Below are 56213 nucleotides of genomic sequence, written 5' to 3' on the forward strand. Positions count from 1 at the left end.
ACGAAAAAGGCAGTCGATCTTCTGAAGCCTCTGACATCAGGTGACGAACATTCAGGCACCGGCCTTGCGCTGCGGCAGGGCGAGGAAGGGCAGCTCTCACTGCAGATATCCGATGCCGGCATCACCACCGACGTCGCCTCGGCCCGCAGCCGATCGCTCGATATCGTCGGTCGCCGCATCGCTGGCTTCGGCTATAAAGACTTTCAGGTTCGCCCCGATGGCGACGACCGGATCGTCGTGCAGGTGCTGGGATTCGTCGATGCGGAGCGGCTGAAGAATATTCTGAACCAGCCGGCAAAGCTTTCCTTTCATCTGCTCGACGAAAGCATGTCGGGACAGGAGGCGCTGAACGGCCGCTGGCCGGCCAGCTCGCAGGTGCTCTATTCGATCGACGATCCACCTGTTCCCTATCTCGTCGACCGCACGGCATTCGTCACCGGCAGCAACATGGTCGATATCGAGCCTGTCGTCGATCCGCAGACGCAGGATACCTTGATTGACTATCGCCTCGATGCGGAGGGCACCCAGCGGCTGGCGCAGGCGACAGCGCAAAATATCGGCAAGCACCTTGCCATCGTCTTTGACGAACAGGTGATGGCTGCGCCGGTCATCGATGCGGCGATCACTGGCGGCGAGGGCCGGATTTCGGCTAATTTCTCCGAGGATGGCGTTCGCGACCTTGCGGTAATGCTGCGCGCTGGCGCCATGCCGGCGACGTTGACCAGCGTCGAGGAGCGCAGCGTCAGCCCAAGCTTCGGCGCCGATTCCATCTTCTCCGGCCTGGTTGCCGGTCTCGTCGCCGTCGTACTGGTCGCAGCGCTGATGATCGCGCTCTACCGTATTCTCGGCGCCATCGCCGTCGTCTCGCTCTTCTTCAATCTGATCTTCATCGTCGCTGCACTCAGCCTTGCCGGCGCCACGCTGACTTTGCCTGGTATTGCCGGCATCGTGCTTATCGTCGGCATGGCGGTCGATTCCAACGTGCTGATCTATGAGCGCATCCGCGAAGAGGAAAGAACCAGCTCCTCCTTTGCACAGGCCGTCGGCCGCGGCTTCTCGCGCGCCTTCGCAACGATCGTCGACGCGAATGTCACGATCTTTATCGCCGCAATCATCCTTCTGTTTCTCGGCAGCGAGTCCATTCGCGGTTTCGCGGTGACGCTGGCGGTCGGCATTCTGACGACAGTCATCATGGCTTTCACGGTGACACGCTCGATCGTTGCCGCCTGGCTGAAAGCGCGCCATCCCAGGCATCTGCCGAAGAGCGTTCTCGCGCAGCTTTTCGAGCACGCCAATGTGCGTTTCATGGGGATCCGCCGTTACGTCTTCACGGCCTCGGCAGTGATCTCGCTGATCGCCATGGCGGCCTTTGCCACCGTTGGCCTGCAGCTCGGGATCGATTTCACGGGCGGCTCTCTCATCGAGGTGACGGCGAAACAGGGCAATGCCGACATCGCTGATCTTAAATCACGCCTTGACGATCTCAATATTGGCGAGGTCAGTGTCGAGCGTACGGGCGGGCCGTCGAACGCGCGCATCCGCATCGCCTCCCAAGGGGGCGGCGAGAACGCCGAGCAATCGGCGGCGACGCTGGTGCGCGGCGAACTCGAGACAGACTATGATTTCCGCCGCGTCGAGGTCGTCGGCCCCGCCATTTCGGGCGAATTGACGACGATGGCGACGCTTGGTGTCGCAGCCGCACTCGCGGCGATCCTGATCTACATATGGATCCGTTTTGAATGGCAGTTCGCCATTGGCGCCATTATTGCCACGCTGCACGACGTCATCATCATGCTCGGGCTTTTCGTGCTGACCGGCATCGAGTTCAACCTGACGAGCATCGCCGCCGTGCTGACCATCGTCGGTTACTCCCTGAACGACACGGTCGTCGTCTATGACCGGATGCGCGAGAATCTCGTACGATACAGGAAGATGCCGCTGCCGATCCTGATCGATGCCTCGATCAACCAGACATTGTCGCGCACCGTCCTGACGGCGGCTACGACGTTGCTCGCCTTGCTGGCGCTCTATCTGTTCGGCGGCGACGTCATCCGCTCCTTCTCCTTTGCGATGCTCTTCGGAGTCGCGCTCGGCACTTTCTCTTCGATCTATATCGCGGCTCCCGTCTTGATCGTCTTCCGGCTGCGGCCGGAGGTTCCCGACGGCGAAGAGAGCAACAAGACGGATGCTGGTGTAAAATCTGGCACGGTGGTTTGAAAACATGGCAAAAGGCATAGAAATCCGCGCGGCGCATTTTCCTGGCCGGGCTCCGATCGACACCTACGGCAATGGCGGTTTCCGTTTTGCCGATATGTCGCATCGCGGCTCGATCCTTTGCCTGCCCTCCGGCATTTACGGCTGGGACATGGACGTATCGAAGCCGCTGACGCCTGAAAACTTCAGCCGTGTGCTTGATGAGGCCGCCGATATCGAGGTTCTGCTCGTCGGCACCGGAACCGAGCTTCGCCGTCTGCCCGACGAATTGAAACAGGTGCTGAAGGCGCGCGGCATTTCTTCCGATCCGATGAGCACGGGTGCCGCGGTACGCACCTTCAACATCATGCTGTCGGAGCAGCGCGCCGTCGCAGCGGCATTGATTGCGGTCTGACGATGGCTGATGCGAAACTAGCGACGAACCAGGACATCTGCCTGGCGATGCTGCGCGACAACGATCGCGACCGTTATCTCGCCTGTCTCCTGTCGCCGCAGGAGAAGCGCGGCGCGCTGGCGGCCCTTTACGCGTTCAATGCGGAGCTTGCCCGCATCCGCGATCTGGTGCACGAGCCGCTGCCTGGCGAAGTGCGCATGCAATACTGGCGCGACCTGCTGGAAGGCAGCGCGCATGGCTCGACGGCAGCCAATCCCATCGCCGCCGCACTTCTGACGGCGATCGAAACCCATCGCCTGCCGCGCAAGACGCTGGTCGACATGATCGACGCCCGCACTTTCGACCTTTATGACGATCCGATGGAGACGCGGGTCTCGCTCGAAGGTTATGCCGGCGAAACGGCCTCCGCGCTGATCCAGCTCGCAAGCCTCGTGCTTTCGCCGGAGGAGGCACCGCGATCGGCGGATGCCGCCGGCCATGCCGGCGTCGCACAGGCGATTGCCGGGCTGTTGCTGCTGATGCCGCTGCATCGCCGCCGCGGCCAGCTCTATATTCCGCTGCAGATCCTTTCCGCCACCGGGCTCGACCGCGACGCCTTCCTCGCCGGCGAAGACCGATCGCGCATCTCCGCCGCCATCGAGGCCTTCGCCGGGCTGGGCCTTGAGCATCTGGCAAAGGCGAGAGGGGCAGGATCGATTGCGTCAGCCGTGTTCCCTGCTTTCCTTCCCGCGACTTTGGCCGAACCGGTGCTCCTCAAGGCGCAGAGGCAGGGTTCTCTCCTGTTCGACCGGCCGCTGCAGCCGCCGCAATGGCGCCGCCAGCTCAGAATGGCGCTGTCAGCGGGCCGTCGGAAAATCTGATATCGTTCAAATTCGCGCAAGTCTCGCGCGCTATAACGCCTTCACCACTATGCTTTGAACGGAGACTCGGCGTGGGCATTATCGTCTGGTGCGTCCTTTTCGCCATCGTCATCTTCTTTGCTTTCGCAGCCACACGCATGGCCGCGCAAAACAAGGAAGACAGTCTGCACGACACGGGTCTGGCCATCATCGAGTTCGGCCGCGCCTTTCCCAACGAGGCGATCCGCCAGCTGCAGGCGACGGAAAACGGGCAGGCGATTTTCGTGCGCCTGCACGACAACAAGGCCGGCCTCATGCGCAACATGGCACGCCATTTCTCCTGCCATCTGATAGAGCCCGGCCGTGTGCGTGCCGTAAGCACGGAGACGGGCAGGGGGTTGGCGATCGAATTTCTCGATGCACCCAGCCACAACGGCAAATTCGAGTTTGCCTCGCCGAAGGAGGCTTCCGAAGTGGCGCTCTGGCTGCTCGGCAATTACATCGCCGAGCCGGATAAGGATCTGCCATCCGACAGTATTTCCGCCGCCAACAAGCAGTAGAACAGCTGCTTAGGCACTTTCGGCAAAGGTCGGTGTCTGACCGAGCCAGGCGGCGCAGTCGGCAAGCGCGCGACGTGCGATCAACTGCCGTTTCATGATCGTTTTGTCCTTGCCGCGAAAGCGCTTGACGCCCTCGGGCTTGACGATCGAGCCCGGCTCGAGTTCGGGAAACAGTCCGAAATTGATATTCATCGGCTGGAACGATCGCTTGCCCGGCTCCTCGTCGGTGACGATATGCCCGCCGGTGATATGACCGAGCAGCGAACCGAGTGCCGTCGTCGCCGGTGGCAGCGAGATTGCCTCACCCTTGCGTTCGGCAGCGGCGAAACGCCCGGCCATCAGCCCGACGCTGGCGCTTTCCACATACCCCTCGCAGCCGGTGATCTGGCCGGCAAAACGCAAGCCCGACCGTGATTTCAGCGTCAGCGACGGATCGAGCAGGGTGGGGGAATTGATGTAGGTATTGCGGTGCAGGCCGCCGAGCCGGGCAAATTCCGCATTTTGAAGACCCGGAATCATCCGGAAGATTTCCGCCTGCGCGCCGTATTTCAGCTTCGTCTGAAAGCCGACCATGTTGTAGAGAGTGCCGAGCGCATTGTCCTGCCGCAGCTGCACGACGGCATAGGCCTTGACGGTCGGGTTATGCGCGTTCGTCAAACCCATCGGCTTCATCGGCCCGTGGCGCAGTGTCTCGCGGCCGCGTTCGGCCATGACCTCGATCGGCAGGCAGCCGTCGAAATAGGGGGTGCCTTCCCATTCCTTGAAACCGACCGTGTCGCCTGCAATCAACGCGTCGACGAAGGCATTGTATTGCGCCTCGTCCATCGGGCAGTTGATGTAGTCCTTGCCGGTGCCGCCGGGGCCGATCTTGTCGTAGCGCGACTGATACCAGCAGATATCCATGTCGATGCTGTCGCGGTAGACGATCGGCGCAATGGCGTCGAAGAAAGCAAGCGAATCCTCACCGGTCTCCGCCTGTATCGCGGCTGCGAGCGACGGCGCCGTCAGCGGTCCGGTGGCGACGATGGCTAGATCCCACTCACGCGGCGGCAGGCCGGTGATCTCTTCGCGCACGACGGTGATGAGCGGATGGTCGTGGATTGCCTTGGTGACTGCCTCGGAGAAGCCGTCGCGATCGACGGCGAGCGCGCCGCCGGCCGGTACCTGGTGGCGGTCGGCCGCGGCCATGATCAGCGACCCCGCCATGCGCATTTCCGCATGGATGACGCCGACGGCATTGCTGGTCGCATCGTCGGAACGGAAGGAATTGGAGCAAACGAGTTCGGCAAGACCGTCGGTCTTGTGCGCATCCGTGCCGCGCACGCCGCGCATCTCATGCAGAATGACGGGTACGCCGACACTGGCGATCTGCCACGCGGCTTCCGAACCGGCAAGCCCGCCGCCGACGACGTGGATAGGGGAGTAGGAGGAGATCGTGTTCATTCCGGGCTGATATCATGTCGGCAGGTGCGATCCAACACCCGGAATCAAAAACGGCGCCCATAATGGCGCCGTCTTGAAACATCGTGCCCGTTGCGAGACCCGCGATTAACGGAAAGAGCGGGATGCGATGTTGCGGATGTCGTAGCGGCTGACACCGATATCAGACAGGGTCTGGTTCGACAGGCTGCCGAGTTCGTTGATTGTACGACGATAGCTGAGCCAGCTTTTTGCGATACGGATCGGGTTCATTGTCTTCTTCCTCGAACAAATATCCGCGGGACGGCGGGATCGCCTGTCTCTCTGCGGTTGATGTTTATATAGGCGATATCGGTCGCATTGTGCAGTGCAAATAAGAGGCGTCTGCCATGCAATTGTGCACGATGATGCTCGCAATTTGAGCGGTGAATATTTTTTAAGCGGACGAAAGAACGGGGAAGGTCGCAACTGGAGCGGAAGTGCATTGCTTGCAAAAGAAAACGCCCGCTGCGGTGCAGCGGGCGTTTCAATCATTTGCGATCTGCTTGGGAGGAAGTAGCGATCGCCTTGAATTAGCGAGAAGAAGCTTCGCGAGCGACGCGATGGATGTCCGAACGGTCAATGCCGAGGTCATGCAATTCGCGGTTGGTCATGCGGCCGAGTTCCGTGACGGTCTGACGATACTTGCGCCAGTTGTTGAAAGAGCGAGTGATGTTCATGTTAAGCCCCCTTCCTAGGGTTTGATCTGCCAGCGGCCACCGATCGGCGCTGACCTCTATTTGATGGCCGGAATATATGTTGCGTCGCGAAGAACGAAAACAGCCAAGTTTTCAAGTCACCCATGCGAGCTGTGCAATGCTTTACATAATCTTACCGCATTCTGGTCAACGAATAGGCAAAATAATCGCTGGAGAAAGCCGCCCTTTCTCCCGCTCACTCGCCTTGCGATGAAACAAAGCCGCCCCGCTAACGATCAGTCCGTTGGCGTTTCGCGCTGAATCGACTGGCTGTTCATTCGTCTCAATGCCAATGGCAAAGCGATGGATCGCGATGGGGTCCCGCAGCTTCACGCGACGGGGACTTCGACATCTCGCTTTGGTGGCAGTGCCGCAGCTCGGATGCCGTTAAGTGCTTGAATCGTCTAAGATACAATTGTCAAAAAGAACGCCCGCCGGGGGAGGATCCGGCGGGCGCGTTATATTGACTGGCAACTGGGAGGAGGAGTGTTGCCAGTCTATCACAGCGCGCTTGGGAGGAGGAGTGCGCGGCTGCGAATCTCATCACGAACAAAGCGTCCGTGAGCATCCGGAAAACCGGGCCGGGGCGCCATCCCCGTGCTTCGATAGAGCGGTAAATAGTATGACTAATTGGTATTTTGCAGTGCAATAAATACATAAGGGGTATGCATAAACCGCATGTCTGTCTTTCATATGCTCATATTAGCAGTTGCGACGTTAGCGCCCGGTTAACATCTGACCCAAATTAGACCACTGAGGAATTTGCATATTTGTCGCCGCGACGGGCGTTTGCGAAGCCGGCTGCTGCGGCTATAACGATGGAAGCCGTAGCGCCGGAGCGAGCGACACGGAAATGAGGGGTGGAGGTATGTATCGCGGCAGATTGGAGCGGGATCTCTCGCTCTGGGTGGGCAAGGGTCTGATTGGACAGGAAACGGCGGCCAAGCTTCTCACCGAATATGACAGCCGTCCGGCAAGTTTCAGCCTGGGTCGAGTGCTGATGGCGCTGGCGGCGGTGCTGCTTGCTGCTGCCGTCCTGCTGGTCGTCGCGTCCAACTGGGAGGCCATTCCGCGGCTCGTCCGGGTCGGCGCAATTCTCGCGCTGATCTGGGCTGTGCACATTGCCGCCGCCTCCATGTTTGCCCGAGGTGCGACAGCGGCAGCAAGCGGGCTGCTGGTCATCGGCGCGGTGAGCTTCGGTGGCGCGATTTCGCTGGTCGGGCAGATGTATCATCTCTCCGGCGACGAGCAAACCGTGATGTATCTCTGGTTCGCGATTGCGACGATCTCGGCGATCCTGTTCCGCTCGGGCGCGGTCGTCGTCGTCGCGGGCTTTCTCTCGTGGGCGTCCTTCGCCATCTATCTCGAGAACAACGACACGCATTGGATCGGGTTTGATCCCTGGATGGCGCCGGTCATGGCGGTGATCACAGTCGCACTGGTGCGTTACACCGGTGCCGAGCGCGCCCGTCATCTCGCCTATCTGCTGTTGATCGGCTGGCTCGCCTGGCTCTATACTCTTTATGAGGAGATCGCGGTGGCGCTCGCCTTCGCGATCGGCGGCATGGCGGTGTTCGCGCTGACAGCCTTGCCGCACCCCCGTATCTCTTCCCTCGTCAGGAGTGCCGGCGCAGCGCCGGCTTTCTACAGCTTCCTCATCGCCGTCATTGGCTTGCTGCTGCTGCATATCGAGATCGAGCAAGGCTGGCGGCTGGTGGTGCTCGGGGTGGCGACGCTCGCCGCTGCCGTGCTGGCGATCGCTCTGCAGGGCAGGGATAACGGCGCGGTGCGTTATCTCGCCTACACGACCTTTGCCGCGGAGATGCTCTATCTCGCCTCCGTTACCGTCGGCTCGATTCTCGGCACGTCGAGCCTCTTCCTGTTCTCCGGTCTCGTAGTGGCGCTCGTCGCCTGGATCGTCATCCGTCTCGAGCGGCGCTTTTCACGGGAGGCGCGCGCATGAGCTCGTTGATGGCAAGGCTGCAGTCCGGGAAGGGATATCTCATTTCGGCGATCATCGTCGCCGGCTTGCAGACTTTAATCCTCGGCACGATCATCCAGAGCCGTGCGTCGATCCTCAGCAGCGGCGCCGAGGTCCTGCTGAAGACCGCCCCTGTCGATCCTCGCGATTTCCTGCGCGGTGATTATGTCGTCTTGAATTACGACATTTCCACCGTGCCGGTACGGACGATCTCCGGTGGCGTTCCCGCAGAACTCGGCGAACGCACGCTGTGGGTCCGGTTGAAGAAGCAGGCGGACGGTTTCTGGACGGTGAGCGAATCGTCTTTCCAGGCGCTGCCGCCGCAGCCGGAGACGGTGATCCTGCGCAGCAAGCCCTTCTATAGCGGCGGGATGGCCGCCGGCGACAGCATCCGGGTCGAATACGGCATCGAACGCTATTATGTTCCGGAAGGTCAGGGCAAACCGATCGAGGAGGCCCGCAACGATGGCAACGTCGCCATAGTGGTGAGGGTCTCGCCGGATGGAAGCGCGCAGATTCGCAGCCTGCTCGTCGACGGCAAGCCGGTCTACGACGAACCGCTTTACTGATCTCCGAAGCCCTCGGGGCAGGGCGGCTTTGGGCCTTGAATAGCCTGTCATTGGACGTTCATTTTTCCTTTGCCTCGACCAAATCGGGTGATATAGAGACGCCGCGCTTCGGAAGGCCTCATGCGCAGGCATAGGCATGCGGTTCTGTGAACGCGGGTATGGTGAAATTGGTAGACACGCCAGATTTAGGTTCTGGTGCCGCAAGGCGTGGGAGTTCAAGTCTCTCTACCCGCACCAGGCTGTTTGCAGGGGGAGACTAAGAACTTAGTCCCCTGATACCCGGAAGCGAGTGCCGTTCCCCCTTGGGCGGAATGATGCAGGAATTGGGAAAAGCCACGCGCGGCACGCTGCCGGCGTCGTGCTCATAGAAACGAACGGCGTCTGGGCACGGCCGCCACGACATGAAGGTAGGAAGACATGCAGGTTATCGAAACGCTCGCTGAAGGGCTGAAGCGCGAAATCAAGGTCGTTATCCCGGCCAAGGACATGGAAGACAAGATGAATGAGCGTCTTGCCGATGTGAAGGACAAGGTCCGCATCAACGGCTTCCGTCCGGGCAAGGTCCCCGCTGCTCACCTGAAGAAGGTTTACGGCAAGTCGATCATGGCCGATCTCGTCAACGAGATCGTCCGCGAGCAGCCCGCCGCTATCCTGTCCAGCCGCGGCGAGAAGTCGGCCACGCAGCCGGAAATCGCCATGACTGAGGACAAGGACGAGGCCGACAAGATCCTCACCGCCCAGCAGGATTTCGAATTCACGCTGTCCTACGAAGTGCTGCCGCCGATTGAGCTTAAGTCCGTCAAGGGCATCAAGGTTACGCGCGAAGTCATCGATATCTCGGATGAGGAAGTCAACGAGCAGGTCCTGAAGGTCGCCGAAAGCGCCCGCTCCTACGAGAGCAAGACCGGCAAGGCCGCAAACGGCGACCGCGTCACCATGGATTACGTCGGCAAGGTCGACGGCGAAGCCTTCGAAGGCGGCACCGACCAGGGCGCCGAACTGGTAATCGGTTCCGGCCGTTTCATTCCGGGCTTCGAAGACCAGCTCGTCGGCGTCAAGGCCGGTGAAGAAAAGACCATCACCGTCACCTTCCCAGCCGACTATCCGGCCAAGAACCTCGCCGGCAAGGAAGCGACCTTCGACATCACGGTCAAGGATGTCGCAGCTCCGGGCGCTGTCGAAATCAACGACGAGCTCGCCTCCAAGCTCGGCATCGAATCTGCCGATCGCCTGAAGGAGATCGTCCGTGGCCAGATCGAATCGCAGTACGGCTCGCTGACCCGCCAGAAGCTGAAGCGTCAGATCCTCGATCAGCTTGACGAGATGTACAAGTTCGAGACCCCGGCTTCGCTCGTCGATGCCGAGTACAACGGCATCTGGAGCCAGGTGAACAACGACCTTGCCCAGTCGGGCAAGACCTTCGAGGACGAAGACACGACCGAAGAGAAGGCGCGTGAGGAATACAAGACGCTCGCCGAGCGTCGCGTCCGCCTCGGCCTCGTTCTCTCCGAAATCGGCGAAAAGGCCGGCGTCGAAGTCACCGAAGACGAAATGCAGCGCGCCATCTACGATCAGCTGCGCCAGTATCCGGGCCAGGAAAAGCAGATCCTCGAATTCTTCCGCAGCCAGCCGGGCGCCGCCGCTTCGATCCGCGCCCCGATCTTCGAAGAGAAGGTCATCGATCACCTGCTGACCGAAATCGACGTTACCGACAAGAAGGTGACGAAGGAAGAACTGCTCGCCGAGGAAGAAGGCGAGACGAAGGCCGAGACCAAGAAGGCCGCGCCGAAGAAGAAGGCTTCCGCCAAGGCCGAAGCTGCCGACGCCGGTGAAGGCGAAGAAGCCGCGCCGAAGAAGAAGGCTGCACCGAAGAAGAAGGCGGCTGACGAAAGCGCCGAATAATCGCTTTTCAGTTCTGAAACTTGGAAAGGCCCCGCCATCGTGCGGGGCTTTTTCTTTTCGGGTCATCCGGACGGGGTACTCGACGCCCTCTCCGTCATGGTGTTATCTTTGCTGGCAACAACAAATAGTTGAGCAAGCTGCAAGCCGGCGCAGATTTTACTGGCGCATGTTGCCCGGGATCAACATGCATAAAAACCAAGAGTGTTGGGTAATGGAGGACCTGAAAATGACCGCAAAGAATGACATGAAGACGCTGGTAGAGGAAATCTATTCTGTGCGTGGTCGTGGCGACATCGAGGGTACGCTTGCGCTGTTCGGCGAGGGTTGTACCTTTCGCATGGTCGGCAATGCACGGCTGGCGCCTTTGACGATCGAATCGAGCGGGCATGACTTTCGCCAAACGATAACGCAGCTTATCACGGCATGGGACCTATCCAAGGTCAGGACGACCGGCATCTATGTGGATGAGGACGAGCAGATGGTCTTTGCCCATCGTGAAGGCGAGGTCAGACACATCCCATCGGGCGTAACCTTCTCAACGGAATTCGTCGACAAGATCCATTTCCAGGATGGCAAACCCGTTAAGATCGTCGAATTCGTCGACACGCTACAAGTGGCCGAGACGAGCCGGATGATCCAAATCGCATAGAGCTGGCGCGTCTCTGGGAGATCGCGACGCGCTTTAGCCGAATCAAAGTCGGAGCCTCCAAGCTTCGCCTTGATGTCGCCTGTGATCTCCGGCCGGCGGGAAGTCGGCCGCTATTGCAAGAATTTCCGCTCAATGCCCCGTCAGTTGCGCGACTTTCCTGACATGGCTGACGGCTGCGGCGCCGCCTGATGTCTGGGTGAAGAGGTGGAGCGTTTCTTCTTCGTCGTCGGCGACGGGCGTCAGAGCCTGATCCATATAGGTCTTCGACTTGGCATCCCGTGAAATCAGGAAGGCCGAAATCGTCAGTCCGATAATCGTGCCGGCGAGCGAAGCATGTTTTCGGAAGGTGTCCCACGCAAAGCGCGGCCAAAAGACCAGCGGATGTTCGCGCGGGAGTTCCGGACGCCGCTCCGACGGCGTCTTCAGGCGCAAGAGGCCGCTCTGCAACGGATGCACGTTTTCCAGCGGCACCGTGGTTGCAAAGGAGACGAGAACCTTGACGAGCCTTGCCAGCGGCACTCCGGTCGCAACGGCGCGGCGCAGCAGCGTCTTCATATGATGGGGCGAATAATAGAGCGACCAGGCCTCGTGGTAGATGTCTTCCCATTCCTGCTTGCTCATCTTGGGATGGGAAGTGCAGACATGCTCGACATCGTAGATGTTGAGATCATCATTCATCTCGACGCCCTTCTTCCACAGAACCTGATGGTCCTCGGAGCCGGGAAGCGGCGTCAGGATGAAGAACTCGATGACGTCGAGCGGCAGCTCTTCCTGGATGATGGCGATGTCGCGGCGGATCGATTCCGGCGTGTCGGCGGGGAAGCCCAGGATATAGCCGGCGAGCGTCATGATGCCCTGCGCCTTCCAGGCGAGCAGCATCTTGCGATATTCGGTGATCTTGTTCTGGTTTTTCTTTGCGGCAGTCAGATTATCCGGATTGACGTTTTCGAGGCCGATGAAGACACGGGTGACGCCGGCGCGCTTGGATTTTTCAATGAAATTGGGGATCTTGTGGCAGAGCGTATCGACCTGGATCATCAGGCCGAGCGGAATGCCATCCCGCTCCTTGAGGTCGATCAGCCGGTCGAAGATCGCTTCCCAATCCTTGTTTCGGGCGAAATTATCGTCGGTGATGAAGAACTTGTGGATGCCCTGCGCCCAGTTCATCCGCACGAGCTTTTCGACGTCGTCGGCCGAGCGGAAACGCGATTTTCGACCCTGCACGTTGATGATGGTGCAGAACGAGCACTGGTAGGGACAGCCGCGTCCGGCATCGAAGCTGGTGCTGAGGCCGAGCGTGCGCTGGATGTTGTCCTTCGGCAAGAAAGGAACCGGCGTGCCGCCGATGCCTGGAAGGTCGTTCATGAAATTATAGAGGGGCTTCAGCTCGCCGGCGGCGGCATCGCGCAGCACCATGTCGAGCCGCCCCTCGGCCTCGCCGGCGAACATCGAGATGCCCATATCGCGGCAGGCATCGAGCCCAACCGCTGTGCCGTCGAGCATCGACAGGCAGCCGGACACATGAAAGCCGCCCATTGAGACGGGCAGGCCGGCATTGCGGAAGGGGCGGGCAATGTCGAGGGCGCGCGGATATTGGTTGGACTGGACGCCGACCAGCGCCACCATGCCGAAATTGCCGTGGCGCTTGAACTGGGCGAGCAGCCCGGCAAAATCGATCCGTGTATTGGTTTCATCGATCACGGTAATGTCGATCGCGGTATCCGGCCCGAGCACCTTACGTTCGGCGCATTCGGCAGCGATGCCGTAGAGGGCCGCGAGCGAATTGGAAGGGATCATCGCCCGCCACCACCGGATGACGTAGCCGTCATCGTCATAATGCGACGGCTTGATCAAGATGAGCTGAAAACGTCTGCGCGCGGTTTCCGAAGCATGGGGCAAGAGTATCTATCTTTCTCTAGAAACGTCTGCCCGGAGGCAAAAGGGAGTTGAAGGCACAAGTCAGGCACGGCGTATCGATGCGGGTTCAAACTAAGGCGTAAAAACAGGAAACTGCGCGCAGAAGTTTCGCACAGCGCATCCCTCAATATACTACGCGATATCGAGCAGCAATGCGCGGTGGTCGGAGACCTCGGGCGATTCGACCACCTCGAACCTGGCAACCTCCACGTCAGGCGTAACCAGCATGTAGTCCGCGAAGCGGCCCTGCTTCAGATAGTAGGAGGTTCGCGTGTCGACAAGGCCGTTTCCGGTGACGAGATCGGAAAGGCCCGACCGGGCAAGGATGCGAAAGGTCGCGCTGTCGGGCAGCACATTGAAGTCACCGCAGACCACGAGCCCTTCGTCGCCGGGCCAGATTCGCCCGATGAGGTCGGCCAATGCCAGCGCCTGCTGTTCGCGCTGCGCCGTATCGCCCTTGCCGGCGGGATCGCGCAGGCCATGCATATGGGCGATGGTCACCGCGCGGCCGTGCGCATGGCTGAAGAGGCGAATGCCATGGGCGTTGCGCGGTCTGGGATGTTCACCCCAGCCATCGGCGGAAAAACTGCCATGCACGAAGTCCAGCGACTGGGCGATGATGGAATGTGATTTGCGGACGAAGGTCGCCAACCCGAATTCCGCGACAATGGCGGCGTCGCCGTTGAAAAGTTCACCTCGCGATGTCGGGCAGAAGAAGGCGTCGTGGGCGGGCAGGGCGGCCCTGATTTCCTGAAACAGATTGACACGTTGCGGCAGTTCCAGCCCCGCATCCCGGTATATCGACCATCCGCTATCCGCATTCGGCGCCCGCAGCACCTCCTGAAGGCACAGCACATCAGGGTCAGCCTGCTTGACATAGGCGATCAGGGCCTCGTGCAGTCGGCCGCCCCATGCATTCAGCGAAATGATGCGCAAGCTCTCGGCTCCATCTTAGCTGGCGGAATCAGATGGGCGCTGCCGTCGGGCCTTCAGAGTTCCGACTTGATGTCACCCATCCGGTTCCAGGCGTCGAGGCCGGCGATCTTGTAGGCTTCGGCGAGCGTCGGATAGTTGAAGGTGTTTTCGACGAAATATTCGACCGTGCCTTTCAGATTGAGCACCGCCTGACCGATGTGCACCAGCTCGGTGGCGCCCTCGCCGACGATATGCACGCCGAGCAGTCGGCGGGTCTTCAGCGAGAAGATTAGCTTCAGAAGCCCGGTATCGAGGCCCATGATATGGCCGCGCGAGGTTTCGCGGAAGCGGGCAATGCCGCATTCATAGGCGATGCCGCGCTCCTTCATTTCCTCTTCGGTCAAACCGCAGGTCGAGATCTCCGGCACCGCATAGATGCCGTATGGGAAATATTTCTGCGGCTCCTTGGCGACCGCGCCGATTGCCACACGCGCGGCGATGCGGCCCTGTTCCATCGAGGTCGAGGCAAGGCTCGGGAAGCCGACGACGTCACCGGCAGCGTAGACATTCGGCACAGAGGTCTGGAAGGTCTCGGGATTGACCTTCAGGCGGCCACGGTTATCGGCCTCCAGTCCGATTGACGGAAGGTTCAGCGCGTCGGTCGCTCCCATGCGTCCGGCGGCAAAGAGCACCATGTCGGTCACAAGATGACGGCCGTTGTCGAGCATCAGCTGGACCTTGCCGCTATCCAGCCGTTCGACCTTCTCGGCCTTCGTGCCCAGCAGCAGCTTCATATTGCGGTCACGCAGCTGATAGGTGAAGTCCTCGACGATTTCCTTGTCGATGAAGTCTAGCATCGTCGACTTCGGATCGATCACCGTCACGGCAGTATCAAGCGCCGAGAAGATCGTCGCATATTCGATGCCAATAACGCCAGCGCCGATGACGACCATGGTCCGCGGCAGCTCTTCGATATCAAGCAGTTCGTCGCTGTCGAGCACTGTCTTGCCATCGAATGGCATGTAATCCGGGCGGAAAGGCTTGGTCCCAACGGCAAGCAGAATGCTGGCGCCGCTCACCGTCAGCGCTTCGCCGTCATCCTTGATGACCTGCAAGGTGGTGGAATCGATAAAACTTGCCTTGCCGCGCATATGGTGGACACGGTTGCGGGCGAACTGATGCTCGAGCACTTCGACTTCATGGTTGAGGGTAATCAGCAGGCGGCGACGCAGGTCTTCCGCACTGATCTCCTGTTTGACGCGGTAGGATCGCCCATAGAAGCCGCGCTCGCGCCAGCCGGAGAGATTGAGCGCGGTCTCGCGCAGCGTCTTCGAAGGGATGGTGCCGGTATGGACGGACACGCCGCCGACGCGCTTGCCCTGTTCGATGACAAGCACTTTCTTGCCGAGTTTCGCAGCCTGGATCGCGCCGCGGCGCCCTGCGGGACCGCTACCCACCACAACGAGATCGTACTGAAACATCCTCTAGCCTCGGATTTGAAATGGAATCATTTGCGACAAAAATGTCGCTCTTCTATCGGTAGCCGGTCAATGTTACAGATTGTTTTACGGCTGCCGTTTCAGGCGGACCTGTGCTTTTCAGATCAGCTTCAGCCCTTTCAAGCTCACATGGCCGTCCTTGCCGATGATGATGTGGTCGTCGAGAGTGATATCAACTGTCTTCGCCGCGTCGATGATCACCTTCGTCATATCGATGTCAGCGCGCGACGGTTGTTCATACGCGAGTGATGTAGTCCGTGGAAATATCGCTCACCCCGGTGACCCCGAGCAGCGCCATGTTGCTATACAGTTCCGTCTTCAGGATATCCGCCGCCCTGAGCACGCCCGGTAGCCCCGCGACGGCTGCAGCATAAAGGAACGGCCTGCCCACGAACACGAAACAGGCGCCAAGCGCGAGGGCCTTTATGATATCCGTTCCACGCCGGATGCCGCCGTCGATCATGACGGCAATGCTGTCTCCGACACGTGCAGCAACCTCCGGGAGGACCTGAAGGGGAGATGCAGTGCCGTCGAGCTGGCGGCCGCCGTGATTGGAGATGATCACGCCATCCGCTCCGGTATCTGCAGCCCGTGCCGCGTCTTCAGGATGCATGATCCCCTTGACCACGAGCTTGCCGGACCACCGCTTGCGTATCCGCTCCAAGTGGCTCCAATTGAGATGGTCACGCTTGCCGAAATCGCGCGTGACGTTCGAAGAGATGATCGGCGCGCCTCTTGTGGCGTAGGAATTTTCAAAATGCGGAATGCCGTGCCGGACGATCGTGCGCAGGAATGTGCCGGTTGTCCAGCGGGGATGCGAGATGCCCTGCCATGCCAAGCGGATTCCGGGACGCAAAGGTGTCGAAAAGCCCGCCCTTACATTATTTTCCCGATTGGGCAGCGTGGCCGTATCCACGGTCAGCAGAAGGGTGGTGAGGCCGGCCGCGGCGACCCGATCGATGAGAGCGTCGATGCGGTCGGGTTCGCCGGGGAGATAGGCCTGAAACCATGCTTGTGGCGAAACCGCCGCGATCTCTTCCAGGGGGATGAGTGACGAACCGCTTATAATCATCGGGATTCCCGATTGGTCCGCTCCTTGCGCGAGCACAATATCCCCCCGGTAGGCCATCAGCGCGCTGATCCCCATCGGCGCAATGCCGAACGGTGCGGCATAGGTTTTGCCGAAGAGGCTCGTCTCAGTGCCGCGCCCCGAGACGTCCCGAAGTACACGAGGCCGAAAGGCATAGGCCTTGAAGGCCTCTGCGTTATGCCGCAGCGACGCATTGGTCTCGGTCGCGCCGGCGATATAACCGAACAGAGGCTTCGGCAGATGCCGCCGTGCCCTCATTTCAAAGTCATCGAGGCAGAGCGCATCGCGGCAGAGCCGGGTCGATCGATCAGTGTTACCGCTGGAGATCGTCATGAAGCTTTATCTTCTCGGCATTTGCGGGCGGGTATTATTCAGAGTGGCGGCGCAGGATTGCATAGAATCCGCGCCGGCGACCACTGTCAACTGAAGCTTTCCGCAGTCTTCGCTTGCCTCAGATGCTTGCCTGCGACCTCCGGGTCGAACGGCAGAATGAGCGTCAGCAGCTGCCGCCGGGAAGAAGCAGCAGAGCGCCGCTGATCGGACCGCCGGTCCAGCGCGCGCTCGGCCGCGACCTTTCCGTGCAGGAATGTCGCTAATTATCCGTCAATAGAGTAAACCGCCGTCTGTCGCTCCGCTCGCGCGCCAACTGCCCCGCCGCTGCGCAGAGATCGGGCGCATAGAGCTGGCAAGTTTTTCGCTTTTCGATTCCCCTATCAATTAGATCCAGAAGTCGTGCAGGTGCGATGTCGGGCGGCGCGGCAATGCGACCGGTGACGACGTGTTTTTCCATTTTCTCATGATCGGCGTGATCGATGTCGGGGTTGCGCCAGCAATTTGCGCACATGATCCTAAAGTTTTCGGTGTGTGAATAGATAATGGCGTCCTCGTCCAATTCCCCGCTTTGATCGATCAGTTGCCCTGCTGTCTCTTGCGTGCCCGCGAAAGCAAAAAACTGGTAGTTCCGGCGCACAAGCGTTGCCAGATGCGGGAAGACCGGGACCTCTTGTTCACCGTAGGTATGATACGTAATCGGAGCGCCGTCCATGAGGACGACATCGCCATAGTCGACGCCGAGACTACCGAACAGTACGCTGCGAATAATGCCATGACATGGACTTAGACGCTCGATCCATACGGTCTCCTCCTCCCCTGGATCATCCGAGTCCGCCGTCCGCTCAGCAAGAGGCCGCTGGGCAAGTCTCACCTTGCAGGCCGCATACCCGCCTTCCGGTAACCCGAACCGCCCAAGCTCGATCTTCTGACCCATCCGCTTCCACACGTCCAAAGCGGTCTCGGCGTCCCCTGCGCCCGTGGCGCAGATTCCAAGGTTCCACTCGGTGCTGTCGATAACCTCCCGCTGCAAGCTTGCAGCAGCCAGGCCCGCCGCTACGCCTTCTGCGAATCTGCCCCGCGTCTTGTAGAAAAGGCCCAAATTGTATTGATGCGCGCTGTTCCGTGGATCGATTTCCGTCAGTTTCCGGAGACTGTTCTCGGCGATTGCATCCATCTGGCGTGCCATCATTCGCGCCGACGTGGCGAGCCCGCGCAGTATCTGCTCCTGTTCGGGCCGCCCGTCATGAAGCTTGGCTAAGCGGTCCAGCGTCGCGACCATCGACTGAAATATCGGGTGCTCCGGCGGTGGCGCGTTCAGATCATCGATGTCGCGGACGGATTCCAGGCATAGTCCGATCGCCGAAAGGATATCGATATTGTCTTCGTGGGCATCTGCGATCTCGGAAAGAACGTCTGTTGCGTCTTCTCTTGTGAGGCTTTGTTGGTCAACTATCCATAACAATGCCATCGCGGCCTCAGTCTGGTGACGCTGGGCTTTTCGAAATGGTTGGATCTTCTGCCATGCCGCCGACGTGCGGCCCGCCTGTCCTTCTGCAACGACGTCACGCGTTATCGCGTCGATCTCATCGGAAGTGAGAACCGCATTGGGACCATTCGACATGTCGTCTCCGTGGAGGGCTTCGGGGTGGGCGATGGTTACGTGGTCACGTCTCAAGGCGGCGGGATCACATCAACTTCAGCCCCTTCAGGCTGACATGGCCGTCCTTGCCGATGATGATGTGGTCGTGGACGCTGATGTCGAGCGCTTTGGCTGCCTCGACGATCACCTTCGTCATGTCGATATCGGCTCGCGAGGGCGTCGGATCGCCGGAGGGGTGGTTGTGCACGAGGATGATCGCCGTCGCCGAAAGCTCAAGCGCGCGTTTGACCACCTCGCGCGGATAGACCGGCGTATGGTCGACCGTGCCGCGGCCCTGCACCTCATCAGCGATCAGCACATTGCGCTTGTCGAGGAAGAGAATGCGGAATTGTTCGCGTGTCTCATGCGCCATGGCGGCATGGCAGTACTGGATGACCGAGGACCAGGAGGAGAGAACCTGCTTGCTTCTGATCTCGCTCTTCAGGGTCCGGTGAGCGACGGTGGCGATCAGTTTCAGGTCGAGGGCGACATTCTCGCCGACGCCCTTCACCTCCGTCAGTAGCGCCGCCGGCGCGCCAAAGACGCCGGAAAGCGAGCCGAATCGATCGATGAGCGCCTTGGCGATCGGCTTGGTGTCGCGTCGCGGGATCAGCCGGAAAAGTAGGAGTTCGAGGATTTCGTAATCGGCAAGCGCCGTATCGCCCAGTTCGCGGAAGCGGTCACGCAGCCGCTCGCGATGACCGTGATAATGTTCCGGCCCGGAAAGCGAGGCGGGTAGGGCGGTCCGGGCGTTCGGCGCGGCTGGTTTTCGCAGCCGGCCGCCGAAGAACGAGCGTTCGTCGACAACAGGCTCTTCAGTCTCGAAAGGCAGCTTGTCGTCGGAAGATGTCGCAACAGGCCGCTTCGCCATCAGATCTTTACCTGGCAAGCGGCGGCAGTCCGGGCCGGTCGAGGCCACCCGGTGACAACGTAAAGATTTCGCAGCCCTCGGCGGTGACGCCGACCGTGTGTTCATACTGCGCCGAAAGCGAGCGGTCGCGGGTCACGGCCGTCCAGCCGTCGGCAAGCACCTTCACATGCGGCCGGCCGAGATTGATCATCGGCTCGATGGTGAAGATCATGCCTTCGCGCAGCTCCGGTCCTTCATTGGCGCGGCCATAATGCAGGATATTCGGCGAATCGTGGAACAGCCGGCCGACGCCGTGGCCGCAGAAATCACGCACCACCGAACAGCGCTCGGCCTCTGCATAGGTCTGGATCGCCTCGCCGATCGCGCCGGTGCGGGCGCCGGGCCTGACGGCTGATATGCCGCGCATCAGAGATTCATAGGTCACCTCGAGCAGCCGCTCGGCTGCCCGCTTGATCGTGCCGACCGGATACATCCGGCTCGAATCGCCATGCCAGCCGTCGAGCACGAAGGTAACGTCGATATTCACGATATCGCCTTCGCGCAGCGGCTTGTCGTTTGGAATGCCGTGGCAGACGACGTGATTGATCGATGTGCAGGTGGATTTGGTGTAGCCGCGATAATTCAGCGTCGCGGGAAAGGCGCCGTGATCCATACCGAAATCGAATACGAATCGGTCGATCTCGTCGGTAAGCAGGCCGGGCCTGACGATATCGGCGAGTGCATCGAGGCAGCGCGCGGTCAGCTGGCACGCCCTGCGCATGCCTTCGAATGCCTGCGCATCGTAAAGCCGGATGGCGCCCGTATTCTTCGGCGGCGCGGAGGAGGCTTCGATATAATTCACCATTGCAGGGCCTTAGCGGAGATTGTTAGATTTGTTCATAATGCAGCTATGCCGGGTTCGTCCATCGCGATCAACCGTCGGGACGAGATTTCTGGAAGGTTTCGATCCGCCTTCCGCAGCCATTCGGCGCCGAATTCTAAGTGCCGGAGGAAATATCCACAATCTTCCCAAGGGGATAGGATTGATCGAATAAGGTCTCCCCGCTACTCACCGATTGGTGACAGTGGGGAAGGGTCGGTCGTGCTGAATGAAGCTGAAAATCTTGGTAATTCGCCCGGGGTCGGCACGGAGCCGGAACGGCGCGTGCGCGATCGCGGCGCCACTGAGCGCGCCATCCTTGCCGCCGCCAAGGGCCTGCTGGCGGAGGAGGGCTTCCAGAATTTCGGCATCAATGCGGTCGCCCGCCGCGCCGGCTGCGACAAGCAGCTGATCTACCGCTACTATGGCGGACTTGACGGTCTGGTCGAGGTGATCGGCGCGGATCTCGGCACATGGGTGAGGGATCGCATTCCGGAAGATGCCGGCGGCATGTTCATGCTCACCTATGGCGATCTGATGGAGCGGTTGGCGCTTCTCCTGCTCGACGCCTTGAGAAATGATCCGCTGATGCGCCGCATCCTCGCCTGGGAAGTATCGGAAAATACCGAGCAGGTGAGGCGGCTGTCCGAGGCCCGTTCGAAGGCTCTCGCCCTTTGGCTAGATCGCATGCGCGGTTCGCTGGCGCCGCCGAAGGGCGTGGATGCGGCAGCCGTCAATGCCGTCGTGATCGCGGCGATTCAGTACCTCGTGCTTTCCGGCGCAGCCGGCGGCCAGTGTGCAGGCCTGTCGCTGAAGACGTCGAAGGACTGGGAGAAGGCCGCGACGGCACTGAAGCGTCTCGTGCGCGGCGTCTACGGCTGACCCCATTCATCCACAGGGAGGCGGCGCGGCGTTAACCTTAACGAATGGTTTACGTTGCGTGGGGCTGGTTAACCGGACAGTGTGGCGGGGAGCAGAGATGATACGAGTGAGAACCTGCGAGTTGACGCCCATGGGAAGCAAGATCGCGAAAGCCGCAATTCTGGTGACGGCAATGATGTTCTTCGCAATCCTGGCGCTCGATATCGCAATTCCCACGCTGGTGCTTTGCATCATGGCGTTGTCGACCTGGCTGGTTTCCCTCGATCTGCCCATCGCCCGCAAGCAGGGAGGAGAAGCCGCATGAAGTGGTTTCTAGTCTTCTGGGCCGGTCCTATCGTCTTTCTGGGCGCATGGTACTGGCTCTCCTATTACGACATGAATTTCGGCATCTTCATGCTGACACGGCAGGTCCATGACCTGACTTTCGCGATTTATGGCGAAGCCCTCGGCATTCCGCCGGAAACCATTCCGCCGCTCGTTGCTCGCGCCATTGCGGTGGACAGTCTCATCGTCTTCGCCATCCTCGGCTTCAGAAAGCGGAAGTTGATCGCCGCCTGGTGGAAGGCGCGTCAGGCGCTGGATTCGTCTCCCGCAGACCTTGCGAGCGAGGACAGCCTGTCGAGGGCCCCCTGAAGGATGAAGCTTGCCGCGGCCGAATCGATCCGTTCGGCCCGCTTGGCGCGTGAGACGTCCATTTCGATGAGCGTCCGTTCGGCCGCGACCGTCGAAAGCCGTTCGTCCCAATAGACGAAGGGCAGCACCGTTTTCTGCTCCATGTTGCGCACGAAGGCGCGCGTCGCCTGCACGCGCGGCCCCGCCGATCCGTCCATATTCATCGGCAGGCCGATGATAAAACCGGCAACCTTTTCCGCCGCCGCGAAGTCCAGCAGCACCTGCGCATCGACGGTGAACTTGACGCGGCGGATCACCGGACGTGGCGTGGCGAAACGCCGGCCGAGATCGGACATCGAAAGGCCGATCGTTTTGGTGCCGAGGTCGAGACCGGCGATCGCCTGCCCGGGAGCAAGGATTTCAGCCATGTCCTCGATCGTCAGCACCGTCATTTCCGTTTCATCCCGTCAAAAGAAATTGAAGCCGCCGCCGCTTTCCTTTGCCGGGGCGTGAGATATGTCCTTACCATCGAAATCAGATTTTGCATCACGTAAGGAGAGATTTCATGAAGATCACCTGGCTCGGCCATTCCGCCTTCCGCATTGAGACCTCAAAGGCGAAGATCCTGCTCGATCCCTTCCTCAGCCACAACGCCTCCTTTTCCGGCCAGGACATCAAGGATGTGTCCGCAGGCATCACCCATATCCTGCTGACCCATGGCCATGGCGACCATGTCGGCGACACCGTGGCGCTTGCCAAGGAAACGGGCGCCGTCGTGCTCGCCAATGCCGATCTTGCCGCCTGGCTCGGCTCCAAGGGCGTCGACAGGATCGAGATGGGTAATACCGGCGGCACGGTCACATTCGGCGGATTCTCCGCGACCTTCACCAATGCGCTGCATTCCTCGGCCCAGATCACCGAGGACGGCGTCTCGCATGCGCTCGGCAACGCCAATGGTCTGATGCTGCACTTCGACGACGAAGCCTCGATCCTCGCCATGGGCGACACCGACATCTTCTCCGACATGGCGCTGATCAACGAACTGCACCAGCCCGATATCGGCTTCGTGCCGATCGGCGACCGCTTCACCATGGGCGGCGCGGTGGCGGCACTCGCCTGCCAGCGCTATTTCAGCTTCAAGACCGCGATCCCCTGCCATTACGGTACATTCCCGATCATCGACCAGACGGCCGATAAATTCGTCGCCGGCATGGAGGGATCGAAGACTGAGGCGAGGGCGCTGAAGCCTGCCGAGAGCCTGTCGATCTGACGAAACCCCGTTGCACCGGGCGGACATGGCCTTTATAGCGGGTGGGAAAAATCCTATCCGGAGAATGCCATGTCCGTCGATCTTGCCACCGTGAAGCGCGTCGCCAAACTTGCCCGTATTGCCGTCTCCGAAGATGAGGCAAATCGCATGGTCGGCGAGTTGAACGGCATCCTCGGCTTCGTCGAGCAGCTCTCCGAAGTCAATGTCGATGGCGTCGAGGCGATGACGTCGGTGACCCCGATGGCGATGAAAAAGCGGGCCGACGAGGTGACCGACGGCAACAAGGCCGCCGATATCGTCGCCAATGCGCCGGTCACCGACCATAATTTTTTCCTGGTGCCGAAAGTCGTCGAATAAGGCGTCGAAAGCCTCTTTCCGACCCTGTTGCCATTTTCAAGACCTGAAGCGAAAACACGATGAGCGAACTCACCAGCCTGACCATTGCCGAAGCCCGCGAGAAGCTGCGCGCCAAGGAAATCACCGCGCTCGAACTGACCGAAGCCTATATCGCGGCAATCGACGCGGCCAATGACCGGCTGAACGCCTATGTCAAGGTGACGCCGGATCTCGCCCGCGTCATGGCCAGGAAGTCCGACGAGCGGATTGCCGCCGGCACGGCGGGCGAGCTCGAAGGCATTCCGCTCGGCATCAAGGATCTGTTCGCAACCGTTGGCGTCCACACCCAGGCCTGCAGCCATATCCTCGATCGTTTCGAGCCGCGTTATGAATCGACCGTCACGCAGAACCTCTGGGACGATGGCGCCGTCATGCTCGGCAAGCTGAACATGGACGAGTTCGCCATGGGCTCGTCCAACGAGACGTCCTATTACGGCCCGGTGATCAATCCCTGGCGTGCGTCGGGCTCCAACCAGCAACTCGTTCCCGGCGGCTCCTCCGGCGGCTCGGCCGCTGCTGTTGCCGCCCATCTTTGCGCCGGCGCCACCGCGACCGATACCGGCGGCTCAATCCGCCAGCCGGCCGCCTTCACCGGCACCGTCGGCATCAAGCCGACCTATGGCCGCTGCTCGCGCTGGGGCACCGTCGCCTTTGCCTCCTCGCTCGACCAGGCAGGCCCGATCGCCCGCGATGTGCGCGATGCCGCTATCCTGCTGAAGTCGATGGCAAGCGTCGACGCCAAGGACACCACGTCTGTTGATCTGCCGGTGCCCGATTATGAGGCCGTCCTCGGCCAGTCGCTGAAGGGCATGAAGATCGGCATTCCGAATGAATACCGTGTCGACGGCATGCCTGAGGAGATTGAGACCCTCTGGCGCCAGGGCATCGCCTGGCTGAAGGATGCCGGCGCCGAGATCGTCGATATCTCCCTGCCCCACACCAAATACGCGCTTCCGGCCTATTACATCGTCGCGCCTGCCGAGGCGTCCTCGAACCTCGCGCGATACGATGGCGTGCGCTACGGCCTGCGCGTCGACGGCAAGGATATTGTCGATATGTACGAGAAGACGCGCGCCGCCGGCTTCGGCCAGGAAGTCAAGCGCCGCATCATGATCGGCACCTACGTGCTGTCGGCCGGCTACTACGACGCCTATTACATCCGCGCCCAGAAGGTCCGCACGCTGATCAAGCGCGATTTCGAACTGGCCTTCGATGCCGGCGTCGACGCCATCCTCACCCCGGCAACGCCGTCCTCCGCCTTCGGCGTCGCCGACGAAAACCTCGCGGCCGATCCGGTGAAGATGTACCTGAACGACATCTTCACGGTGACGGTCAACATGGCGGGCCTGCCCGGCATCGCCGTGCCTGCCGGCCTCGACCATAAGGGCCTGCCGCTCGGCCTGCAGCTCATCGGCAAGGCCTTCGACGAGGAGACCCTCTTCAAGACCGCCTACGTTATCGAGCAGGCCGCCGGCAAATTTACGCCGGCCAAGTGGTGGTAACGGGTCTCACGATCCGAAAGATGACGTCCGCCGACCACGAAACGGTCGGCGCCGTCGGCTTCGCCGCATGGGCCGCAGCCGATGCCTTCGACGAGAGTTATCGCGACCCCGCTGTGATTGCTAAAATCAGGCAAGAGTTCACTGTTTTTCCGCGAGAGACAAAAGGTGAGATCTTCGTTGCCGAACTCGACGCGGAGATCGTCGGCTGGATTGCTCGTGAAGGCCAACCCAACTATGTGTCCGATCTCTGGGTGCATCCCCATCATCAGGGCAAGGGTGTGGGCGAAGCTCTGCTGTCGTATCTGTGCGAGCTGATGACGGCCGAAGGACTGACGACCGCCCGGATCGACACCCATGCCAGGAACCTGGGCGCCATCCGGCTTTACAAACGCTGCGGTTTCACCATCATCTGGCACGGTATCGAATTCTCCAGGAGCATGGGCGTCCCGCTCGAAAAGGTGCATCTGGAGAAGCAGCTAGGCTGAGCAACAGCCGAAACCGGGAGGGCTTCATGGCAGGCAATGATCTTATGCGCCTGATCGATGCAATCGATCGCCTTGCTGCCGGCGGCTTCGCCATGGGCGCTGATTGGCAGGCGGTTCACGATATCTGTCAGCGCCACGAAGGTGAACAGCCGTTCGACTGGGGCCACGCCCTCTGCCATCGCGTCGAGGGCGACGACTGGAATGCCGACTACTGGTATCGCCGCGCCGGCAAGACCCGCGGCACGGGCACGATGGCCGACGAGTGGGCGGCGATGCGGGCGGAACTATCTGCCAAGGCTTGAGGTTTGCCCCGACCGTGCCGGTTTAAGGCGCGGCCAGAGTGAGTTGGTCGCCGACCTATCTATTGTCCAGCTGCGACCTGACAGCCCCGGCCGCGATGGGCTTCTTGTCTCCCGCGTCAAAGGATGCGCTTTGGACGACAGTCTTCAACCTGCTTAAATATCGACTAAAAATTGTGGAAACCTACGGTATTCACAAAAGGCTGGATGCGAAGCGACCACCCCAGGCGACCGGCTGACGGCAAGCGATCCGGACCTCGGCAACTGGTCCTATGACTATGACGATGCCGGCCGGCTGATCCGCCAGACGGATGCCCGCGGCGCGGTGACGACGATGGCCTACGACCAGATGGGCCGGGTCACCCGCAAGGAGGTGACGGAGCCGGGGGCGACGGTGCCGACACTGCTGGCTGAGAACAGCTATGACGAGCCGGCCGCCACCGGCCAGTCGCACAATGCCGGCATGCTGACCAAGGCCGAGAATGCCAATGCGACGATGACCTACACCCGTTTCTATAACGGTGTCGGCGACAAGGTCATCACCCGGGCGGTCATCGACGGCGTGGCGAGCACGACCACCTTCGAGCATGGCCCGACCGGCAAGACCACAGCGATCGGTTATCAGCCTGCCAATATCGTCGTCGGCAAAAGGACCTTGCCCTGGCTCTACAACGACGCCGACCTGCTTTCCAGGATCCCGGGACTGATCGACTCGACAAGCTACGAGGCCGACGGCCAGACGCAGACGATCAATTACATCAACGGCGTGACGACCAGCTTCAGCTATTCGCCGACCCGGCGGTGGCTGGACCGGGTGACGACGGCGAAGGACACGACGGTGCTGATGGACAATCAGTACACCCGTGACAAACTCGGCCGGATCAAGACGATCACCGGCCTGGCCGCCAACGACAACTGGACCTATGGCTATGACGATCTCTCTCGTCTGACCGGCGCCGACAATGGCGGCGACAACAGCCTCGACGAGACCTACAGCTACGACACGAACCACAATCTTCTCTCCCGCACGCGGATCGGCACCTATGTCTATCCGACGACGGCATCGGCGATCCGCCCGCATGCGGCAACGCAGATCGGGGCCAAGACCATCGACTATGACGCCAACGGCAACATGATCTCCGATGGCAGCCGCACGCTGAGCTGGGACGGCGCCAACCGGCTGGCGAGCGTCACCCAGGACGGCGCCACGGTGAGCTTCGCCTATGGACCGGACGGCGCCCGGGTGAAGAAGAGCTGGGGCTTCGGCACGACGCTCTATCCCGACGCCAATGTCGAGATCGACCGCTCGACGCCGGGCACCGACATCTACACACTCTATCCACATCCCGACGCCAAGATCGTCGTCACATCAGGCAGCACCGAGCAGGACAAGTTCTTCCTGCACCGCGATCATCTCGCCTCGGTGCGGCAGGTGACCAACGAAAGCGGCTATCGGGTCGAGCAGACCGGCTATGCCGCCTATGGCGAAGCCACCAACACCAGCTTCCAGACCAAGAAGAGCTATATCGGCGAACGCTTCGATCCTGAAACCGGGCTGATGTATCTCAATGCCAGATACTACGATCCGGCATTCGGACGGTTCATCTCGCCGGATGATTGGGATCCGACCAAGGAGGGTGTCGGGACCAACCGCTACAGCTACTCCGAAAATGACCCCGTCAACAAGTCAGATCCCAATGGACATTCCACCAACTATTCAGACAACTGGGGACAGCGCAGTACCGACCCTAGCAATGAACGTGCGTCGCACCCTGACAATGGCTTGAAATCAACGTTCAGCGTCAGCTTGAGTACCGGATCGACGGCCGGGAGTAGAGTGTTTGCAGACGCGGAGGAGGATCTGGAGAAGAAGGCAGATGGCGATCCGTTAAATGATCTGTCTCTTCCACATGTGATCCCCTTGTCTCCACTTGATGAAGTGGAGAACGGGGTTAAAATTCAAAGCTTGAGTGCAGGTTACGGCAGCTTCGGCCCTATAATGGGCGGAAGGGCGAAGGTAGTACCCTCAAAAGACGGCGCTATCCATGGAAATTCCAAGCTTTCATCAAAGACGACATATCTCTACAAGCTAAGCGGAGATGAAGGTACGTTTCTGAAATGGGGCATCAGCCAAAATCCCAACACGCGGTACACAACATCATTTATGAGAGACAAATACATGGAAACAGTCGCGTCCGGATCACGCTATGACATGTTGACTCGCGAGCGTCAGTTGGTGATCGACGGTCCCGGCCCTTTGAACAAGGAACCATGGGCGGTTAAAGCTAGAGCGAGGCTGAGCGAATGATCGCAATCGGCATTCACACAGGCGGTCCGGAGCTAAGTAATATTCCGCTGGTTGCAGTTTTGAAGAAAGCAATGACAGTCGCCAAACGGCATCGCGATCCTTCATATGACTCGGGACAAGAAGGTTGGGTGAACCCGGTTTTCGTACTTCCCGGGTCCGTCTATAAGCCCGATTTTGAAGGGTTCAAAATTGGACATTTTTCGCGGAAGGAAAAAGGTGTGGTTGTTACGATCGCCGTTCCCCCTTCCAAGTTTGATGCGGTGTCTTCGGTCGATTACATCACACAAGCATTGCGCGAAAGCATCGAACTCGCCTCAAAAGTCTTTGCTGAGAAAAAAATAAATTTCTCGAAAGAAAGAGCTGAGGGATTAATCCTTGAGATTGCGGCGACTCTGCGATCCAACTAATGTCACCTCACAAGAATATTTAGCAACCTCCGAAGGGCTTGAGTTGAGAGAATTCTATCAGTGGACGTCAGGCGGCAACTGGACCTGCGGCTATGACGATCTCAGCCGGTTGATCAGCGCCGACAATGCCGGCGACAATACGCTTGACGAGACCTATAGCTATTCGCTGACCGACAATTGCTGTCTGACGGTGCCGGCACGCTGACCGGGGATGGCGCCAACCGTCTGTCGAGCGTCGTCCAGAACGGCGCCACCGTGACGCTCGCCTATGGCCCTGACAACGCCCGGGTGAAGAAGAGTTGGGACTTCGCGACTTTATCCCGACGCCACCCCGGGCGCGGATAGCTCCACGCTTTATCCGCATGCTGACGCCAAGATTGTTGTCAACCGCCGGCTCGAAAGCGGCTACCGTGTCGAGCAGACCGGCTATGCCGCCTATGGCGAAGCCACCAACGCCAGCTTCCAAACCGAGAAGCTATATCGGCAAACGCTTCGATCCGGAAACCGGGCTGATTTATCTCAATGCCAGATACGATCCGGCGTTCGGACGGTTCATCTCGCCGGATGACTGGGATCCGGGCCCGCCCCCGACCGCGCCGGTCTGAGGCGCGATCCGGGTTGGTCGCCCGTTCTATCTATTGTCCAACTGCGACCTCACCAGCCTCAATCCTCGTTCGGAAATCCGGTAGGGCTGCCCGCCTGAAGACTTGATCGCCTTCAGCCGCTTTAGCCTGCGGAAAAGGTCGAGGTCGACGCCGGGATAGAGCCAGCCGTCGCGGGTGAAACAACTGACGTTTTCGATCTTTCTGTAGTCGTTGCGGGTAATTTCGATGCGGCCGCCTTGGGCCATGAGATGCAGGATGCGCTGCTCCGTGCGGGAAATGTCCATGTTGTGAGATCCGGTATCGCGCCTTAGGGGCGCACAAAAACGATCTGGCGCTCATTCGAACGTCAGGGCTTCGTTTTTTCGGGCCCATGCGCGCAAGACAACTTGCGGGCAGGGCCTTTACCGGGTCTCAGGCAGGCTCAACATAAAACACCTCGATAAGATCTAATATTCAGCCCGGAAAAAGCGGTCAAGAGCAGCCTTGTCGATGAAACCGGTCGAAAACCTTGGTTTCGGTTGATCCTCCCTTTGCAGCTACTGGTAAATTCCGCGACTCAGTGCTCTAGTTGGAGGGGTAACGCGGAGGTGTCGTTGATCCACATTCGCAATGCCCGCGACGGGGAAGCGGAACTGTTGAGCGAGATCGGGCTCAGGGCCTGGCAAAAGGCGATGGCGTCGATTGGCGAATCGGATGCGATGATCGACGCGGCGCGCAACGCCTTTCGCAACTTCGTGGAGAACGACTGGCTGACAATCACCGTCATCGAGCAGAACGGCCAGGTCGCAGGCTGGGCTGCACGCGAGGGATTGGACGAAACCATCTCGGATTTCTGGATCGATCCCGTCTTCACCCGGCAGGGACTCGGCTCAGCCCTTCTCGAACGCATCGAGAAGGATATCGCCGGCCGAGGCTTTGAGACGGCGGCGGTGCAGACCCATTCCGGCAATAGCGAGGCAATCGGCTTTTTTCGGAAGCATGGTTATGGCGTCCACTGGCTGTCGGTCGCCTATAATCCGAAGCTTGACCGCGACGTGCCCTCTGTCGGGCTGACGAAGCCGCTGGTTTCGGACAGCCAAGGCGGCTATGGGCAGGAATTCTGACGTTTAAAAATCCAGATGAAGGTGAGGGGCCTATAGCGGCGCGAAGGCCAGCATCATGACCAAGGCGCCGTGAAGGATCAGGATCGCCGCCAGGATCGACCGGAACGGCTCCTTTCTCGTCTTGTGGCGCAGGATCTGCTGTGCCGCCACCGCACCGAGGCTGCCGCCGATCAGCGCAAGAGTCAGAAGCGTGCGCTCGCTGATGCGCCACCCGCCTTTGCGCGCCGCCTGCTTGTCGAGGAAATAGATCGTAAAGACGATGAGGTTCAGCGCCAGAAACAGTGCGGCCATTTTTGTTATGTCGGTCATCGTCATGCGGCTACACTGCCATCCCTCGGTTAACCCGCGGCAAATGTCGCCGCCCTGCGTCAAACCGCGGTGCGCGATGGGGAAAGCCTTGCACCGGAATGCCATTTCCTTTACCTCACCAGTGGAAAAGAACAGCCTGCAAAGAGCCTCAGATGACCATTGTCGACGTCCGCACGCCCGATCCGAAACGCTTCATTCCCGGCGCCACCGGCGACTGGGAAGTCATCGTCGGCATGGAAGTCCATGCCCAGGTGCTGTCCAATTCGAAGCTCTTCTCCGGCGCCTCGACGGAATTCGGCAAGCCGCAGAATTCGAACGTTTCGCTGGTCGATGCCGCCATGCCCGGCATGCTGCCCGTCATCAACGAGGAATGCGTCAAGCAGGCCGTGCGCACCGGTCTCGGCCTCAAAGCTGAGATCAACAAGCGTTCGGTCTTCGACCGCAAGAACTATTTCTACCCCGACCTGCCGCAGGGCTATCAGATCTCGCAGTACAAGGATCCGATCGTCGGCGAGGGCAAGATCGTCATTTCGCTCGGGCCGGATCGCCAGGGCCAGTTCGAGGATATCGAGATCGGCATCGAGCGCCTGCACCTGGAGCAGGATGCCGGCAAGTCGATGCACGACCAGCACGCGACCATGTCCTATGTCGATCTGAACCGGTCCGGCGTGGCGCTGATGGAGATCGTCTCCAAGCCCGATATGCGCTCGTCCGACGAAGCCAAAGCCTATATGACCAAGTTGCGTTCGATCGTGCGTTATCTCGGCACCTGCGACGGCAACATGGATGAAGGCTCGATGCGCGCCGACGTCAACGTCTCCGTCCGCCGTCCGGGCGAGCCCTTCGGCACGCGCTGCGAAATCAAGAACGTCAACTCGATCCGTTTCATCGGCCAGGCGATCGAATACGAAGCGCGCCGCCAGATCGGCATTCTGGAAGACGGTGGCACGATCGATCAGGAGACACGCCTCTTTGATCCGAACAAGGGCGAGACGCGCTCCATGCGCTCCAAGGAAGACGCACATGATTATCGCTACTTCCCCGATCCGGATCTGCTGCCGCTCGAATTCGACGACGCCTTCATCAAGGCGCTCGAAGCCGATCTGCCGGAACTGCCCGACGACAAGAAGGAGCGCTTCGTGCGTGAACTTGGCCTTTCGGTCTACGACGCCTCCGTGCTCGTCTCCGAAAAGGCGATCGCCGATTATTTCGAGGCGGTGGCCGCAGGCCGCGACGGCAAGACGGCGGCCAACTGGGTGATCAACGACCTGCTCGGCGCGCTGAACCGCACCGGCAAGGACATCGAACAGACGCCGGTGTCGCCGGCCCAGCTCGGCGCCATCATCGACCTCATCAAGGCTGGGACCATCTCCGGCAAGATCGCCAAGGATCTCTTCGAGATCGTGCTGACCGAAGGCGGCGATCCCGCCGAGATTGTCGAATCGCGCGGCATGAAGCAGGTGACGGATACCGGCGCCATCGAAAAGGCCGTGGACGAGATCATCGCCGCCAATCCCGAACAGGTGGAAAAGGTCAAGGCGAAGCCGACCATGGCGGCATGGTTCGTCGGCCAGGTGATGAAAGCGACCGGCGGCAAGGCCAATCCGCAGGCGGTCCAGGCGCTCGTCAAGGCGAAGCTCGGAATCGAGGAATAAGCGGTGTATTTCGTCCGCACCGCCGGCGAGCGCGACCTCAAGAAGGTGCGCGCTCTTCTGGTGGAGAGCTTTCACGCCACCTATGACGAGCTCCACGGCAAAACAATGGTGGACGATCTGGTCACCCATCTCTTTACGCCGGCAGCGCTCAAGGCGCGGCTGGTGCGCAGGGATGCCGAGTTCCTCGTCGCCGATAATGGCAGCAACATCGGCGGCGTGGGTTATGCAGCGATGTCGCAGGCGCTGACGAAGACGGTCATGCTGCATCTCCTCTACGTCAGCCCGTCGCTGAAGCGCCAGGGCATCGGCCGCGATATCTTCGCCGAGCTCGAATCCTGCTTTCCGGATGCCGAGATCATGCGTCTGGAAGTCGAGCCGCAGAATGCGGCGGCGATCGCCTTCTACAAGGCGCATGGTTTCACCGAAGCCGGCCGCAACGAGAACAGCGCGCCCGGACAATCCGGCATTCCCTCGCTGATTTTCGAAAAACCGATCGAAGGGCATTGAGACCGTGGCGGTCGAATTGCCCGATATTCTCATTCGCGAAGCGCGCAGCGACGATCTGCCGGCGCTTGTGGCGCTGTTTGCCGCCGATGCTCTCGGCGGTCACGGCGATACGACGGATGCCGAGGCTTTTGCCGATTATGCCAGGGCCTACGCGGTCATCGAGGCTTCGCCCGACCAGACGCTTTATGTCCCAGAGCGCGGCCGCGAAATCGTCGGTACGTTCCAGACGATGCTCACGACCTCGCTGACGGGCCGCGGTTCTTCGACGATGATCATCGAGGCGGTGCAGACGCGGGCCGACATGCGCGGGCAGGGCATCGGCACTGGAATGATCGAATTCGCCGTTGCCGAGGCAAAAAGCCGCGGCGTGCGGCTGGTACAGCTGACCTCGAACGCCATACGCAAGGATGCCCATCGTTTCTATGAAAGGCTTGGCTTCAAGCCTTCGCATATCGGCTTCAAGATGGCCTTGAAATGACCCCTGCCTCTCGTGGAATCGCTGGACAATTCGGCTTGGCGACGGCATAAGCGGGGAGCTAAATTCTGGTTTGGCCCGCACAGGCGGGCACAAGGAAAAGACATGCGGAATCTTCTGGTTCAAATCTTCACCTGGTGGAACAGTCAGACGATAGGCACGCGTTTTGCGACCTGGCGTTTTGGCAAGCGCGTCGGCGAGGATGAATTCGGCAACGTCTATTATGAAGGCGGCATGTCTTCCTACGGCCTGCCGAAGCGCTGGGTGATCTACAAAGGCTATGCCGAAGCCTCCGCTATTCCGCCGGGCTGGCATGGTTGGATGCATCATCGCACCGATGTTCCGCCGTCCAAGGAAGACTATGTCGCCAAGGAATGGCAGAAGGCGCATCGTCCGAACCTCACCGGTTCGCCGCAGGCTTACCGTCCGCCGGGCTCGCTCGCGGTTCCCGGCGAGCGGCCACGCGTCACCGGCGATTACGACGCCTGGACGCCCGGCAACTGAGACGGCTCGACCGGGCGATCGCAAGCCCGGCTTTTGGCCACAATTGACCTTTACCCGCAGGTTGGCCGCGCTGGATCGCGGCCGTGAACCGAAAATGTCTGGAGACGGGTGCATATGAAGCTCTTCACGCGGAACATGGTCCTGCGTGGCGCCGGATCGCTGCTGGCGCTCTCGGCTCTGCTTCCACCGGGTGCGGCGCATGCCGCACGCATCGACAATCCGGTTGCCGTCTTCTCCGGCCTCGACAAGATCACCGGCCGCATCACGACGTTCGATGTCTATGTCAATGAGACGGTACAGTTCGGCGCGCTACAGGTGACGCCTAAAGCCTGCTATTCGCGCGACCAGGCTGAAGCGCAAAAGATCGACGGTTTCGTCGAGGTCGACGAAATTACCCTGGACCGCAAGATTCGCCGCATCTTCACCGGCTGGATGTTCGCCGACAGTCCCGGCCTCAACGCCGTAGAGCACCCGATCTATGACGTCTGGCTGAAAGACTGCAAGACAAGCTCAGACGTCCCGGCACCTGACAGCGCCAAGGCGCCGGCCCGCTGATTGATATCAGCTGGGACAGACGCCGAAAAAGCTTCACAATTTCGGCGCCGTCCACTGGTTAGGCAGCCTATGCCGTGGGTGTCTTGTTTCGCGTGAAAAGACCTTTGGCAAACCGAAGCGCACCGCCAAGCACGACGACAATAAGGATGCCGGCCTTTTTGAGGAAGGCGGCGGCAAGCGCCAGTAGTCCTACCTTTGCGGCGATCTTGGCGCCAGCACCCGCAGCGATCATCCCGGCCATTCCGTAGGCTGCGATCTTGTCGCCTTCGACGAAGTCGGTATAGGCCATTCCCTTGTCGAACTGCACTAGCGTCGTGACGGTCGGAATGACCTGCTCGATCTCCTTCAACTGATTCAGGCCGGCAACGAAATCGAACTCGAATACGCCCTGGCGACCAAGAACGCGTACCGAATAGTTAAGGGTATGCGGGGCTTGCGCATCATCGCCGAACAGCAAATCGCGCGCCCAATGCATCGCATGCGCAGATTTGTCGTAATGCGGCGTCGAGGCCCAGCCGACAAGCGTAATCTTTTTAAAACCCTGCTTTTCGCGCTCGACGTTATTTTCCCTGATCGAATCCTTGATGTTCTGCAGCAATTCATCGTAATCGGTCGTGGCGGCGTCGGCGTCTGAGACATAACCGTCGGCGCTGTATTCGACGATGGAACCCCAGGCCCCGATATCGGTCGGCGCGTATTTCGCCGGGAAGATCATTCCCATCGTTCCCTCCGCCGCCTGCGGCGGATTTCCCCAGATATCGACCAGCACCTTCTTCGTGTCTGCGGAATTGAGATAGTAGAAGCCTTCGGGCATGTTCAGCGTCGCCTTTGCAGCGGGCAGCTTGATCGCACCCTGCTGAAAATCGAGCTTTTGCAGCAGTGGTTTTTCTGCATCCGAAAAAGCCCTGCCAGGAAATATCTCCTGGTACGGGCGTGCTTCGGCCTGACCCGCAAACAAGGCAAAAAGGAGTGTGGCCGCATAATATCGTTTCAAAATTCTATCCCCCGTTTTATGGCCGAACCTATTCGAATCGGCTCGAAAATCAACGCTGGGATGAAACGATCACGCTTAAAACTCCAGGTGTGGCGATTCCATCGCGCTGGCGAGCAACAGCGCATATTCGGCCTTCGGCACGTCGATCGCTCCGAACGTTTTCAGATGTTCGGTGGTGAATTGCGTGTCGAGCAGAGTGAAACCCTTTTCCCTCAGTCGGTCGACCAGGTGTACAAGGCAGATTTTCGAGGCGTCCGTCCGGCGTGAAAACATGCTTTCGCCGAAAAAGGCCGAACCCAGCGAGACGCCGTAGAGGCCGCCGACCAGTTGATCGCCTTCCCAGGCTTCAACGGTATGGGCATGACCAATTTCGAACAGCGTGGAATAAAGCGACCGGATCGTCTGGTTGATCCAGGTGCTCGGGCGTCCCGATGTTTCCTCCGCGCAAGCCGCGATCACCTGGTCGAAATCGTGATCGAAGCGGATTTCGAAGGGTTTCCTGCGCACCGTTTTGGCGAGGCTTTTCGATATGTGGAAATTACCGAGCGGCAGAACGCCGCGCAATTCCGGTTCGACCCAGAAGATCTCCGGGTCGTCGGCAGACTCGGCCATCGGAAAGAGGCCGATGGAATAGGCGCGCAGGAGGATGTCAGGGGTTATGCCTGGTGACTTCCTGCGCGATCCTGCCATTCCTGTCCTATGCCGCTGGCGTGTTGGCGAGGTAATGTTCCAGCCAGTGGATATCGTAGTCGCCGTTGGCGATATCCTGGTTGGAGACGAGATCCTGGAACAACGGCAGCGTCGTCTTGATGCCGTCGACGACGAATTCGTCGAGCGCGCGGCGCAGGCGCATCATGCATTCGACGCGCGTGCGGCCGTGCACGATCAGCTTGCCGATGAGGCTGTCGTAATAGGGCGGGATCTTGTAACCTTGGTAGGCGCCGGAGTCGATGCGCACGCCAAGGCCGCCCGGCGCATGGAAATGCGTGATCGTGCCGGGGGAGGGCACGAAGGTGCGCGCATCCTCGGCATTGATCCGGCATTCGATGGCATGGCCGGAGAAATGCACCTCGTCCTGCGTCACAGACAGGCCGCCGCCGGAGGCGACGCGGATCTGCTCATGCACCAGGTCGATGCCGGTGATCGCTTCCGTGATCGGATGCTCCACCTGCAAACGGGTGTTCATTTCGATGAAATAGAATTCGCCGTTCTCGTAGAGGAATTCGATCGTGCCGGCGCCGCGATATTTCAGCTTCTTCATGGCATCGGCGCAGATCTGGCCGATCTTCATGCGCTGCTCGACATTGAGTGCAGGCGAATTGGCTTCTTCCCAGACCTTCTGGTGGCGGCGCTGCAGCGAGCAGTCGCGTTCGCCGAGATGAATGGCATTGCCTTCACCGTCACCGAACACCTGGATTTCGATGTGGCGCGGCTTGCCGAGATACTTTTCCATGTAGACGGCATCGTTGCCGAAGGCGGCTGCCGCTTCGGTACGCGCCGTCGACCAGGCCTCGATCAGATCGGCCTCGCTCTTGGCGACCTTCATGCCGCGCCCGCCGCCGCCGGCCGTTGCCTTGATCAGCACGGGATAGCCGATTTCGGCGGCCGTCCGCAGCGCATCCTCTTCGGTCTTCACTTCGCCGTCCGAGCCGGGAACGACGGGAATGCCGAGTTCCAGCGCCGTCGTCTTGGCGGTGATCTTGTCGCCCATGATACGGATGTGATCCGCCGTCGGCCCGATGAAGGTGATGCCGTGCGCTTCCAGGATATCGGCAAACTTGGCGTTCTCCGACAGAAAGCCGTAACCCGGGTGCACGGCATCGGCGCCGGTGATCTCGCAGGCGGCGACGATCTGATGGATGTTGAGGTAGCTCTCGCGCGAGGAGGGCGGACCGATGCAAACGCTTTCGTCGGCAAGGCGCACATGCATGGCATCGGCGTCGGCGGTGGAATGCACCACGACGCAAGCAATGCCGAGCTCCTTGCAGGCCCGAAGCACGCGAAGGGCGATTTCCCCGCGATTGGCGATGAGAATTTTCGAAATCATGGGCTTGGGCCTATTCGATGACGACGAGAGCTTGGCCGTATTCGACGGGATGTCCGTCGTCGACGAGGATCTCGGTCACCTTGCCCGACTTCGGCGAAGGAATCTGGTTCATCGTCTTCATCGCTTCGATGATGATGAGCGTCTGGCCTTCCTTGACGGTGGCGCCGATTTCGATGAACGGACGTGCGCCCGGAGCCGGCGCCATATAGACGGTGCCGACCATCGGCGCATTGACGACATTCGCCGGGTTGCGGCCGGGGGCTGCGGCAGGCGCGGCAGCGGCGGCTGCCGGAGCGGCGGCTGCTGCCGGAGCAGCGGCAAAGGCCGGTGCAGCGATCGGTGCCTGGACGTATTGCGGCGTGCCGCCGCGCGAAACGCGGATGCGCAAGTCGTCCTGCTCGACCTCGATCTCCGTCAGATCCGTCTCGTTGAGGATGTTGGCGAGATCGCGGATCAGTGCCTGATCGATACCCGATTTCTTTTCAGCCATGGTGTTGCCCTGTCTTCTTCTTATGCCGTGATATTCTTCAGCGCTTGCAGCGCCAGGATGTAACTGTGAGGCCCGAAGCCGCAGATCACGCCCTTGCATGCCGGTGCGATCATCGACTCGTGGCGGAATTCTTCCCGCGTATGGACGTTGGATATGTGGAGCTCGACGACGGGAATCGAAATAGCGCGGATCGCGTCGTGCAGCGCGACTGACGTATGCGTGTAGGCGCCTGCATTGATGGCGACGCCGGCGGCCTTTTCGTCGGCCTCGTGGATCCAGTCCACAAGCGTGCCTTCGTGGTTGCTCTGACGGAAATCGATATCAAAGCCGAGTTCGCGCCCGGCTGCCTTGCAGTCTGCCTCGATGTCCTTGAGCGTCTTGCCGCCATAAATGCCGGGCTCTCGTTTGCCCAGCATGTTCAGGTTTGGGCCGTTCAGGACAAAAATCGTTTGCGTCATCGAATGTTCCGTAAATGCACGACGGCAACCTATAGACTCCGCGAGGGCTGAATGAAAGCCCTTACGGGTTGGCCGGCAGGAATCGCGCCACATTTGTCCACATGGCTGAAACGCTTCGATTCTGGCGATTTGATGAGCGGCCGGTCGGCTGCCCGCTTCCTCAGCAGGCGGTCTTGCCGCAGCTGCGCATGTTCTTGACCTTGGCTTCGAGATCGTCGAGCCCGACTGCGCCCGGGACCAGCTCGTTGCCGATTACGTAAGAGGGGGTGCCGCTGATGCCGAGGCTGGAGGCAAGCTGATAGGTCGCCTGAACGATCCCGTCATTCGGGTTCTTAGCCATCTCGGCGCGAATCTTGTCCTCGCTGACGCCGAGAGAGCCTGCGACGGCGATCGCACTGTCTTCCGAGGCGCGGCCTTCGCTGCTGAGAAGGGCGACATGAAAGTCGGCATATTTCGCAGGCGCCAGCCTGCGGAAGGCGTCGGCCACTTTGTGGGCAGCAACCGAATCCGGCCCGAGGATCGGGAATTCCTTGAGCACGAAGCGAACGTTCGTGTCCTTCTTCAACATCGCCTGCATGTCGGGAAGCGCGTGACGGCAGTAGGTGCAATTATAATCGAAGAATTCGACGACCGTCACATCGCCCTTGGGATTGCCGAGCGCGACGTCATCCTTCGAATTGAAGATGTTCGCGGTGTTCTCCTCGATTGCCATATTGGCTTTCACCAGCCGCGCGGCTTCCTGCTTCTTCTGCAGCGCCTCCTGGACATCAAGCATGATCTCCGGGTTCTCGATCAGATATTGCTTGATGAATTCGCCGAACTCCTTCTTCTGCTGATCGTCGAGCGCTGCCGCCGGAAACGGGAGCGCGATCGATGCGGCGAGCGCCAGTGCGGTGAAGCTTTTTGAGAAGAAGGCCATGATATCCTCGTCATCGGCGATGTGGTCTTGGTCGAGAAACCGTCGCCGGGTTATGGACTTGAACGCGTCGCGTCAAGGTACGGTGCGTCGAGTTCTGCTCAAACAGGAATTTTCATCCCTGCGCCGCCCTCTCGGGATTGTGATGAGCCGATTAATGCGGCAATTGTCTGGCCAACAGCCAAGAAGCCGAGCGAGAAGCGATCTTGTTTTCCATATCGAAACGCAGCGAAGTCGAGCCTTTTCATGCCATGGACGTGTTGGCGGAGGCGACGAAGCGGCGGGCAGCCGGCCATCCCGTCATCTCGATGGCGGTCGGCCAACCTTCGCATCCCGCGCCTCGAGCTGCCCTCGAAGCGGCAAACGCCGCCCTCGTCGAAGGCCGGATCGGTTATACGGATGCGCTGGGGACGGCGCGGCTGAAATCCGCACTTGCTTGGCACTACAGTGACCGTCACGGCCTGGAGATCGATCCCAAGCGCATCGCCATAACCACAGGCTCCTCGGCAGGGTTCAATCTCGCCTTTCTGTCGCTTTTCGATGCCGGCGATGCCGTGGCGATCGCGAGACCGGGTTATCCCGCTTATCGCAACATTCTCGGCGCGCTGGGGCTGAAGGTCCTCGAAGTGCCGGTGACGGCCGAGACCCACTTTACCCTGACACCCGAGAGTCTCGAGGCGGCGCAGCAGCAAAGCGGCGTCAGGCTCAAAGGCGTGCTGCTTGCGAGCCCCGCCAACCCGACCGGCACGGTGACCGGCCGTGACGGGTTGAAGGCGCTTGCGGACTACTGCGCGGCCCAATCCATCGCCTTCATCTCCGATGAGATCTATCACGGGCTGACCTTCGCCGGCGAGGAAGCGAGCGCGCTCGAGCTGACCGACGAGGCGATCGTCATCAACTCCTTCTCCAAATATTACTGCATGACGGGCTGGCGAATCGGTTGGATGGTGCTTCCGGAGCGCCTGGTGCGGCCGATCGAGCGCGTGGCACAGAGCCTCTATATCTCGCCGCCCGAGCTCTCCCAGATCGCAGCGGTGGCCGCACTTGGCGCAAGCGAAGAGCTTGATCATGTCAAGGCGAGCTATGCCGCAAACCGAGCGCTGCTGCTCGACCGCCTGCCCAGGATCGGCCTTGCGCCCGCTTCGCCGATGGACGGTGCCTTCTACGCCTATATCGATGTCTCGCGCTTCACCAATGACAGCATGGGTTTTGCCAAACGCATGCTTGCAGAAATCAACGTTGCGGCGACGCCGGGGCTGGATTTCGATCCGCTGGAGGGACATCGAACCTTGCGTCTCTCCTATGCGGGTTCGCAAGGAGAGATCGCCGAGGCGGTGCAGCGGATAGCAGTCTGGCTGAAGTAGGGCTGCGGGGGGCAAGCGGCTGCTTGCCCACGTGCTCTAAATTAGCTTCGAGATGAAAACAGCGAAGCGAGCGTTGAAGCCGGCTTGTTGTTCAGCCGCGGAACCACCACGAGCTGCTTGATCTCGCCTCGTTTGTAGGCGGCCAGGAAGCGCTTGTAGTCCTTGAAGGAAACGCAGCCATTGGAATCGCCGTTCTTGCCGAGCATATAGGTGTGGGCAAGCAGGCCGACGCGGTCATAGATGGCATCCGAGCCTTCCACCGGTGTCAAGCGCAGCGCTTCGACTCCGTGAAACAGAGCCTCGCGCATCGTGAGGACATAGGTATGCGGCGGCGTCGGCCCGCGCATCTTCTTGTCGACGTAGCGCGGGTTGTCGCGCATCTTGCCGAGACCTGAATGAGCCTCCAGCCGTTCGCCATTCGGCAAGTAGACGGTGCTGTTTTCGATATCATAGATCGCGACACCTGCCCGCAGTTTCGGCGAGAAGACCGGCTTATCGTAGCGCGGCACGGCATCGTCCTCATCGTCCTCTATCGGCGAGTTTGGCTGGGCATAGGCAAGGGCAGGCCCGGAAGAACGCTGCGCACCCTTGGCCGTCGGCGCCGGTTTGCCGATGAGTCCGTCCGGACGCGCCATCGGTAACGGCACGGAACCTGTATCGGGTGACAGGACGAGATCGAAGGGTTGATCCTCTGCCGCTGCGACCTGCACCGGAGCGGATTCGGTTGCAGGAACCGAGGCGGTCCTGACGGAAGAGGCGACTGGCTCGATCGGGGCGGGTGCGATCTGCCGGGGGTCGGCATCGGCAAGCGCGAGCATCGCCTGGAGTTGGGCCGCTGCGACGGCCTCCTTCGACGGAACGATGATGCGGTTGCCGTCGTCTTCTTCAATCTCTGCTGAGGCGAGTTCGACCGGCGGCGGCGCGATCGCATCATCCTTGCGGAACTTGGCGCTGTCGGAAATTGCGGCGACGACCGGTTGCTCGGCAGTCACGGTCAGCCGATTGTTCTTCGCCAGAGCCGCCAATGCAGTTGCGGCGGCGGCGGTCTTTTCGGCGTGAGACTGGATGAGGCTTGCCGTCAGCGGCATCTTCGGCTTCGCGTTGAAGGCGGTCAGCCGGTCACCCTTGCCGACATGGATCAACCTTTCAAGGCGAGTTGACGATGCCACATTCGGGGTGGCGCCGATCTGTGCCAGGCTACCTGCTGGAGAGAAGGGCGCGGCGACCGAATGCATCGTTGCCAAGGTCGCGATCAGCCATGTTGAGGTTAAAAGCCCGGCGCCGACGGCACCGTAAAGAAAACCGCGAGATCTGTGCGAACGCAAAGCAGATCCGCCAAGAGGGGCGACGTTATCCAACGTCCCTACCGCAAACGCCATACTACACTCGTCTTTCAAACTCGCTACGCAGGCCGGCGGCACTGACTGACTAAAACTTCGCCGGGGCCGGTAAGGGCGCAAAGGGGCCGAATTTAGGCCGCCTGCGACTTCCGACTGTTTTGAGAGGATGACGAATTATGGTTTCTAATTTGTTTACGCGATATCGCTGTTTCTTGGGATGTCTCAAAAAGAGATGCCTGCTGGCGTCTCAGGTGCGTTCCATCACATAACTTCCCGGTGCTTCTTCGATCGCGTTCAGCGCATCGCCGCCGGGTTTGCGCGCCGCAACGCGTCTACTGTCCTGCGACTCGATCCAGGCCTGCCAATGCGGCCACCACGATCCCGGCGTCTCGCTGGCTCGCTCGAGCCAGGTCTCATAGTCGCCCTTCGCCGGGCCGCCCGTCCAGAATTGATATTTCTTCTTGTCGGGCGGGTTGACGACACCGGCGATATGTCCCGAGCCGGTGACGACGAATTCGACCTTGCCGCCGAAGAACTGGCTGCCGAGGAAGACCGATTTTGCAGGCGCGATGTGGTCCTCGCGCGTTGCGAGATTATAGATCGGGATCTTCACATCTTTCAGCGATACGCGCTTGCCGTCGAGGATCATCTCGTTCTGCGTCAACGCATTGCGGAGATAGCAGTTTCGCAGGTAGAAGGCGTGGTTTGCCGCCGCCATGCGCGTCGAATCGGCGTTCCAGAACAAGAGGTCGAAGGGCAGGGGCTCCTGACCCTTGAGGTAGCTGTTGACGAAATAAGGCCAGATCAGCTCGGAGGCGCGCAGCATGTTGAAGGCCATCGACATCTTCGTGCCGTCGAGATAGCCGGCCGCCTTCATATGCTCTTCGAGCGCGGCAAGCTGCTCCTCGTCGACGAAGACTTTGAGGTCGCCGGCATGGGTGAAGTCGACCTGAGTGGTGAAGAGAGTCGCGGTCTTTATGCGCCGGTTCTTCTCCTTGGCGTGCAGCGCCAGTGTCGCGGCCAGCAGCGTGCCGCCGACGCAGTAGCCGACGGCATTGACGTCCTTCTCGCCGGTCGCCTTCTCGATCGTCTCGAGCGCGAAATCGATGCCTTCCCGGGCATAGGCGCCCCAGTCCTTCTCGGCGTGACGCGCATCCGGGTTGACCCAGGATATGACGAAGACGGTCTGGCCCTGGTCTACGCACCATTTGATGAAGGATTTCTGAGGATTGAGGTCGAGAATATAGAACTTGTTGATCCAGGGCGGGCAGATCAGCAGCGGCCGCTTCAGCACGGTTTCGGTCGAGGCTTCGTACTGGATGATCTGGCAGATATCGTTCTGGGCGATGACTTTGCCCGGTGTCAGCGCCATGTCACGGCCGACAGCGAATTTCGTCATGTCGGTCTGTCGAAGGCGAAGCTCGCCGTTTCCGGCAGCGATGTCCTCAGCGAGCATCTTCATGCCGCGCACCAGGTTTTCGCCGTTGGTTGCGATGGTCTCGCGGTAAAGCTGCGGGTTGGTAGCGATGAAGTTGCTCGGCGAAAGAGCCGCCGTGATCTGCTTCACGTAGAATTCGGCCTTGTGCTTGGTGTGCTCGTCGAGGCCGTCGGTCTCCGACACCAGCTTGTCCACCCAATCGCTCGTGACGAGATAGACCTGGCGGAGGAAATCGAAGAACGGATTTTTCTGCCAATCCTCGTCGGAAAAGCGCTTGTCCTTGCGGGTGTCGGGCTCGGGCGGCAGGGACTCGCCCTGCATCCCACGCGTGCCCTGCAAGCGCTGAATCGAGCGCATCCAGATGCCGAAGAACGAGGACATCAGCTGGGTCTGCGCCTCGAAGGTGCGGCGGGGATCGGAAATCCAATATTCGCTGACCTTCGAAAGCGTCTTGACCATGTCGGTCATCGGATCGATGGAGCTTTCGGTGATCTCGCCGCGTTCGCGCGGCGCAAGCCAAGCCGAGGCGGCCTGGCCGAGATTTTCGAGCGCCCGGGCGAAATTCATCGCCATGGTCTCGGGATCCTTCAGCAGATAGGGTTCGAGATCGGTTGCGTCGAAACCGGTCTTGTCGCCATTCTTCTGGCCGCCACTCTCCTGCTTGCTGTCGGTCACCATTTCCTCCGGCGGCAGCACTCTTTTTATCCGTTTGTTGTACATCGTGACCGAACGAGAAAACAAGTTCCACCCGCATCGGCTCGTGCTATTGCTTTGTGGCTGCGACAAATTTAACAGTCGAGGCAATCAGAACTGGATTTTGAGGCATGATCAGGAACGGCATTCGGCGCATCGCAACCTTCAACCGCACCGCATTGATCTGCGCCGCGGCGGCGATGACCCTTGCCGGATGCAATCTGACGGCGGAGGAAAAAGCCGCAGCTGCCGCCAAGCGAGCGGCGCCGACCGCCGTCGTCATGCCGGCAACCAAGGGCGAGGCTGTCGAAGGCGGTCTGACAAAATCACCGGACGGCTATCCGAATTTCGGTGCGCCGCTGACGGCGGCCAACGTCCAGATGAGCGATGAGCAGGCGGCCGAACTGCAACATCAGTTGACCGCGCTTGCCGGCCGGCGCAAGGCCGGCACGATCTCGGAAGCCGAATATCAGGCCAAGGTCGCCGAAATGCGCCGCCTCGCCGCCGAGCATGGTCCGCAGAGGCTCTCCGAAATATCCAAATAAGCCTTGCCTTTCAGGCGATTTGGACGCAAAGCCTTCCGGATGGATCGGAAGATGCGATTTTCCCGATAATGCAAGGTTGTGCGGCCTTTCCGTCAAAGATTTGCCGCTTGGCTTGGGTCTGATGAATACGGCGCTGCGATTGTGAAGTTCGTGTCGCAGCCGCCGGGAGACGGAACGAACTTCGACCGCGGCCCGAAATGCCGCCTTTCCATGGGGAATGAAATGGAAGAGTTTCACAAAGTCCGGCGTTTGCCGCCTTATGTTTTCGAACAGGTCAACCGTTTGAAAGCAAGCGCGCGAGCGGGCGGCGCCGATATCATCGATCTCGGCATGGGAAACCCTGACCTTCCCACCCCCCAGGCGATCGTCGATAAGCTCTGCGAGGTCGTGCAGGATCCGCGCACGCACCGTTATTCCTCCTCCAAGGGCATTCCCGGTCTGCGCCGCGCCCAGGCCGCCTATTATGCCCGCCGCTTCGGCGTCAAACTCAACCCGGATACGCAGGTGGTCGCCACCCTCGGCTCCAAGGAAGGCTTCGCCAATATGGCGCAGGCGATCACCGCGCCCGGCGACGTGATCCTCTGCCCGAATCCAACGTATCCGATTCACGCCTTCGGCTTCCTGATGGCCGGCGGCGTGATCCGCTCGATGTCGGTGGAGCCGGACGAGACCTTCTTCCCGCCGCTTGAGCGCGCGGTCCGGCATTCGATCCCGAAGCCCCTGGCGCTGATCCTCAACTATCCCTCGAACCCGACGGCCTTTGTCGCGACGCTCGATTTCTACAAGGACGTCGTTGCCTTCGCCAAGAAGCACGACATCATCGTGCTGTCCGATCTTGCCTATTCGGAGATCTATTTCGACGGCGCTCCGCCGCCTTCGGTCCTCGAAGTGCCGGGCGCAATGGATGTGACGGTCGAGTTCACCTCGATGTCGAAGACCTTTTCCATGCCCGGCTGGCGCATGGGCTTTGCCGTCGGCAATGAGCGGCTGATCGCTGCGCTCACCCGCGTCAAGTCCTACCTCGACTACGGCGCCTTCACGCCGATCCAGGTGGCGGCGACGCATGCGCTGAATGGCGACGGCTCCGATATTGCCGAAGTGCGCAATGTCTATAAGCGCCGCCGCGACGTCATGGTCGAAAGCTTCGGCAAGGCAGGCTTTGAAGTGCCGCCGCCGGCAGCCACCATGTTCGCCTGGGCGAAAATTCCGGAAAAGTTCCGTCATCTCGGTTCGCTGGAGTTTTCCAAGCTGCTGGTCGAGAAGGCCGACGTCGCCGTTGCTCCCGGCATCGGATTCGGCGAGATGGGCGACGACTATGTCCGTCTGGCGCTTGTCGAGAATGAACACCGCATCCGTCAGGCTGCGCGCAATATCAAAAAGTTCATGTCGACGGCAGACGAGACGATGCATAACGTCATCTCGCTGAACGCCCACCGTTAATTCCAACTCTTGGGCAGCCGCATTCGGCGGCTGCCGCCACACAGACATTTCAGGATCGATCCATGGCAGATGCCCTCAAAATCGGCATTGCGGGCTTAGGCACCGTTGGCGCCTCGCTTGTCCGCATCATTCAGCAGAAAAGCAACGAGCTTGCCGTCACCTGCGGACGTCCGATTACGATTACCGCGGTTTCCGCCCGCGACAAAACGCGAGACCGGGGCGTCGATCTTTCTGCCGTCACCTGGTTCGATCGGCCTGAGGATCTGGCCGAAAAGGGTGATATCGACGTCTTCGTCGAACTGATGGGCGGTGCCGAAGGGGCTGCCAACGTCTCGGTGCGCGCCGCGCTGCAGCGCGGTCTCCATGTGGTGACAGCCAACAAGGCGCTGCTCGCCTATCACGGCGTCGAGTTTGCGACGATCGCGGAAGAGAAGGGCTCGCTGTTGAATTTCGAGGCGGCGGTCGCCGGCGGCATCCCCGTCATCAAGGCGCTACGCGAATCGCTGACGGGTAACGCCGTCTCGCGCATCTACGGCATCATGAACGGCACCTGCAACTACATCCTGACCAAGATGGAGAAGGAGGGGCTTTCCTTCGCCGAATGCCTCAAGGAAGCGCAGCGGCTGGGTTATGCCGAAGCCGATCCCGCCTTCGATATCGAGGGCAACGATACCGCCCACAAGCTCGCCATCCTGACGACGCTTGCCTTCGGCAATCGCATCGCAGCCGACGATATCTATCTCGAAGGCATCACCAATATCTCGATCGAGGACATCCACGCCGCGGCCGAACTCGGTTACCGCATCAAGCTACTCGGCGTTGCCCAGCGCACCGAGACCGGCATCGAACAGCGTGTACACCCGACCATGGTCCCGGTCGATTCCGTTATCGCCCAAGTCGACGGCGTTACCAATGCGGTGGCAATTGAGTCCGACGTCCTCGGCGAACTGCTGATGGTCGGACCAGGCGCTGGCGGCAATGCGACGGCCTCGTCCGTGCTTGGCGATATCGCCGATATCGCCAAGAGCCAGCCGGGCGCTCAGCGCGTGCCGGTGCTCGGTCATCCCGCAAAGGCGCTGGAGCCTTACCGCAAGGCACAGATGCAGAGCCACGAGGGCGGATATTTCATCCGCCTGACTGTGCTCGACCGCACCGGCGTCTTTGCAAGCGTCGCCACCCGAATGGCGGAAAACCACATCTCGCTCGAATCGATCGTTCAGCGCTCCACGCAGCACCTGGCGCCATCGCATCACCAGACGATCATTCTCGTCACCCATGCGACGATGGAGGAGTCCGTGCGCAGGGCGGTCGCTTCGATAAAGTCGGAAGGCTATCTCTTCGGCGAGCCGCAGGTAATCCGTATCGAACGGCCGAAAGAAGAAGCCTAGCGCGTCGGCCCGAAAAATCGGATTCGATTTTCGGAAAGCACGATGCGCAGCTTCAGAGTGTTAAAGCGTTTTCCGAAGTATGAGCCACCCTGTCTCTGGCAGGGCGGATTTTTTGTTAATCGTTCAGTCTCCCCTTGCGGAAGTCTATATTACCAAATGCCGAAATACTGATATAAATAAAACCACAGATGGTGAGTCGTCGGCGTGGAGCATTTCATGAGCAAGGACAGCCACGCCGGAAAAGAGCATGGCAGTCCGAGCAAGGTGCCGCCAGCCCGCCCTGCGATGTTTGCGGACATCCTCAAGCCGCTGCACAGTGACATTCGTGAATTGAGCCATGACGAGGCTTTTGACGACGAACATACGGAAGGCCGCAACTGGGCCATTCTGCTGACGCTGTTTTCGGTCTTGTTGGTGCAGATCGGCGGCATCGCCGTGATCGTCTGGCTGATCTTCTGGTAAAAATCCGTGTCTGGAAATCCGTCACTATGTTATCTCCGCTGCTCCTGTAGAAAGAACAGATGAAGTCAGCGGAGTTTGGCATGGCAGATCTCGTCGATCCGGTACAGCGCGCGTTTCTCGGCGTGGAGAAATCCGCACTCGACAATCGCTGGGTTGCAAGACTCGACCAGGCCGGCCAGAACCGGGCGCTCGCCATGGCGCAGGTTCACGGGCTGCCGGATCTGATCGCCCGCGTTCTCGCAGGACGCGGCGTCCCGGTTGACGAAGCGGTCGAATTCCTCGACCCGACGATCCGCAGCCTGATGCCCGATCCCCACACGCTGACCGATTGCGAGAAGGCGGCAACCCGTCTCTTGCTTGCAATCGAGCGCGGCGAGAGCGTGGCGATTTTCGGCGACTACGACGTCGACGGCGCGGCTTCCTCGGCGCTGATGTTCCGCTTTCTAAGCCATTTCGGCATCAAGGCGAACATCTACATTCCCGACCGCATCTTTGAAGGTTATGGCCCCAATCCGGCGGCGATCAACCAGCTGATCGACAATGGCGCCAGGCTGATCGTCACCGTCGATTGCGGCTCCACCAGTCAGGACGCGCTTGCGGCCGCTGCCGCGCGCAACATCGATGTCGTCGTCATCGATCACCACCAGGTGACACATGAGCTGCCGCCCTGCCATGCGCTCGTCAATCCGAACCGTGAAGACGATCTGTCGGGGCAGGGGCATCTTTGCGCAGCCGGCGTCGTCTTCATGGTGCTGGTCGCGACATTGCGGCTGTTGCGCGCGGCCGGCAACAAACGCATCCTGGCGCTCGACCTGCTGCAATGGCTTGACATCGTGGCGCTTGCGACGGTCTGCGATGTCGTGCCGCTGAAGGGGCTCAACCGCGCCTATGTGGTGAAGGGGCTGGTTGCTGCCCGGCACCAGAGCAATGCCGGGCTTGCCGCGCTCTTCCGCAAGGCGGGGCTCGCGGGCCCCGTGACCCCCTATCATTTCGGCTTTCTGATCGGCCCGCGCATCAATGCCGGTGGACGGATCGGCGATGCCGCGCTCGGAAGCCGCCTGCTGACGCTCGATGATGCCGGTGAGGCGGAAATGATCGCACAGCGCCTCGACGAGCTCAACCGTGAACGTCAGGCGATGGAGGCGATGATGCTGCAGGAGGCGGAAGCCGAGGCGCTGGCCGAATATGGCGACGGCGAGGGCGCCTCCGTCATCGTCACCGCCCATGAGAAGTGGCATCCGGGCATCGTTGGGTTGATCGCCGCGCGGCTGAAGGAGAAATTCAAGCGGCCCGCGTTCGCGATCGCTTTCGATCCCTCCGGCCGCGGCACCGGCTCAGGCCGCTCCATCAATGGTTTCGACATGGGCAGGATGGTGCGGGCTGCGGTCGAGGAGGGCATCCTCATCAAGGGTGGCGGCCATGCCATGGCGGCGGGGCTGACGGTCGAGCGCGCCGGTCTCGGCAGGTTGAGGACCTTCTTTACCGAGAAGGCCGCAAGGACGGTGGCGAGCCTCGTCGCCAACGAGACATTGAAGATCGATGGCGCAATCGGCGCAAGCGGCGCCACGCTTGAACTCATTGACCGCCTGGAAGCCGCCGGTCCCTATGGCTCCGGCCACGCTCAGCCGCTCTTTGCCGTACCGGCGCATCGGGTGCGAGACGCGCGCCTCGTCGGCGAGAAACATGTGAAGGTGACGCTGGAGGCGATGGACGGGTCGCGGCTCGATGGAATCGCCTTTCGCGCCGCCGATACCGGCCTCGGCAATCTTCTCATCAATTCACGCGGCGCGAGCCTCCATGTCGCAGGCTCGCTCGGCGCCGAACATTATCAAGGCGCACGCCGCGTCCAGCTGCGCGTCTGCGACGCAGCGCCAGCGAAATAGAACGGTCACGAAAAAGAGTCTCGGATGAGAAAATTAAAGGAAGAAAGTGGCACGCCCTAGGGGAGTCGAACCCCTCTTCCCAGAATGAAAATCTGGTGTCCTAACCGATAGACGAAGGGCGCTTCCTTCGTGGTGGCGCCCTTATAGTCAGCACCTTCGAAAGCCGCAAGCGCCAAGGCGCGAAAAAATCACAGTTTTCGCCGATTTTTTTTGCTGTGGAAAACCACGGCGCTACGGGCGGTGGATGGCTGGAATATCAAACCGATCGGTGGTTGGCGGCAATCATAATTTCGATGGTACGCCCTAGGGGAGTCGAACCCCTCTTTACAGAATGAGAATCTGTCGTCCTAACCGATAGACGAAGGGCGCAGGCCAGCCTCGATAAAATAGGCGTGCGCGCGAGCTTCTGCAAGCGGATGCGATGGCTTCTGTATGGAGAGAAAGTGGCACGCCCTAGGGGAGTCGAACCCCTCTTCCCAGAATGAAAATCTGGTGTCCTAACCGATAGACGAAGGGCGCTTCCTTCGTGGTGGCGCCCTTATAGTCAGCACCTTCGAAAGCCGCAAGCGGCAAATTCGATTTTTTTCAAAAAAATGACAGATATTCCAGTGGCAGTACTATTTAAAATTACAACTGGCGAATCAAAGGCTTGTACAGCCTTCCAGAAGCAGGTGAAATCCAGCTGACGTTGGGTGAGGGAACTTCGCGTCGACGATGTCAGATCGCTCTTGCGGTGGTTAAGGGTGCCCGTTTGCCGCCGCAGCCCCAGTTCCAGTCCCGGGTCTTGCCGGTGTCGAGGTGGACCGAGTCGGTGTGGCAATAGGTGCCGAGCCCGCCGCGATCCGGCATGGATCTTATATACGCGGCGATATCCCACTTGGAGACGCCGTCGATCTGAATGTCCGCGGCCTCACAGCTCTTGTGCATCGATTCGTCAGCCCCACCGACCAGGCGGTTATGTTCTTCGTCGCGATAGCCTGACGTGACGATGACAGGCCGGCCGAAATGGTTTTCGACCGTCTTGATCACTTTCAGCAGGTCCGGTTTGAAGCAGCCGACCTCGACATTGTCGTTCTGGACGTGCAGCCCGTTCGGCGCAACACGCGTCATGCCGGGCAGGGCGGCTTTGTGCAGAAGGCCGGAAAGACTGCCGAGCAGGTTCTGCTTCGGTGCGCTGTAAAGCGCGTTTGTCGTCGAGGCGGGGATACCGCCCATCGCCAGCGAGGCTGTTTGTACGGGCGCAGGCTGCGTGCCGGAATTTTCGGACGATTGCTGCGGCAGCACCGGGGCGGCCGGCTGTGAGGGCATGATCGGCTGGCTGTAGACGCTGCTTTTTGTAGGGGCCACTCCTTCCGTGGGGGCATAGGCCTGCGGCTGAATGACGGTGGACGTGCTGTTGTTCTGTGGCGGCGGCTGGTGATCCGAAAAGATGCTCATCGCCTGCGCATTGATCCGTGTCGACTGCATGACGAGCCCGCCTATATTGGCAGGCGCCACCATTGCCGCATCGGCCGGCGGGACGGCGGCATTCGCATCGCCTGCCACGACCTGTGGCGCGGCCTCGGCGCCGGAGACATTGACGAGGCGGGGGTCGGTATAGACTGAGCGCGGGGCAGATTTCACGGGCGCCGTTGCGCCAAGCTGTGGCGCTGCGGCCGCCGTCGCCGGAACAGCTGCGGCCGAATCGAGCGTCTTCTTGTTCGATACGCAGCCGGAAAGCGCCAGCATCGAGGTGGCGATCAGCAATGCGCCCGTAATGGGCATCCGCATCTCAAGGTCACGCAAGCAATCGGTCTCCGGTTGATGCGAAAACGGCGAGATATCGCCATCTTCCGCTTCGAGTCACCGGGAGATTGCCTGCGGGGCCGGATCGCGGCAAGCGTGAAGGCGCCGGCCGGACCCTAAATCGCAAAAGCCGCAAGCTTCGCAAAAGCCTTGCGGCCAAAACCATTACCAGGCGCCGGTATTGCCCATGGAAGCCCAGGGTTCGGCGGCCGGAAGCGGGCTTCCCTTCTGCAGGATTTCGATCGAAATGCCGTCGGGCGAGCGCACGAAGGCCATGTTGCCGTCGCGCGGCGGCCGGTTGATGGTAATGCCGTTATCCATCAGCTTTTGGCAGATCGCGTAAATATCATCCACCTCATAGGCGAGGTGGCCGAAATTGCGTCCTCCGCTATAATCCTCCGTATCCCAGTTGTAAGTGAGCTCGAGGCAGGGGGCCTTTTCGCTGCGCGCACGGTCGAGATCGTCGCGAGCGGCCAGGAAAACCAGGGTAAAGCGGCCCTTCTCGTTTTCGTGGCGGCGAATCTCCTCCAGTCCGAACAGCGTGGTATAGAAGGCAAGCGAAGCGTCCAGATCTTTGACGCGAACCATCGTATGAAGATAACGCATTCTATCTACTCCTTTATAGGGGCTGGCCTTTTTGGCGAGCCGAGGTCAGCTTCGGGCAAGTCATCTTTATAAAATGTGCAGCTGGGAATAACCGAAAACTAGGACTTGCGCTTATCCGTTACCAAGATGTTAATCTTGATTTCAAGAATCAGTTAACCGTAACAGTGTGACGCGTATTCGAGGGGCTGGCGATAATGGCTGATAGGATTTCATCGAACGCATACACCGATGTCGACGAGCTGTCGTCGGAAGCGGTCGATCTTGTTGAAATCACCGGTGTCGTCAAGTGGTTCGACGTCGCCAAGGGCTTCGGCTTCATCGTGCCTGATAACGGCATGCAGGATGTTCTCCTGCACGTGACTTGCCTGCGTCGCGACGGCTATCAAACGATCCTCGAGGGGACGCGCATCGTCGCTCTCGTCCAGCGCCGCGAGCGCGGCTACCAGGCTTTCAAGATCCTCTCGATGGATCAGTCGACCGCCATTCATCCTTCGCAGCTGCCGCCGGTGCGCACCCACGTGCAGGTTACCGCCACGAGCGGGCTCGAGCGGGCGCTTGTCAAGTGGTTCAACCGTACTAAGGGCTTCGGCTTCCTGACGCGCGGTGAGGGCACCGAAGACATTTTTGTGCACATGGAGACGCTGCGCCGCTTCGGGCTGACGGAGCTGCGCCCCGGCCAGGTGGTCCTCGTCCGCTTCGGCGATGGCGAAAAGGGCCTGATGGCTGCAGAGATCCATCCCGACGTTCCGAGCCCGGCAAGCCGGTCGCACTGACATGCGCGGCATCGTCCTGTTTCATGCGATCAGAAGCGCCGTCATGGCGCTTTTTTTCTTGGTCGCCCTGCCGGCTTTGGCTGAGGAGGAGATGCGGTTCGAAAAGGAGCCGCTGCTCATCCAGACAGCCGCCGGCAAGATGCTGCATTTTACCGTCGAGGTCGCCGCCACCGGTGATCAGCGCGCCCGCGGGCTGATGTTTCGCAAGTCGATGGCTGATGACGCCGGCATGATTTTCGATTTCGGGCAAACACGGCGCGTTGCCATGTGGATGGAGAACACCATCCTGCCGCTCGACATGCTCTTTGCCGACGACACCGGCACGATCCGCCACATCAAGGAAAACGCAAAACCCTATTCACGCGAGATCATCGATTCGATGAGCCCGGTGAAATACGTCGTCGAACTCAATGCCGGCATCGTCGGCAAATTCGGAATCAAGCCGGGCGACAGAATCGTGAGCGCCACGACGACGAAGGCGAAGTGACGGCGCACCAGCTCGCGAGGTGCGATGTGGCCAACAAGAAATCCAAGAAATCAGAATATTGAATGGTCGGAGTGGAGAGATTCGAACTCCCGACCCTCTGGTCCCAAACCAGATGCGCTACCAGACTGCGCTACACTCCGTGCCGTGATTGGCAGCGGGAATACACGGTTCACTCCGTCGTCGCAACCCATAAATCCAGCTGTGGCCGGAGATTTCTCACCAGGCCTGTGGACGCAAGAGGAAAATCCCGGTCGGCCTTCAATTTACCTGTGAGGCGCAATTGGACGTCAGGGCGATCAGCCTTAGCCGCGGGCGATCAGGCCGATATATTGGGCATAGCTGATAGCGACATAGAAGAAAGCGGTGATGCCAGCTCCTATCATAATGGCATTGAACTCTGTCGAACGTCTCATCATGCGTGCATCCACTGAAGCCGATTGAGCCGCAAACTAGTGCCCGCGGTCGGCTGCGGCAATCATCCTGTGATCACAACATGAGACAATCGGTAATATTGCGCAATCGCTTGGAATTCCTGCGGATTTTTAGGTGGAATGGCAGCGACATGAGGGATGAATGTGCTGAGCCGCCCGAGTTAACGATAAGCCTTGCTTCCCAACACATTGGCGCATCGTCGGGGTGGCTGTGGCAGCGGCGTCGCGATCCGCTTTTTTCTTGAAAAAACGGGGATTCGCGGATAAGCGAAATTCAACTCTTCGCGTTATCGCAAACGACGAAGCAAGGGCCCGGCAACGGGATTGAGACCATGAAAGGCGGGGCGCTCTGTCCCTGCATATTCGGAGATGCCGCAGTCATGTCTGCCAAGATCTATCGTCCTGCTAAGACCGCCATGCAGTCCGGCAAGGCCAAGACCCATCTCTGGGTGCTTGAATTCGATCAGGAGTCGCCGCGCAAGATCGATCCGATCATGGGCTACACCTCCTCGGGCGACATGCGCCAGCAGGTAAAACTCACCTTCGAAACGCAGGCGCTTGCCGAATCCTACGCCCAGCGCAACGGCATCGAATACCGCGTCATCGCGCCGAAGGATCCGGCCCGCCAGGTTGTGGCCTATCCGGATAATTTCCGCTATACCCGCACGCAGCCCTGGACGCATTGAGATTTCTCGTCCACATATGGCGTATTCGGTCGCGCTCTTTGAACGTGACCGCCGGACGGCCCCTTAGCTCAGCTGGATAGAGCACCTGCCTTCTAAGCAGGTTGTCGCAGGTTCGATTCCTGCAGGGGTCGCCACCTGCTTTTCAAGTGTTTGTTTTTGTTGTTTTTCTGGACGCTCACCCCTCATTGGAGAATGGTTTAGGGGCGGTATTCGGTCAAAAAAAGCCCCGCCGAAGCGGGGCAAGTCGTGACAACGGATCGCACAGGGGGAACCCCCGTGCTTTCCTACCGCTTTAACGAAAGAGCGATCGACTAGGTCCCGTACGGTGTTGGACCGACGGTATCTCGCTAATCGCACCAGTCATTGCGCTGCTTGGAGCTCCAGCTGCGAGGCAAGGCGTTAGGCTTCGGCCAACTCTTCTTGGCCGCGCGAAAAATCAGCCTCGGCTTCGACCTTCTTCTTTGATTCTGTCGGGCCTTGCCAGCGATATGGGTCAGGAACCGGCAGGCACTCCTAGGAAAATGGGATCCATGATAGAGGTGGGCAGACGTTCGTTGCAAATCAAACGGCTGACCGATCCAAGAAGCTTTTTGGTGTGAATTGATGCAAATTGCCGGGCGGCATTGCCGCTTGCGGACCAGCGGAAAAGCGATCTGGCGGAGCCGCAAAGCCAACCGACCGGTCACGGGTCTCCATCATCTCGCTGACCAGTGGGCTTCGTACCGCTCTCAAGTTCATCGGAAGATCAGCAGCTTGCACACGGCCAACTGCTTCTGGAAGCGGAGGATACGCGGCTGGATCGGAATTATTGTTCGAACTCATCTCGCAACACCGCGAGGTGCTACTTTGAGCAACAGCAATCTCTCGTTCGACGAATGTACGGAGATCTTGGATCCGAGCGCCCGACCGCATAACCCACCACATCAACATCGTCGAGACGAATGGCAACAGCTCGCGCAAAGCCGCGCCCGAAAGGCCGGCTGACGCTGTCGAAAAATCGCAGCGCGCGGATGGGCCCCATCCACGCGCCGAAGTAGCCTGACTTTTGCGCGCCGCGTGGCGGGTTTTGCTCCGCCGTTGGCACGATTGCTGCGGCGATCGGACGACAGCCGCAACGGGTATTGTTACAGGAGAAAATCGCCTGCTCCCAGCTGGACGTGGCCCTGCAGCTGAATCTCGAAGTCATGAACACCGTCGCCGTTCAAATCGGCCTGGATAACGGTATGGTCGTCCTCGTAGTGCCACGCGAGCGCGCCAGCCTTCTTGTCGAACAAAGCATTCTCCTGCGCCTGGAAATGGAAGGCTGCATCGCCCAGCGCAGAGCCATTCGCATCGATCGCCGAGACGTCGATCTTGTCGACGCCGTGCTGGAAGTCTGTGATGACGTCGCGGTTCCAGCCGGACCCGGATTCCGTCGCTGTCTTGAAGGCGAACGTATCCGAGCTGGTGCCGCCGCTCATGATGTCCCTTCCGGTGCCACCAATGAGGACGTCCGAGCCGGCGCCGCCCTTCAGCACGTCATTGCCGGCGAGACCCTTGAAGGTTTCGTTGCCGCCGTTGGACTGACCGGTGTGTGGCATGATGTCGTTGCCATTGGTGCCGGTATATTCCTTCGTGGTGGTCGGCGAAGTCGGCGAAGTCGGTGAAGTCGGCGCGGTTGGCGAAGTCGGCGCGGTTGGCGAAGTTGGCGCGGTTGGAGAAGTCGGCGTGGTTGGAGAAGTCGGCG

Annotated in this window: 59 protein-coding genes, 6 tRNA genes and 1 pseudogene (2 of these 66 running past the window's edge); 37 read left to right on the forward strand and 29 right to left on the reverse strand. The window is 60.1% G+C overall.

The annotated features are described in order from the left end of the window. The 4 genes from secDF to FHT70_RS10980 form a co-directional block, all read left to right on the forward strand. Positions 1-2217: the 3' portion of a protein translocase subunit SecDF gene (gene secDF / locus FHT70_RS10965; RefSeq protein ID WP_183700925.1), read on the forward strand. 324 nt of this gene lie to the left of the window's left edge; 2217 of the gene's 2541 nt are visible here — the last part of the coding sequence; its start codon lies beyond the left edge, outside the window; its stop codon occupies positions 2215-2217. 4 nt (positions 2218-2221) lie between these two features. Next, a complete protein-coding gene (locus FHT70_RS10970) occupies positions 2222-2608 on the forward strand; it encodes an Mth938-like domain-containing protein (protein WP_183700927.1) in 387 nt (128 codons plus the stop codon). A 2-nt stretch (positions 2609-2610) separates the two neighbouring features. Further along, a complete protein-coding gene (locus tag FHT70_RS10975) occupies positions 2611-3468 on the forward strand; it encodes a phytoene/squalene synthase family protein (RefSeq protein WP_183700929.1) in 858 nt (285 codons plus the stop codon). A gap of 71 nt (positions 3469-3539) precedes the next feature. Next, positions 3540-4007, forward strand: coding sequence for a hypothetical protein (locus FHT70_RS10980; RefSeq protein WP_183700930.1), 468 nt, complete (start codon positions 3540-3542; stop codon positions 4005-4007). A gap of 9 nt (positions 4008-4016) precedes the next feature. On the opposite strand, the gene trmFO is transcribed toward FHT70_RS10980, so the two are convergent. From trmFO to FHT70_RS10995, 3 genes are all read right to left on the reverse strand, one after another. Beyond that, the gene (gene trmFO / locus FHT70_RS10985) at positions 4017-5450 is read right to left on the reverse strand and encodes a methylenetetrahydrofolate--tRNA-(uracil(54)-C(5))-methyltransferase (FADH(2)-oxidizing) TrmFO (RefSeq protein WP_183700931.1); all 1434 of its coding nucleotides are present in this window, start codon (positions 5448-5450) and stop codon (positions 4017-4019) included. 105 nt (positions 5451-5555) lie between these two features. Then, the gene (locus FHT70_RS10990; protein ID WP_085777942.1) at positions 5556-5699 is read right to left on the reverse strand and encodes a DUF1127 domain-containing protein; all 144 of its coding nucleotides are present in this window, start codon (positions 5697-5699) and stop codon (positions 5556-5558) included. Positions 5700-5998: 299 nt separating this feature from the next. Further along, the gene (locus FHT70_RS10995; RefSeq protein WP_004678838.1) at positions 5999-6145 is read right to left on the reverse strand and encodes a DUF1127 domain-containing protein; all 147 of its coding nucleotides are present in this window, start codon (positions 6143-6145) and stop codon (positions 5999-6001) included. Between the two features lie 886 nt (positions 6146-7031). Between FHT70_RS10995 and FHT70_RS11000 the strand changes: the two genes are divergently transcribed. The 5 genes from FHT70_RS11000 (at position 7032) to FHT70_RS11020 (ending at position 11264) form a co-directional block, all read left to right on the forward strand. Further along, positions 7032-8126, forward strand: a complete 1095-nt coding sequence (locus tag FHT70_RS11000) for a DUF2157 domain-containing protein (RefSeq protein WP_183700933.1) — start codon at positions 7032-7034, stop codon at positions 8124-8126. After that, the gene (locus FHT70_RS11005; protein ID WP_183700935.1) at positions 8123-8713 is read left to right on the forward strand and encodes a GDYXXLXY domain-containing protein; all 591 of its coding nucleotides are present in this window, start codon (positions 8123-8125) and stop codon (positions 8711-8713) included. The genes FHT70_RS11000 and FHT70_RS11005 overlap by 4 nt, the downstream gene beginning before the upstream one ends. A 152-nt stretch (positions 8714-8865) precedes the next feature. Beyond that, positions 8866-8950 (forward strand) — tRNA-Leu (locus FHT70_RS11010). A gap of 180 nt (positions 8951-9130) precedes the next feature. Further along, a complete protein-coding gene (gene tig, locus FHT70_RS11015; protein ID WP_183700937.1) occupies positions 9131-10615 on the forward strand; it encodes a trigger factor in 1485 nt (494 codons plus the stop codon). A 226-nt stretch (positions 10616-10841) separates the two neighbouring features. Next, entirely contained in the window at positions 10842-11264 is a 423-nt protein-coding gene (locus FHT70_RS11020; protein WP_183700939.1) for a nuclear transport factor 2 family protein, read from the forward strand. Between the two features lie 129 nt (positions 11265-11393). Here the strand turns inward: FHT70_RS11020 and FHT70_RS11025 are convergent, their stop codons facing one another. From FHT70_RS11025 to map, 8 genes and pseudogenes are all read right to left on the reverse strand, one after another. After that, positions 11394-13163, reverse strand: coding sequence for a radical SAM protein (locus FHT70_RS11025; RefSeq protein ID WP_183700941.1), 1770 nt, complete (start codon positions 13161-13163; stop codon positions 11394-11396). A gap of 150 nt (positions 13164-13313) precedes the next feature. Next, positions 13314-14117: an endonuclease/exonuclease/phosphatase family protein gene (locus FHT70_RS11030; RefSeq protein ID WP_183700943.1), complete on the reverse strand. Its 804-nt coding sequence runs from the start codon at positions 14115-14117 to the stop codon at positions 13314-13316. Between the two features lie 53 nt (positions 14118-14170). Continuing rightward, positions 14171-15577: a Si-specific NAD(P)(+) transhydrogenase gene (gene sthA / locus FHT70_RS11035; protein WP_183700946.1), complete on the reverse strand. Its 1407-nt coding sequence runs from the start codon at positions 15575-15577 to the stop codon at positions 14171-14173. 117 nt (positions 15578-15694) lie between these two features. After that, positions 15695-15826: pseudogene (locus FHT70_RS11040) on the reverse strand (JAB domain-containing protein); the annotation flags it as partial. 4 nt (positions 15827-15830) lie between these two features. Further along, positions 15831-17018 (reverse strand): alpha-hydroxy acid oxidase, encoded by a 1188-nt coding sequence (locus tag FHT70_RS11045; RefSeq protein ID WP_183700948.1) that lies wholly within the window; start codon positions 17016-17018, stop codon positions 15831-15833. 259 nt (positions 17019-17277) lie between these two features. Then, entirely contained in the window at positions 17278-18639 is a 1362-nt protein-coding gene (locus tag FHT70_RS11050; protein ID WP_183700950.1) for a prenyltransferase, read from the reverse strand. Positions 18640-18703: 64 nt separating this feature from the next. After that, a complete protein-coding gene (gene radC, locus FHT70_RS11055; RefSeq protein WP_183700952.1) occupies positions 18704-19528 on the reverse strand; it encodes a DNA repair protein RadC in 825 nt (274 codons plus the stop codon). Between the two features lie 7 nt (positions 19529-19535). Then, complete coding sequence (map, locus tag FHT70_RS11060; RefSeq protein WP_085777995.1) at positions 19536-20372, reverse strand: type I methionyl aminopeptidase; 837 nt, start codon at positions 20370-20372, stop codon at positions 19536-19538. Between the two features lie 237 nt (positions 20373-20609). Here map and FHT70_RS11065 point away from each other — a divergent pair, with 237 nt between their 5' ends. The 3 genes from FHT70_RS11065 (at position 20610) to FHT70_RS11075 (ending at position 21902) form a co-directional block, all read left to right on the forward strand. Then, on the forward strand, positions 20610-21269 hold the full coding sequence (locus FHT70_RS11065; RefSeq protein WP_183700954.1) for a TetR/AcrR family transcriptional regulator: 660 nt from the start codon (positions 20610-20612) through the stop codon (positions 21267-21269). A gap of 130 nt (positions 21270-21399) precedes the next feature. Further along, positions 21400-21573 (forward strand): hypothetical protein, encoded by a 174-nt coding sequence (locus tag FHT70_RS11070; RefSeq protein WP_176536264.1) that lies wholly within the window; start codon positions 21400-21402, stop codon positions 21571-21573. Then, positions 21570-21902, forward strand: a complete 333-nt coding sequence (locus tag FHT70_RS11075) for a DUF6105 family protein (RefSeq protein ID WP_085777997.1) — start codon at positions 21570-21572, stop codon at positions 21900-21902. Before FHT70_RS11070 ends, FHT70_RS11075 begins: the two co-directional genes overlap by 4 nt. Here the strand turns inward: FHT70_RS11075 and ruvX are convergent. Further along, positions 21839-22333 (reverse strand): Holliday junction resolvase RuvX, encoded by a 495-nt coding sequence (gene ruvX, locus FHT70_RS11080; RefSeq protein WP_183700956.1) that lies wholly within the window; start codon positions 22331-22333, stop codon positions 21839-21841. The two genes, FHT70_RS11075 and ruvX, sit on opposite strands and share 64 nt — an antisense overlap. A gap of 113 nt (positions 22334-22446) precedes the next feature. Here ruvX and FHT70_RS11085 point away from each other — a divergent pair, with 113 nt between their 5' ends. From FHT70_RS11085 to FHT70_RS11125, 9 genes are all read left to right on the forward strand, one after another. Further along, entirely contained in the window at positions 22447-23151 is a 705-nt protein-coding gene (locus FHT70_RS11085; protein ID WP_183700958.1) for a metal-dependent hydrolase, read from the forward strand. Positions 23152-23220: 69 nt separating this feature from the next. Further along, entirely contained in the window at positions 23221-23508 is a 288-nt protein-coding gene (gene gatC / locus FHT70_RS11090) for an Asp-tRNA(Asn)/Glu-tRNA(Gln) amidotransferase subunit GatC (protein WP_011425142.1), read from the forward strand. Between the two features lie 59 nt (positions 23509-23567). Then, a complete protein-coding gene (gene gatA, locus FHT70_RS11095) occupies positions 23568-25049 on the forward strand; it encodes an Asp-tRNA(Asn)/Glu-tRNA(Gln) amidotransferase subunit GatA (RefSeq protein WP_183700960.1) in 1482 nt (493 codons plus the stop codon). Next, positions 25040-25534 carry a GNAT family N-acetyltransferase gene (locus tag FHT70_RS11100; protein WP_097598630.1) on the forward strand — a complete coding sequence of 165 codons (495 nt, stop codon included), beginning with the start codon at positions 25040-25042 and terminating at the stop codon, positions 25532-25534. Before gatA ends, FHT70_RS11100 begins: the two co-directional genes overlap by 10 nt. A gap of 26 nt (positions 25535-25560) precedes the next feature. After that, the gene (locus FHT70_RS11105; protein ID WP_183700962.1) at positions 25561-25836 is read left to right on the forward strand and encodes a hypothetical protein; all 276 of its coding nucleotides are present in this window, start codon (positions 25561-25563) and stop codon (positions 25834-25836) included. A 232-nt stretch (positions 25837-26068) separates the two neighbouring features. Beyond that, positions 26069-28141: an RHS repeat-associated core domain-containing protein gene (locus FHT70_RS11110; protein WP_281411772.1), complete on the forward strand. Its 2073-nt coding sequence runs from the start codon at positions 26069-26071 to the stop codon at positions 28139-28141. Further along, entirely contained in the window at positions 28138-28548 is a 411-nt protein-coding gene (locus FHT70_RS11115) for a hypothetical protein (protein ID WP_183700966.1), read from the forward strand. Before FHT70_RS11110 ends, FHT70_RS11115 begins: the two co-directional genes overlap by 4 nt. A gap of 43 nt (positions 28549-28591) precedes the next feature. Then, complete coding sequence (locus tag FHT70_RS11120; protein ID WP_183700968.1) at positions 28592-28753, forward strand: hypothetical protein; 162 nt, start codon at positions 28592-28594, stop codon at positions 28751-28753. 232 nt (positions 28754-28985) lie between these two features. Continuing rightward, positions 28986-29153 (forward strand): RHS repeat-associated core domain-containing protein, encoded by a 168-nt coding sequence (locus FHT70_RS11125; RefSeq protein WP_183700970.1) that lies wholly within the window; start codon positions 28986-28988, stop codon positions 29151-29153. A gap of 26 nt (positions 29154-29179) precedes the next feature. On the opposite strand, the gene FHT70_RS11130 is transcribed toward FHT70_RS11125, so the two are convergent. Next, entirely contained in the window at positions 29180-29437 is a 258-nt protein-coding gene (locus FHT70_RS11130; protein ID WP_183700972.1) for a YjhX family toxin, read from the reverse strand. A 309-nt stretch (positions 29438-29746) separates the two neighbouring features. Between FHT70_RS11130 and FHT70_RS11135 the strand changes: the two genes are divergently transcribed. Then, complete coding sequence (locus FHT70_RS11135; RefSeq protein ID WP_097598626.1) at positions 29747-30256, forward strand: GNAT family N-acetyltransferase; 510 nt, start codon at positions 29747-29749, stop codon at positions 30254-30256. 30 nt (positions 30257-30286) lie between these two features. Here the strand turns inward: FHT70_RS11135 and FHT70_RS11140 are convergent, their stop codons facing one another. Next, positions 30287-30571, reverse strand: coding sequence for a DUF1294 domain-containing protein (locus FHT70_RS11140; RefSeq protein WP_183700974.1), 285 nt, complete (start codon positions 30569-30571; stop codon positions 30287-30289). Between the two features lie 146 nt (positions 30572-30717). Between FHT70_RS11140 and gatB the strand changes: the two genes are divergently transcribed. From gatB to FHT70_RS11165, 5 genes are all read left to right on the forward strand, one after another. Continuing rightward, positions 30718-32220: an Asp-tRNA(Asn)/Glu-tRNA(Gln) amidotransferase subunit GatB gene (gatB, locus tag FHT70_RS11145; protein ID WP_097598624.1), complete on the forward strand. Its 1503-nt coding sequence runs from the start codon at positions 30718-30720 to the stop codon at positions 32218-32220. A gap of 3 nt (positions 32221-32223) precedes the next feature. Further along, positions 32224-32727: a GNAT family N-acetyltransferase gene (locus FHT70_RS11150; RefSeq protein WP_183700976.1), complete on the forward strand. Its 504-nt coding sequence runs from the start codon at positions 32224-32226 to the stop codon at positions 32725-32727. A 4-nt stretch (positions 32728-32731) separates the two neighbouring features. Next, positions 32732-33205: a GNAT family N-acetyltransferase gene (locus tag FHT70_RS11155; protein ID WP_183700978.1), complete on the forward strand. Its 474-nt coding sequence runs from the start codon at positions 32732-32734 to the stop codon at positions 33203-33205. A 102-nt stretch (positions 33206-33307) separates the two neighbouring features. Next, positions 33308-33706 carry an NADH:ubiquinone oxidoreductase subunit NDUFA12 gene (locus FHT70_RS11160; protein ID WP_183700980.1) on the forward strand — a complete coding sequence of 133 codons (399 nt, stop codon included), beginning with the start codon at positions 33308-33310 and terminating at the stop codon, positions 33704-33706. A 114-nt stretch (positions 33707-33820) separates the two neighbouring features. Beyond that, the gene (locus FHT70_RS11165; protein WP_097598622.1) at positions 33821-34261 is read left to right on the forward strand and encodes a DUF2155 domain-containing protein; all 441 of its coding nucleotides are present in this window, start codon (positions 33821-33823) and stop codon (positions 34259-34261) included. 67 nt (positions 34262-34328) lie between these two features. On the opposite strand, the gene FHT70_RS11170 is transcribed toward FHT70_RS11165, so the two are convergent. The 6 genes from FHT70_RS11170 to FHT70_RS11195 form a co-directional block, all read right to left on the reverse strand. After that, positions 34329-35255: a DUF2167 domain-containing protein gene (locus FHT70_RS11170; RefSeq protein ID WP_183700982.1), complete on the reverse strand. Its 927-nt coding sequence runs from the start codon at positions 35253-35255 to the stop codon at positions 34329-34331. 75 nt (positions 35256-35330) lie between these two features. Next, a complete protein-coding gene (gene aat / locus FHT70_RS11175; protein WP_183700984.1) occupies positions 35331-35945 on the reverse strand; it encodes a leucyl/phenylalanyl-tRNA--protein transferase in 615 nt (204 codons plus the stop codon). A gap of 7 nt (positions 35946-35952) precedes the next feature. Next, positions 35953-37302, reverse strand: a complete 1350-nt coding sequence (gene accC, locus FHT70_RS11180; protein ID WP_085778015.1) for an acetyl-CoA carboxylase biotin carboxylase subunit — start codon at positions 37300-37302, stop codon at positions 35953-35955. Between the two features lie 10 nt (positions 37303-37312). After that, positions 37313-37792, reverse strand: coding sequence for an acetyl-CoA carboxylase biotin carboxyl carrier protein (accB, locus tag FHT70_RS11185; protein ID WP_085778016.1), 480 nt, complete (start codon positions 37790-37792; stop codon positions 37313-37315). Positions 37793-37812: 20 nt separating this feature from the next. Continuing rightward, complete coding sequence (aroQ, locus tag FHT70_RS11190) at positions 37813-38250, reverse strand: type II 3-dehydroquinate dehydratase (protein WP_183700986.1); 438 nt, start codon at positions 38248-38250, stop codon at positions 37813-37815. Positions 38251-38410: 160 nt separating this feature from the next. Further along, entirely contained in the window at positions 38411-39169 is a 759-nt protein-coding gene (locus tag FHT70_RS11195) for a DsbA family protein (protein ID WP_183700988.1), read from the reverse strand. A gap of 203 nt (positions 39170-39372) precedes the next feature. On the opposite strand from FHT70_RS11195, the gene FHT70_RS11200 reads away from it, so the two are divergent. After that, positions 39373-40530 carry an aminotransferase class I/II-fold pyridoxal phosphate-dependent enzyme gene (locus FHT70_RS11200; protein ID WP_183700990.1) on the forward strand — a complete coding sequence of 386 codons (1158 nt, stop codon included), beginning with the start codon at positions 39373-39375 and terminating at the stop codon, positions 40528-40530. 41 nt (positions 40531-40571) lie between these two features. Here the strand turns inward: FHT70_RS11200 and FHT70_RS11205 are convergent, their stop codons facing one another. Together FHT70_RS11205 and phaC are read right to left on the reverse strand one after the other, a co-directional pair. Next, entirely contained in the window at positions 40572-41909 is a 1338-nt protein-coding gene (locus FHT70_RS11205; RefSeq protein WP_183700992.1) for a DUF2778 domain-containing protein, read from the reverse strand. Between the two features lie 208 nt (positions 41910-42117). Further along, positions 42118-43986 carry a class I poly(R)-hydroxyalkanoic acid synthase gene (gene phaC, locus FHT70_RS11210; protein ID WP_246721812.1) on the reverse strand — a complete coding sequence of 623 codons (1869 nt, stop codon included), beginning with the start codon at positions 43984-43986 and terminating at the stop codon, positions 42118-42120. A gap of 146 nt (positions 43987-44132) precedes the next feature. Between phaC and FHT70_RS11215 the strand changes: the two genes are divergently transcribed. The 5 genes from FHT70_RS11215 to recJ all read left to right on the forward strand — a co-directional run bounded on the left by FHT70_RS11215 (position 44133) and on the right by recJ (position 49719). Further along, a complete protein-coding gene (locus FHT70_RS11215) occupies positions 44133-44546 on the forward strand; it encodes a hypothetical protein (protein WP_183700994.1) in 414 nt (137 codons plus the stop codon). 222 nt (positions 44547-44768) lie between these two features. Next, complete coding sequence (locus FHT70_RS11220) at positions 44769-45986, forward strand: LL-diaminopimelate aminotransferase (protein WP_097598741.1); 1218 nt, start codon at positions 44769-44771, stop codon at positions 45984-45986. 62 nt (positions 45987-46048) lie between these two features. Beyond that, positions 46049-47374, forward strand: a complete 1326-nt coding sequence (locus FHT70_RS11225; RefSeq protein ID WP_183700996.1) for a homoserine dehydrogenase — start codon at positions 46049-46051, stop codon at positions 47372-47374. 216 nt (positions 47375-47590) lie between these two features. Beyond that, complete coding sequence (locus FHT70_RS11230) at positions 47591-47836, forward strand: hypothetical protein (RefSeq protein ID WP_183700998.1); 246 nt, start codon at positions 47591-47593, stop codon at positions 47834-47836. 80 nt (positions 47837-47916) lie between these two features. Next, positions 47917-49719, forward strand: coding sequence for a single-stranded-DNA-specific exonuclease RecJ (gene recJ / locus FHT70_RS11235; RefSeq protein ID WP_183701000.1), 1803 nt, complete (start codon positions 47917-47919; stop codon positions 49717-49719). A gap of 47 nt (positions 49720-49766) precedes the next feature. Here the strand turns inward: recJ and FHT70_RS11240 are convergent. The 5 genes from FHT70_RS11240 to gloA all read right to left on the reverse strand — a co-directional run bounded on the left by FHT70_RS11240 (position 49767) and on the right by gloA (position 52110). Further along, positions 49767-49841, reverse strand: a tRNA-Glu gene (locus tag FHT70_RS11240). 172 nt (positions 49842-50013) lie between these two features. Next, positions 50014-50088 (reverse strand) — tRNA-Glu (locus FHT70_RS11245). A 75-nt stretch (positions 50089-50163) separates the two neighbouring features. Next, positions 50164-50238: transfer RNA gene (locus FHT70_RS11250), tRNA-Glu, on the reverse strand. Positions 50239-50436: 198 nt separating this feature from the next. Beyond that, a complete protein-coding gene (locus FHT70_RS11255; RefSeq protein WP_183701002.1) occupies positions 50437-51504 on the reverse strand; it encodes a D-Ala-D-Ala carboxypeptidase family metallohydrolase in 1068 nt (355 codons plus the stop codon). A 165-nt stretch (positions 51505-51669) separates the two neighbouring features. Then, positions 51670-52110: a lactoylglutathione lyase gene (gene gloA, locus FHT70_RS11260; RefSeq protein ID WP_085778026.1), complete on the reverse strand. Its 441-nt coding sequence runs from the start codon at positions 52108-52110 to the stop codon at positions 51670-51672. 194 nt (positions 52111-52304) lie between these two features. Here gloA and FHT70_RS11265 point away from each other — a divergent pair, with 194 nt between their 5' ends. Both FHT70_RS11265 and FHT70_RS11270 read left to right on the forward strand, forming a co-directional pair. Beyond that, positions 52305-52883, forward strand: a complete 579-nt coding sequence (locus FHT70_RS11265; RefSeq protein WP_064802232.1) for a cold-shock protein — start codon at positions 52305-52307, stop codon at positions 52881-52883. Position 52884: 1 nt separating this feature from the next. Beyond that, positions 52885-53370: a DUF192 domain-containing protein gene (locus FHT70_RS11270; protein WP_183701004.1), complete on the forward strand. Its 486-nt coding sequence runs from the start codon at positions 52885-52887 to the stop codon at positions 53368-53370. Between the two features lie 63 nt (positions 53371-53433). Here the strand turns inward: FHT70_RS11270 and FHT70_RS11275 are convergent. Continuing rightward, a tRNA-Pro gene (locus tag FHT70_RS11275) sits at positions 53434-53510 on the reverse strand. Between the two features lie 671 nt (positions 53511-54181). Here FHT70_RS11275 and FHT70_RS11280 point away from each other — a divergent pair. After that, positions 54182-54487, forward strand: coding sequence for an ETC complex I subunit (locus tag FHT70_RS11280; RefSeq protein ID WP_085778028.1), 306 nt, complete (start codon positions 54182-54184; stop codon positions 54485-54487). Between the two features lie 57 nt (positions 54488-54544). Beyond that, positions 54545-54621, forward strand: a tRNA-Arg gene (locus FHT70_RS11285). A gap of 990 nt (positions 54622-55611) precedes the next feature. Here FHT70_RS11285 and FHT70_RS11290 read toward each other — a convergent pair. Next, positions 55612-56213, reverse strand: the end of a protein-coding gene (locus FHT70_RS11290; RefSeq protein WP_183701007.1) for a choice-of-anchor Q domain-containing protein. The gene runs 1204 nt beyond the window's last position; only the last 602 of its 1806 coding nucleotides appear in the window; the start codon falls outside the window, past its right edge — the gene reads right to left on this strand; its stop codon occupies positions 55612-55614.

Source organism: Rhizobium sp. BK049, from assembly GCF_014193135.1.
Classification (GTDB): domain Bacteria; phylum Pseudomonadota; class Alphaproteobacteria; order Rhizobiales; family Rhizobiaceae; genus Rhizobium.

Coding starts and splice junctions, on each gene's coding strand:
- gatC (WP_011425142.1), top strand. CDS start 23,221: ATGTCCGTCGATCTTGCCACCGTGAAGCGCGTCGCCAAACTTGCCCGT.
- FHT70_RS11225 (WP_183700996.1), top strand. CDS start 46,049: ATGGCAGATGCCCTCAAAATCGGCATTGCGGGCTTAGGCACCGTTGGC.
- map (WP_085777995.1), bottom strand. CDS start 20,372: ATGGTGAATTATATCGAAGCCTCCTCCGCGCCGCCGAAGAATACGGGC.
- radC (WP_183700952.1), bottom strand. CDS start 19,528: ATGGCGAAGCGGCCTGTTGCGACATCTTCCGACGACAAGCTGCCTTTC.
- FHT70_RS11085 (WP_183700958.1), top strand. CDS start 22,447: ATGAAGATCACCTGGCTCGGCCATTCCGCCTTCCGCATTGAGACCTCA.
- FHT70_RS11020 (WP_183700939.1), top strand. CDS start 10,842: ATGACCGCAAAGAATGACATGAAGACGCTGGTAGAGGAAATCTATTCT.
- FHT70_RS11050 (WP_183700950.1), bottom strand. CDS start 18,639: ATGTCGAATGGTCCCAATGCGGTTCTCACTTCCGATGAGATCGACGCG.
- FHT70_RS11070 (WP_176536264.1), top strand. CDS start 21,400: ATGGGAAGCAAGATCGCGAAAGCCGCAATTCTGGTGACGGCAATGATG.
- FHT70_RS10970 (WP_183700927.1), top strand. CDS start 2,222: ATGGCAAAAGGCATAGAAATCCGCGCGGCGCATTTTCCTGGCCGGGCT.
- FHT70_RS11075 (WP_085777997.1), top strand. CDS start 21,570: ATGAAGTGGTTTCTAGTCTTCTGGGCCGGTCCTATCGTCTTTCTGGGC.
- FHT70_RS11215 (WP_183700994.1), top strand. CDS start 44,133: ATGATCAGGAACGGCATTCGGCGCATCGCAACCTTCAACCGCACCGCA.
- accB (WP_085778016.1), bottom strand. CDS start 37,792: ATGGCTGAAAAGAAATCGGGTATCGATCAGGCACTGATCCGCGATCTC.
- FHT70_RS11220 (WP_097598741.1), top strand. CDS start 44,769: ATGGAAGAGTTTCACAAAGTCCGGCGTTTGCCGCCTTATGTTTTCGAA.
- FHT70_RS11165 (WP_097598622.1), top strand. CDS start 33,821: ATGAAGCTCTTCACGCGGAACATGGTCCTGCGTGGCGCCGGATCGCTG.
- aat (WP_183700984.1), bottom strand. CDS start 35,945: ATGGCAGGATCGCGCAGGAAGTCACCAGGCATAACCCCTGACATCCTC.
- FHT70_RS10995 (WP_004678838.1), bottom strand. CDS start 6,145: ATGAACATCACTCGCTCTTTCAACAACTGGCGCAAGTATCGTCAGACC.
- gloA (WP_085778026.1), bottom strand. CDS start 52,110: ATGCGTTATCTTCATACGATGGTTCGCGTCAAAGATCTGGACGCTTCG.
- FHT70_RS11280 (WP_085778028.1), top strand. CDS start 54,182: ATGTCTGCCAAGATCTATCGTCCTGCTAAGACCGCCATGCAGTCCGGC.
- recJ (WP_183701000.1), top strand. CDS start 47,917: ATGGCAGATCTCGTCGATCCGGTACAGCGCGCGTTTCTCGGCGTGGAG.
- FHT70_RS11230 (WP_183700998.1), top strand. CDS start 47,591: ATGAGCAAGGACAGCCACGCCGGAAAAGAGCATGGCAGTCCGAGCAAG.
- FHT70_RS11115 (WP_183700966.1), top strand. CDS start 28,138: ATGATCGCAATCGGCATTCACACAGGCGGTCCGGAGCTAAGTAATATT.
- sthA (WP_183700946.1), bottom strand. CDS start 15,577: ATGTTTCAGTACGATCTCGTTGTGGTGGGTAGCGGTCCCGCAGGGCGC.
- FHT70_RS11195 (WP_183700988.1), bottom strand. CDS start 39,169: ATGGCCTTCTTCTCAAAAAGCTTCACCGCACTGGCGCTCGCCGCATCG.
- FHT70_RS10990 (WP_085777942.1), bottom strand. CDS start 5,699: ATGAACCCGATCCGTATCGCAAAAAGCTGGCTCAGCTATCGTCGTACA.
- ruvX (WP_183700956.1), bottom strand. CDS start 22,333: ATGACGGTGCTGACGATCGAGGACATGGCTGAAATCCTTGCTCCCGGG.
- gatA (WP_183700960.1), top strand. CDS start 23,568: ATGAGCGAACTCACCAGCCTGACCATTGCCGAAGCCCGCGAGAAGCTG.
- gatB (WP_097598624.1), top strand. CDS start 30,718: ATGACCATTGTCGACGTCCGCACGCCCGATCCGAAACGCTTCATTCCC.
- accC (WP_085778015.1), bottom strand. CDS start 37,302: ATGATTTCGAAAATTCTCATCGCCAATCGCGGGGAAATCGCCCTTCGC.
- FHT70_RS11205 (WP_183700992.1), bottom strand. CDS start 41,909: ATGGCGTTTGCGGTAGGGACGTTGGATAACGTCGCCCCTCTTGGCGGA.
- FHT70_RS11000 (WP_183700933.1), top strand. CDS start 7,032: ATGTATCGCGGCAGATTGGAGCGGGATCTCTCGCTCTGGGTGGGCAAG.
- FHT70_RS11045 (WP_183700948.1), bottom strand. CDS start 17,018: ATGACGATCTCCAGCGGTAACACTGATCGATCGACCCGGCTCTGCCGC.
- FHT70_RS10975 (WP_183700929.1), top strand. CDS start 2,611: ATGGCTGATGCGAAACTAGCGACGAACCAGGACATCTGCCTGGCGATG.
- FHT70_RS11270 (WP_183701004.1), top strand. CDS start 52,885: ATGCGCGGCATCGTCCTGTTTCATGCGATCAGAAGCGCCGTCATGGCG.
- phaC (WP_246721812.1), bottom strand. CDS start 43,986: ATGGTGACCGACAGCAAGCAGGAGAGTGGCGGCCAGAAGAATGGCGAC.
- tig (WP_183700937.1), top strand. CDS start 9,131: ATGCAGGTTATCGAAACGCTCGCTGAAGGGCTGAAGCGCGAAATCAAG.
- aroQ (WP_183700986.1), bottom strand. CDS start 38,250: ATGACGCAAACGATTTTTGTCCTGAACGGCCCAAACCTGAACATGCTG.
- FHT70_RS11130 (WP_183700972.1), bottom strand. CDS start 29,437: ATGGACATTTCCCGCACGGAGCAGCGCATCCTGCATCTCATGGCCCAA.
- trmFO (WP_183700931.1), bottom strand. CDS start 5,450: ATGAACACGATCTCCTCCTACTCCCCTATCCACGTCGTCGGCGGCGGG.
- FHT70_RS11105 (WP_183700962.1), top strand. CDS start 25,561: ATGGCAGGCAATGATCTTATGCGCCTGATCGATGCAATCGATCGCCTT.
- FHT70_RS11140 (WP_183700974.1), bottom strand. CDS start 30,571: ATGACGATGACCGACATAACAAAAATGGCCGCACTGTTTCTGGCGCTG.
- FHT70_RS11160 (WP_183700980.1), top strand. CDS start 33,308: ATGCGGAATCTTCTGGTTCAAATCTTCACCTGGTGGAACAGTCAGACG.
- FHT70_RS11125 (WP_183700970.1), top strand. CDS start 28,986: ATGGCGAAGCCACCAACGCCAGCTTCCAAACCGAGAAGCTATATCGGC.
- FHT70_RS11265 (WP_064802232.1), top strand. CDS start 52,305: ATGGCTGATAGGATTTCATCGAACGCATACACCGATGTCGACGAGCTG.
- FHT70_RS11005 (WP_183700935.1), top strand. CDS start 8,123: ATGAGCTCGTTGATGGCAAGGCTGCAGTCCGGGAAGGGATATCTCATT.